General features: G+C 56.3%; 50 protein-coding genes, 3 tRNA genes and 1 other RNA gene (2 of these 54 cut by a window edge). 32 read left to right on the top strand and 22 right to left on the bottom strand.

What is annotated here, in order from left to right; translation table 11 throughout:
* From VGR81_12835 to VGR81_12820, 4 genes are all read left to right on the top strand, one after another.
* On the top strand, positions 1-521 hold the end of the coding sequence (locus VGR81_12835; GenBank protein HEV2289824.1) for an SUMF1/EgtB/PvdO family nonheme iron enzyme. Its footprint begins 805 nt before the window's first position; only the last 521 of its 1,326 coding nucleotides appear in the window; its start codon lies beyond the left edge, outside the window; the stop codon is at positions 519-521.
* 3 nt (positions 522-524) lie between these two features.
* On the top strand, positions 525-1,511 hold the full coding sequence (egtD, locus tag VGR81_12830) for an L-histidine N(alpha)-methyltransferase (GenBank protein HEV2289823.1): 987 nt from the start codon (positions 525-527) through the stop codon (positions 1,509-1,511).
* Between the two features lie 46 nt (positions 1,512-1,557).
* Positions 1,558-3,243 (top strand): VWA domain-containing protein, encoded by a 1,686-nt coding sequence (locus VGR81_12825; GenBank protein HEV2289822.1) that lies wholly within the window; start codon positions 1,558-1,560, stop codon positions 3,241-3,243.
* Positions 3,244-3,364: 121 nt separating this feature from the next.
* The gene (locus VGR81_12820; protein ID HEV2289821.1) at positions 3,365-3,751 is read left to right on the top strand and encodes a hypothetical protein; all 387 of its coding nucleotides are present in this window, start codon (positions 3,365-3,367) and stop codon (positions 3,749-3,751) included.
* Between the two features lie 190 nt (positions 3,752-3,941).
* Here VGR81_12820 and VGR81_12815 read toward each other — a convergent pair whose 3' ends face one another.
* On the bottom strand, positions 3,942-4,115 hold the full coding sequence (locus tag VGR81_12815) for a hypothetical protein (GenBank protein ID HEV2289820.1): 174 nt from the start codon (positions 4,113-4,115) through the stop codon (positions 3,942-3,944).
* A 15-nt stretch (positions 4,116-4,130) separates the two neighbouring features.
* On the bottom strand, positions 4,131-4,337 hold the full coding sequence (locus VGR81_12810; protein HEV2289819.1) for a hypothetical protein: 207 nt from the start codon (positions 4,335-4,337) through the stop codon (positions 4,131-4,133).
* Positions 4,338-4,581: 244 nt separating this feature from the next.
* On the opposite strand from VGR81_12810, the gene VGR81_12805 reads away from it, so the two are divergent.
* The gene (locus VGR81_12805) at positions 4,582-5,214 is read left to right on the top strand and encodes a VTT domain-containing protein (GenBank protein HEV2289818.1); all 633 of its coding nucleotides are present in this window, start codon (positions 4,582-4,584) and stop codon (positions 5,212-5,214) included.
* A gap of 284 nt (positions 5,215-5,498) precedes the next feature.
* Here the strand turns inward: VGR81_12805 and VGR81_12800 are convergent, their stop codons facing one another.
* The 4 genes from VGR81_12800 to VGR81_12785 all read right to left on the bottom strand — a co-directional run bounded on the left by VGR81_12800 (position 5,499) and on the right by VGR81_12785 (position 8,682).
* Positions 5,499-6,197, bottom strand: a complete 699-nt coding sequence (locus tag VGR81_12800; GenBank protein HEV2289817.1) for a class I SAM-dependent methyltransferase — start codon at positions 6,195-6,197, stop codon at positions 5,499-5,501.
* Positions 6,198-6,202: 5 nt separating this feature from the next.
* Positions 6,203-6,883: a polymer-forming cytoskeletal protein gene (locus VGR81_12795; protein HEV2289816.1), complete on the bottom strand. Its 681-nt coding sequence runs from the start codon at positions 6,881-6,883 to the stop codon at positions 6,203-6,205.
* A 75-nt stretch (positions 6,884-6,958) separates the two neighbouring features.
* On the bottom strand, positions 6,959-7,711 hold the full coding sequence (locus tag VGR81_12790) for a YdcF family protein (GenBank protein ID HEV2289815.1): 753 nt from the start codon (positions 7,709-7,711) through the stop codon (positions 6,959-6,961).
* Positions 7,711-8,682 carry a hypothetical protein gene (locus VGR81_12785; GenBank protein HEV2289814.1) on the bottom strand — a complete coding sequence of 324 codons (972 nt, stop codon included), beginning with the start codon at positions 8,680-8,682 and terminating at the stop codon, positions 7,711-7,713. The genes VGR81_12790 and VGR81_12785 overlap by 1 nt, the downstream gene beginning before the upstream one ends.
* A 123-nt stretch (positions 8,683-8,805) precedes the next feature.
* Here VGR81_12785 and tadA point away from each other — a divergent pair, with 123 nt between their 5' ends.
* Positions 8,806-9,285 (top strand): tRNA adenosine(34) deaminase TadA, encoded by a 480-nt coding sequence (gene tadA, locus VGR81_12780; GenBank protein ID HEV2289813.1) that lies wholly within the window; start codon positions 8,806-8,808, stop codon positions 9,283-9,285.
* Positions 9,286-9,441: 156 nt separating this feature from the next.
* On the opposite strand, the gene VGR81_12775 is transcribed toward tadA, so the two are convergent.
* Both VGR81_12775 and VGR81_12770 read right to left on the bottom strand, forming a co-directional pair.
* Positions 9,442-9,534 (bottom strand) — tRNA-Ser (locus VGR81_12775).
* Positions 9,535-9,630: 96 nt separating this feature from the next.
* Entirely contained in the window at positions 9,631-10,113 is a 483-nt protein-coding gene (locus VGR81_12770; protein ID HEV2289812.1) for an adenosine-specific kinase, read from the bottom strand.
* Between the two features lie 268 nt (positions 10,114-10,381).
* On the opposite strand from VGR81_12770, the gene VGR81_12765 reads away from it, so the two are divergent.
* From VGR81_12765 to VGR81_12755, 3 genes are all read left to right on the top strand, one after another.
* Entirely contained in the window at positions 10,382-10,630 is a 249-nt protein-coding gene (locus tag VGR81_12765; GenBank protein ID HEV2289811.1) for a PGPGW domain-containing protein, read from the top strand.
* 143 nt (positions 10,631-10,773) lie between these two features.
* Positions 10,774-11,583: an SDR family oxidoreductase gene (locus VGR81_12760; GenBank protein ID HEV2289810.1), complete on the top strand. Its 810-nt coding sequence runs from the start codon at positions 10,774-10,776 to the stop codon at positions 11,581-11,583.
* A gap of 76 nt (positions 11,584-11,659) precedes the next feature.
* Complete coding sequence (locus VGR81_12755; protein ID HEV2289809.1) at positions 11,660-13,186, top strand: GH1 family beta-glucosidase; 1,527 nt, start codon at positions 11,660-11,662, stop codon at positions 13,184-13,186.
* On the opposite strand, the gene VGR81_12750 is transcribed toward VGR81_12755, so the two are convergent.
* The 3 genes from VGR81_12750 to acs form a co-directional block, all read right to left on the bottom strand.
* On the bottom strand, positions 13,183-13,809 hold the full coding sequence (locus VGR81_12750) for an ABATE domain-containing protein (protein HEV2289808.1): 627 nt from the start codon (positions 13,807-13,809) through the stop codon (positions 13,183-13,185). The two genes, VGR81_12755 and VGR81_12750, sit on opposite strands and share 4 nt — an antisense overlap.
* A gap of 40 nt (positions 13,810-13,849) precedes the next feature.
* Complete coding sequence (locus tag VGR81_12745; protein ID HEV2289807.1) at positions 13,850-15,235, bottom strand: hypothetical protein; 1,386 nt, start codon at positions 15,233-15,235, stop codon at positions 13,850-13,852.
* A 238-nt stretch (positions 15,236-15,473) separates the two neighbouring features.
* Entirely contained in the window at positions 15,474-17,426 is a 1,953-nt protein-coding gene (gene acs, locus VGR81_12740) for an acetate--CoA ligase (protein HEV2289806.1), read from the bottom strand.
* A 291-nt stretch (positions 17,427-17,717) separates the two neighbouring features.
* Here acs and VGR81_12735 point away from each other — a divergent pair, with 291 nt between their 5' ends.
* From VGR81_12735 to VGR81_12720, 4 genes are all read left to right on the top strand, one after another.
* Positions 17,718-18,329 carry a sigma-70 family RNA polymerase sigma factor gene (locus tag VGR81_12735; protein HEV2289805.1) on the top strand — a complete coding sequence of 204 codons (612 nt, stop codon included), beginning with the start codon at positions 17,718-17,720 and terminating at the stop codon, positions 18,327-18,329.
* A 5-nt stretch (positions 18,330-18,334) separates the two neighbouring features.
* Complete coding sequence (locus VGR81_12730; protein HEV2289804.1) at positions 18,335-19,051, top strand: hypothetical protein; 717 nt, start codon at positions 18,335-18,337, stop codon at positions 19,049-19,051.
* A gap of 83 nt (positions 19,052-19,134) precedes the next feature.
* Complete coding sequence (locus VGR81_12725; GenBank protein ID HEV2289803.1) at positions 19,135-20,007, top strand: hypothetical protein; 873 nt, start codon at positions 19,135-19,137, stop codon at positions 20,005-20,007.
* Positions 20,008-20,205: 198 nt separating this feature from the next.
* Positions 20,206-20,472, top strand: a complete 267-nt coding sequence (locus tag VGR81_12720; GenBank protein ID HEV2289802.1) for a cupin domain-containing protein — start codon at positions 20,206-20,208, stop codon at positions 20,470-20,472.
* A 53-nt stretch (positions 20,473-20,525) separates the two neighbouring features.
* Here VGR81_12720 and VGR81_12715 read toward each other — a convergent pair whose 3' ends face one another.
* The 4 genes from VGR81_12715 to VGR81_12700 all read right to left on the bottom strand — a co-directional run bounded on the left by VGR81_12715 (position 20,526) and on the right by VGR81_12700 (position 25,294).
* Positions 20,526-21,884, bottom strand: coding sequence for a (Fe-S)-binding protein (locus tag VGR81_12715; GenBank protein HEV2289801.1), 1,359 nt, complete (start codon positions 21,882-21,884; stop codon positions 20,526-20,528).
* Between the two features lie 4 nt (positions 21,885-21,888).
* Positions 21,889-23,283, bottom strand: a complete 1,395-nt coding sequence (locus VGR81_12710; GenBank protein ID HEV2289800.1) for an FAD-binding oxidoreductase — start codon at positions 23,281-23,283, stop codon at positions 21,889-21,891.
* Entirely contained in the window at positions 23,280-24,737 is a 1,458-nt protein-coding gene (locus VGR81_12705) for an FAD-linked oxidase C-terminal domain-containing protein (protein ID HEV2289799.1), read from the bottom strand. The genes VGR81_12710 and VGR81_12705 overlap by 4 nt, the downstream gene beginning before the upstream one ends.
* A gap of 212 nt (positions 24,738-24,949) precedes the next feature.
* Complete coding sequence (locus VGR81_12700) at positions 24,950-25,294, bottom strand: hypothetical protein (GenBank protein ID HEV2289798.1); 345 nt, start codon at positions 25,292-25,294, stop codon at positions 24,950-24,952.
* Positions 25,295-25,630: 336 nt separating this feature from the next.
* On the opposite strand from VGR81_12700, the gene VGR81_12695 reads away from it, so the two are divergent.
* Together VGR81_12695 and VGR81_12690 are read left to right on the top strand one after the other, a co-directional pair.
* Complete coding sequence (locus VGR81_12695) at positions 25,631-26,614, top strand: D-glycerate dehydrogenase (GenBank protein ID HEV2289797.1); 984 nt, start codon at positions 25,631-25,633, stop codon at positions 26,612-26,614.
* A 25-nt stretch (positions 26,615-26,639) separates the two neighbouring features.
* Positions 26,640-27,950 (top strand): DUF4147 domain-containing protein, encoded by a 1,311-nt coding sequence (locus VGR81_12690; protein ID HEV2289796.1) that lies wholly within the window; start codon positions 26,640-26,642, stop codon positions 27,948-27,950.
* 13 nt (positions 27,951-27,963) lie between these two features.
* Here the strand turns inward: VGR81_12690 and VGR81_12685 are convergent, their stop codons facing one another.
* The gene (locus VGR81_12685) at positions 27,964-28,755 is read right to left on the bottom strand and encodes an SDR family oxidoreductase (protein HEV2289795.1); all 792 of its coding nucleotides are present in this window, start codon (positions 28,753-28,755) and stop codon (positions 27,964-27,966) included.
* Positions 28,756-28,796: 41 nt separating this feature from the next.
* Positions 28,797-29,153: a cupin domain-containing protein gene (locus VGR81_12680; protein HEV2289794.1), complete on the bottom strand. Its 357-nt coding sequence runs from the start codon at positions 29,151-29,153 to the stop codon at positions 28,797-28,799.
* 188 nt (positions 29,154-29,341) lie between these two features.
* Between VGR81_12680 and VGR81_12675 the strand changes: the two genes are divergently transcribed.
* Together VGR81_12675 and VGR81_12670 are read left to right on the top strand one after the other, a co-directional pair.
* On the top strand, positions 29,342-29,926 hold the full coding sequence (locus tag VGR81_12675; protein HEV2289793.1) for an isoprenylcysteine carboxylmethyltransferase family protein: 585 nt from the start codon (positions 29,342-29,344) through the stop codon (positions 29,924-29,926).
* Between the two features lie 8 nt (positions 29,927-29,934).
* Entirely contained in the window at positions 29,935-31,803 is a 1,869-nt protein-coding gene (locus tag VGR81_12670; protein HEV2289792.1) for an APC family permease, read from the top strand.
* A 30-nt stretch (positions 31,804-31,833) separates the two neighbouring features.
* Here the strand turns inward: VGR81_12670 and VGR81_12665 are convergent.
* A tRNA-Ser gene (locus VGR81_12665) sits at positions 31,834-31,923 on the bottom strand.
* A 194-nt stretch (positions 31,924-32,117) separates the two neighbouring features.
* Here VGR81_12665 and VGR81_12660 point away from each other — a divergent pair.
* Positions 32,118-32,192: transfer RNA gene (locus VGR81_12660), tRNA-Gln, on the top strand.
* Positions 32,193-32,303: 111 nt separating this feature from the next.
* On the opposite strand, the gene VGR81_12655 is transcribed toward VGR81_12660, so the two are convergent.
* Positions 32,304-36,182: a carboxypeptidase-like regulatory domain-containing protein gene (locus VGR81_12655; GenBank protein HEV2289791.1), complete on the bottom strand. Its 3,879-nt coding sequence runs from the start codon at positions 36,180-36,182 to the stop codon at positions 32,304-32,306.
* 658 nt (positions 36,183-36,840) lie between these two features.
* Between VGR81_12655 and VGR81_12650 the strand changes: the two genes are divergently transcribed.
* From VGR81_12650 to VGR81_12640, 3 genes are all read left to right on the top strand, one after another.
* Positions 36,841-37,545 (top strand): site-2 protease family protein, encoded by a 705-nt coding sequence (locus VGR81_12650; protein HEV2289790.1) that lies wholly within the window; start codon positions 36,841-36,843, stop codon positions 37,543-37,545.
* Positions 37,546-38,365: 820 nt separating this feature from the next.
* Positions 38,366-39,757: a sigma-54 dependent transcriptional regulator gene (locus VGR81_12645; protein ID HEV2289789.1), complete on the top strand. Its 1,392-nt coding sequence runs from the start codon at positions 38,366-38,368 to the stop codon at positions 39,755-39,757.
* Between the two features lie 40 nt (positions 39,758-39,797).
* Positions 39,798-40,295 carry a PilZ domain-containing protein gene (locus tag VGR81_12640; protein HEV2289788.1) on the top strand — a complete coding sequence of 166 codons (498 nt, stop codon included), beginning with the start codon at positions 39,798-39,800 and terminating at the stop codon, positions 40,293-40,295.
* Positions 40,296-40,381: 86 nt separating this feature from the next.
* On the opposite strand, the gene VGR81_12635 is transcribed toward VGR81_12640, so the two are convergent.
* A complete protein-coding gene (locus tag VGR81_12635) occupies positions 40,382-41,065 on the bottom strand; it encodes a hypothetical protein (GenBank protein HEV2289787.1) in 684 nt (227 codons plus the stop codon).
* A gap of 275 nt (positions 41,066-41,340) precedes the next feature.
* On the opposite strand from VGR81_12635, the gene ffs reads away from it, so the two are divergent.
* The 4 genes from ffs (at position 41,341) to recR (ending at position 44,188) form a co-directional block, all read left to right on the top strand.
* An RNA gene (gene ffs, locus VGR81_12630) (signal recognition particle sRNA small type) lies at positions 41,341-41,439 on the top strand.
* A 29-nt stretch (positions 41,440-41,468) separates the two neighbouring features.
* Positions 41,469-43,169, top strand: a complete 1,701-nt coding sequence (gene dnaX, locus VGR81_12625) for a DNA polymerase III subunit gamma/tau (GenBank protein HEV2289786.1) — start codon at positions 41,469-41,471, stop codon at positions 43,167-43,169.
* 1 nt (position 43,170) lies between these two features.
* A complete protein-coding gene (locus tag VGR81_12620) occupies positions 43,171-43,497 on the top strand; it encodes a YbaB/EbfC family nucleoid-associated protein (GenBank protein ID HEV2289785.1) in 327 nt (108 codons plus the stop codon).
* A gap of 91 nt (positions 43,498-43,588) precedes the next feature.
* Positions 43,589-44,188 carry a recombination mediator RecR gene (recR, locus tag VGR81_12615; GenBank protein ID HEV2289784.1) on the top strand — a complete coding sequence of 200 codons (600 nt, stop codon included), beginning with the start codon at positions 43,589-43,591 and terminating at the stop codon, positions 44,186-44,188.
* Between the two features lie 48 nt (positions 44,189-44,236).
* Here the strand turns inward: recR and VGR81_12610 are convergent, their stop codons facing one another.
* Positions 44,237-46,504 (bottom strand): transferrin receptor-like dimerization domain-containing protein, encoded by a 2,268-nt coding sequence (locus VGR81_12610; GenBank protein HEV2289783.1) that lies wholly within the window; start codon positions 46,502-46,504, stop codon positions 44,237-44,239.
* 39 nt (positions 46,505-46,543) lie between these two features.
* The gene (locus VGR81_12605; protein HEV2289782.1) at positions 46,544-47,794 is read right to left on the bottom strand and encodes an amidohydrolase family protein; all 1,251 of its coding nucleotides are present in this window, start codon (positions 47,792-47,794) and stop codon (positions 46,544-46,546) included.
* Positions 47,795-47,955: 161 nt separating this feature from the next.
* On the opposite strand from VGR81_12605, the gene VGR81_12600 reads away from it, so the two are divergent.
* The 7 genes from VGR81_12600 to lpxB form a co-directional block, all read left to right on the top strand.
* Positions 47,956-48,264 (top strand): DUF962 domain-containing protein, encoded by a 309-nt coding sequence (locus tag VGR81_12600; protein ID HEV2289781.1) that lies wholly within the window; start codon positions 47,956-47,958, stop codon positions 48,262-48,264.
* Positions 48,265-49,069: 805 nt separating this feature from the next.
* The gene (locus tag VGR81_12595; protein ID HEV2289780.1) at positions 49,070-51,232 is read left to right on the top strand and encodes a hypothetical protein; all 2,163 of its coding nucleotides are present in this window, start codon (positions 49,070-49,072) and stop codon (positions 51,230-51,232) included.
* Positions 51,233-51,519: 287 nt separating this feature from the next.
* A complete protein-coding gene (locus VGR81_12590) occupies positions 51,520-51,990 on the top strand; it encodes a hypothetical protein (GenBank protein ID HEV2289779.1) in 471 nt (156 codons plus the stop codon).
* A gap of 579 nt (positions 51,991-52,569) precedes the next feature.
* Positions 52,570-53,160 carry a hypothetical protein gene (locus tag VGR81_12585; protein ID HEV2289778.1) on the top strand — a complete coding sequence of 197 codons (591 nt, stop codon included), beginning with the start codon at positions 52,570-52,572 and terminating at the stop codon, positions 53,158-53,160.
* Between the two features lie 31 nt (positions 53,161-53,191).
* Positions 53,192-55,132, top strand: a complete 1,941-nt coding sequence (locus VGR81_12580; protein HEV2289777.1) for an ABC transporter ATP-binding protein — start codon at positions 53,192-53,194, stop codon at positions 55,130-55,132.
* The gene (locus VGR81_12575; GenBank protein HEV2289776.1) at positions 55,129-57,000 is read left to right on the top strand and encodes an ABC transporter ATP-binding protein; all 1,872 of its coding nucleotides are present in this window, start codon (positions 55,129-55,131) and stop codon (positions 56,998-57,000) included. Before VGR81_12580 ends, VGR81_12575 begins: the two co-directional genes overlap by 4 nt.
* Positions 57,001-57,084: 84 nt before the next feature.
* Positions 57,085-57,671, top strand: partial view of a lipid-A-disaccharide synthase gene (lpxB, locus tag VGR81_12570; protein ID HEV2289775.1) — the 5' portion only. 538 nt of this gene lie beyond the right edge of the window; only the first 587 of its 1,125 coding nucleotides appear in the window; it begins with the start codon at positions 57,085-57,087; the stop codon falls past the right edge of the window.

Here is a 57,671-nt window from a genome sequence, read left to right as displayed (position 1 = left end):
AAGAGTGGAAATATCGCGGGATGTTCGCGCAAGTGCCGCTGCCGTTCGATTGCCCTGCGTACGTAAGCCACGCGGAAGCCTCAGCCTATGCGCGATGGGAGGCCCAGTCCTTGCCGACGGAAGCGCAATGGCATCGCGCGGCCTATGGCACGCCCGCCGAAATCGAATGCATGTACCCGTGGGGTGATGTGGAGCCGAGCGCCAGTCGCGGAAATTTCAATTTTCAGCATTGGGATCCGACGCCGGTAAACGCGCATCCGGCGGGGCAAAGCGCGTTTGGTATTTACGACTTGCTGGGAAACGGATGGGAGTGGACTTCGACTCCGTTTGCGCCATTCCCTGGATTCGAACCGTTTTCGTTTTATCCCGGCTACTCTGCGAACTTTTTCGATGGCAAGCATTTCGTGATGAAGGGCGGATCGCAACGCACGGCCGCTTGCATGCTGCGGCGCTCCTTCCGCAATTGGTTCCAGCCGCATTATCCCTATGTGTACGCGAAATTCCGCACGGTGGAGGAGTAAGCCATGGCAACTGCCGCGAGAATCGCCACGCATGGCGTCACAGGGAAGCAGCTCGAAGATTTTGCCGCGGATGTGCACGCTGGATTGAGTAAGACAGGACAAAAAGAACTGCCGTCGAAGTATCTTTACGACGAAGTTGGTTCTGCGCTGTTCGAAGCGATTTGCTTGCTGCCGGAGTACGGCCTCTCGCGCGCGGGCGCTCGCTTGCTGAAGCGTCACGCGGAAGATGTCATCGACCGGCTGCCAGCGCCGGTGGCCGTCGCGGAATTGGGCAGTGGAAGCGGAACGAAAACGCGATGGATATTGGAGGCACTCTCGCGGCGACAGCCCGTCAATTACTATCCCATTGACATCTCGCGCACCGCGCTTTCGCGCTGCTGGCAGGAACTCGGCCGCATCGATTCCGTCAGCATCGTGGGATTCGAGCGCGCCTATTTGGATGGATTGCTCGATGTTGCTTCGCGGCGGAATTCGGGAGAGCGATTCCTCGTTCTGTTTCTGGGCAGCACGATCGGCAATTTCGATCGTCCCGCCGGCGAAGCTTTTTTGCGCGAAGTGCGGAACGTGCTGCATCCTTGCGATGCGTTGCTGCTGGCGACGGACCTTGAAAAATCCGTGAGTCAGTTATTGTTGGCTTATGATGATCCTGCAGGCGTCACCGCGGCGTTCAATCAGAATTTGCTGGCGCGCATCAATCGCGAACTCGGCGCCGATTTCGACCTGCGATTTTTCGAACATGAAGTACGCTACGACGAAGAAAATCGGCGAGTCGAAATGCATTTGCGTTCGGCGCGACGTCAAACAGCGCATATTACGGCCGCAAGATTGAATGTAAACTTTGCAGAAGGCGAAACCATCTGGACGGAAAGCTCGCATAAATATCGCTGTGACGAGGCCGCCAAGATGGGAGAACGCGCTGGCTTCCGCTGCGCCGCTCAGTGGGTCGACACGGAATGGCCGTTCGCACAGAGTTTGTTTCTCGCAGAGTAAGAGTTATAGAATCAGCAGAGGCTGAGCGCCGCGAAGCAGGACAAAAATGAGAATCGCACTTTGCTCGATGAGCTGCCGCGTTGCCATTTGCCTTCTGCTGCCGCTCTTGCCAATCTCGGCGGCGCCGCAGAATCCTTCGCAGCTTCCGAAGATTCGCGTGTCGGCGCGTCTCGTTCAGCTTGGTATTATTGTCCGCGATAAAAATCGCACGGTGGCCAATCTCACGAAAGACGATTTCACAGTTTTTGACCGCGGCAAACCACAGCCAATCAGCATTTTTTCCGCCGATGCCGCCGCTGCTACACAACAACCGCCACAACAGCCGCTGCCTCAGAACGTCTTCTCCGATGTTCCGCACTATGGAATTACCGCACCTCGCAGCATCACCATCGTACTGCTCGACAATCTGAACACGCTCTACGGTTCCTCGCCGGAAAGCCAGTACGAGAGCACGCCGTTTTGGATCGAAGACCATGCACTACAAAACGCCAAGTCACACTTAATCGAATTCATCAAGCAATTGCCGCCGCAGGACCGCATCGCGATTTACGGCCTCCACCATTCTCTTTATGTACTCTGCGATTTCACCAGCGACCGCGACCAGCTGCTCAATATTCTGAAAAACTACGATGCCAAGTCGATCACGAATCGTGAGATTGTTGAGCCCGGCCGCACGGCGATAAATCTTTCCGGCCACGACTCTACGGCCGAAAATTTTTTCCGCCAAGGCAGCGGATTCGATAACAGCGCCTCAATGCGGTTGGCGGCAGGAGCCAACGAAGAACGCGGTGCGGAAACGATGGCTGCGCTCCAACAAATTGCCTCCCATGTCGCCAATATTCCGGGGCGCAAGAATCTCGTTTGGCTGACGGCCAATCTTCCTTTTTCTGGCGCAGCAATGGCTCATGTGCTCGGTCCCGCAAATATTGCCGTTTATCCTGTGGATGCACGCGGTCTGCTTCCCGCGGGCTTTTCGGAGCAGGCTGAGATCGGCGGAAATGCGGATGCTGATGAAGTTTCCGGCGCTGCGGGCCACTATGACAATATGCCTGGGCAGTCGCAGCGGCCCATCGGCATTGCAACGATGGAGAAAGTCGCCGAAGATACCGGCGGTAAGGCGTTCGTCAACACCAACGATCTGACCGGCGCCATTCGCAAAGCCGTAGACGATTCCGCCGTCACCTATACTCTCGGCTTCTATATCGATCCCAGCGCGCTCGACGGGAAATTTCATAACATCAAGGTGGAAGTGAAAGGCCACGGCTTGACTGTGCGTTATCCGAGAGGCTACTTCGCCTTCCCGGACACCGAAGCCACGAAGAACGAAGACCAGGTACGGCTCGTCACAGCAGTGCGGAGCCCAATCGAATCTTCTTCGATTCCGCTGACCGCGCGTATCGATCGCACGGACCAGCCGCCTAATTCACTGAAGATTTTGTGTTCCATAGATGCGCATGATCTTCATCTTGCGCAAAGCGGCGGCGAGCGCAAAGGCACCGTTGAGGTCTACATCATCGAACAGGACCAGACCGGGAAAGTGATTTTTCAGTCCGGAAAGACATTCACCTTGCAATTCCCCGAGCAGCGATATCCTGCACTCTTGAAATCCGGCATTCTCTTTCATGAATACGTTCAGACTCAGGCCGGCGCAACAACAATGCGCATCCTTGTTGAAGACCCTGCCACAAGTGATGTCGGAACCGTGATTGTTCCGATGTCTGACGTCAAATGAGAGAACGCCATGGGCAAGGCTGGCGAAATATTTCTCAGGAGGAACGACTAAGAATTTCCGGTGATTGAAAATTTTCGCAGCGCGGTTCAGTATCCGAGCTTCACTCGGCGTTGAACAGAGTATGCCCACCGCATACACCATCGACAAGACTCGCCGGCTAGTGCTGAGTTCCGCATCCGGCGTGGTTACGAAAGCCGAACTTGTTACCCATCGCCGCGCGCTTACTAGAGATCCTGATTTCGACCCCAATTATTCGCAGATCATGGATTTCTCTGAGGTAACAGATGTGGACGTAGAAGCTTCCGACATTCGAGACTTGGCTATAGAACACGTTTTCTCAACGACCTCTCGTCGTGCAATCATCGCCAGGACATCTGCCGTATACGGACTTGCGCGCTTATTTGAGATCCACCGTGACATGCGCGGCGAGCGCGGCATACGTGTGTTTCGCGACCGCGAAGAGGCATTCGCCTGGGTGTCGGGCAAAGAAGAAAAGAACAGCGACTAGTCCGCTGCCAGCGGCTAACGCGCAGAAACTTCTAGGGCGCATCGCTGATTCTCGATTCCAGTGCTGTATTGATTTGGAAGTTGGGCGCCTATCCGCGCAGAAAAAAGAAGCCCGGACTCGTGGGGTGACGAGCCCGGGCGGGGGCATTGAGGGTGGGCCGGAAGATCGAATTCTCTGGCGCGAGTCCGAACTAGCAGCCCAGAACCCGCGCCATGATTAAAAACCTCAAGATTTCGCGATAAGCCAGCGTAGCAGCCAATCCATAAGCGCTCATCAGCAACGGAAGAAGTGTCGCAGATCGAAAATCGTCCGCGCCTTGATCCGCCGATTGTGTGTCTGTCGAAATATCGCGAAACTCACTCATATGAAAACTCTCGGCTTAGTGAATCAGAACCGTCGGCAGATCCTGTTCGACTGCCACGACCATGGACTTAAAGATATCGACGTCCCAGTTGTCGGCGATGCGCAAACGGAGCGAATCATTCGTTTCGCTCACCAGGCGGCCACGAAGCGGCACGCGGAGGTTACCTGCCACGACTCTCAGAACCACTGGCTGCCCCATCCAGACTGTGTATCCGCCTTCCATACTTGCCCTCCTGGACTGCGTTTTGTGTCCGACACACGCATTCTGAAGTTTGGGCGCGGCGCGCGATATGGTACGCTGGGCCACTTTAGCTGGGAGCAAAGTACTAGTAGCATGCAGAGATGGGGCGTCGGCCGCACACGGAGACAGCGACTATATCTATGTGTTTTAGAATGCGTCAGTTACAGTAGCTCTGCTGTGAGGTCCAAGCAGTCTATGTGTTCTGTTGGAGGATAATGCGGTTCAAATGCTGATTCCCTGGCAAGGCTTGGTTCATCGCCTATACGACGTCAAAGGCCTGATCGAATGGGGCGGCACACTCTTGGTGTGCGGAGTCATTTTTGTGGAAACGGGGCTGTTTTTCGGCTTTTTCCTGCCGGGCGATTCCCTCCTGGTGACTGCCGGCGTATTTGCCGCAGCAGGCCAACTGCGGCTTGTTTGGCTACTGCTCCCGGTATCCATGTGTGCGATTGCGGGCGACCAGCTCGGCTATTTCATTGGCCGCCAGGCGGGCGGGAGCCTATACAACAGGCCGGATTCGCGCTTCTTCAAGAAAAAGCATCTTGAGGAAGCACATGCCTTTTATGAAAAGTATGGCGGCATGACCGTCATCCTCGCGCGCTTCGTGCCCATTATCCGCACGTTTTGCCCTCCGGTGACCGGCGCTGCGAAAATGAACTATGCGCGATATCTCACGTACGACATCTTCGGTGGCCTTCTGTGGGTTTGCAGCATGGTGCTGCTGGGCTACACGCTGGGAGCCACTATTCCTCACATCGACAGGCAAATCCATTGGGTCATCGCCGCAGTGATTTTCCTCTCGTTGCTGCCCGCAATTATTTCTGCGTGGAAAGTGCGCGCTCAGAAGCGGGCGGGCTAGCGCGCAGAAAAAACCTTCCCAAAAATGCAAATCGGGGAATCTTGCGATTCCCCGATTCGGCGTTTCCTGAAGCCCAGTCGGCGTCGCTTGGGCGCCTGGAGGGCACGCACCGCAAGAGCGGTGTGAATGTATCAGGAGTCTTGGCCCGGTGGAGTCACACTTTCGTCCATCCGTGCTCCAAGTGATTCATGTTCCAAGTCCCTAATACGCCGATGCGCGCAAGAACGCAAGAGAGAAAATAAGGAGAATCTCACAGATGCGGAATCCTGCAGCGGTTCAGCAACTTACTTGATAAACAGGCCTTCGCGGAGCTGGTCGCGGCCCACAAAGGTCTTGGCCGAACGGAAGCGGCCAAACAAATTCAAAATCTCGCGATTCTGAAATGCACGCTCCGTCGCCTTAGCCGGTCCAATGGGAATCACTTCGATCGTTTGGTTATCTACGATGCGGTAGCGATACATTCGCTCCGCAGGTTTGCTGTGAAAAATGCCGAGGACCGCGCCACCGGGACGCACGATTTCGTAGAGCCGATTGGCGATGCTCGGAAGCAAGTCTGCATCGAGATGATCGAAAAGATCCCAGACAAGCACAGCATTGAATTCTTCATCGGCATATTGCAGCGAATTTTGCAGGAACTGCTGCGCAATCTCTTCGGCAGTCAGCGGTTCATTGAAATCGCTCGGTGGGAGATTGCGCTGCTTTTCCTCCTCGATGGCACGAAATTGCGCCCAGGACCGCTGCAGATCATCGGTCGTCACGCGAAAGCCTCGTTCGATGAAAAAACTGAGTGTGGCCTGGGACACTGCACCGAGATCGAGAAGCCGTCCATTTTCAACATCGCTGATGAGCCATAGGAAATCTTTAAGCCCGTTGGAGAGGCGAAGGTTTTCATTGCCGTTCGTGTGAGTTGACGCCGAAAGTGAATCGTATTTCTTCACGCGCAACGGCGCCGCGGCACTGCTTCCCAGACGCGGTTTGCTCATCCAGTTCATGGCTTTGTATGCGCTGCGATTGGCTCAGCGGAATTCGCCGGAGAAGCGCTTACTGACGAAGGCGTTTGTACGGGTGCGGCGGAAGAAAACGGAGCCGCAGCGGGCGCTGGCGATGTTATAGCCGGTGTCGAGGCGTTCGCCGCAGGCGCGTTTCGTTTGCTCTGATGTTCGCGCGCGTCTGCCGTGGGACCCATTTCCACGCGGCCTTTGAATTTCGCCCCATCTTCAATAGCGATGCGCGGAGCTTCGAGGTCGCCTTTCACACGGCTAGACGAACCGAGCGCGATGCGCTCGCGGCCACGAACATTGCCTTCCACGGATCCGCGAACTGTCACTTCACGGGCCTCAATGCTGGCCTTGACGCGTCCACTTTGCCCAATCGTCAGCCGCGATTCAACCAGGCGAATACTGCCCTCGACTTCGCCATCGATAACCAGATCCGCTTTGCCGGAAAGTTCGCCTTTGATGCGAATTCCATTTGTGAGAACGGCGGCATCAGGCGACGCCGAAGGAGCGGATGAAAAAGACGAAGGCGAGGAGGAAGCAGGCCCGCTTGCAGCCGTGGCAGGCGCTGAAGAACGCACTGGCGATTCCACTGCCGGCGCGTATGAGGGAGAATTCTGAGCTCCGGGCGCAACTGCTGGAGACGGCTTCACTTCTGGTTGTTTCCGCCACATGGAAACCTCCATTGTGGATGAGTTATCGCGACCGCCCCAGGCCCGGGTGCCAGGCAATCGTCTGCGGTGCAGGAACTATAGTACAGAGCCGCAAGTCTGTAAACAAAATGACAAGGAAAAATGTTCGCAGAAAGGAAATAGAGCCAATAGCATGGCCGGCTTCGAATTTGTCCCGCCGGTGTGCACTTCCCACATGGCAACAATCATCCCCACGGTTTCGTGAAAGAAAATCTTGAGCCCGCCGCGCGTCCTCCACCACGACTCAGGATCGTAGTTAGCGTCCGGAGCGGACTCGATGAGAACTGCAACGGTCGCCGGAAATACATGTCTGGCAAGATACCGCGTCCGCCGCGTGTGATAATTCGAAGTAACAATCATGATGCGCTTCCATCCGTGTTGTTGAACGAATTGCCGAATATCTTTCAACTCCTCGAGCGTGTCAGGGGCTTGGTGGGCAAACGGCAAGATCGCTTCCTTCGGCACGCCTCGTGTTTCCAGGTCGTGTTGCATCAATTCCGCAATGCTTGCGTAGGGCCGCAGCCAGCGCCCGCTGGCGAGAATGCGTGGCGCCCAGCCCGCGTGATAAAGCTCCGCGGCGCGAGCCGCGCGATCGGCCGTGAAATCATCATCGCTGAGTATCACGATGGCATCGCAATTCGCCGGCGCATCAGATACAACCCAATAGCCTCCGGCGAGCCGCAAGAGGGGTGCGCGCACAAGATAAATGAGGAAACAAAACACGATGAGAATGGCGAGGACGAGCAGTTTGGCAATCACTCCGCCGCGTTCTGCACGCGAAGTGCCTCCGCCGGTGAATTCCCGCACCATCAGCCCAGATCAACCTGCCGAAGCAGCTCGGCGGCCTGTTCGGGCAAAAGGCTGTTGAAATAGACTTCCTTTAGGATGTACGACTTCTCGCTGGTCGGTACGACCGGCATAATTTCGATATGCCAGTGGTAGTCTCCGGACAGGTTCTGCCAATATTCGCTCAATTCGCCCTTCGTCTGCAGGACGTTTGGCGACGTGTGCAAAACCAAATGATAGCCCTGAGAAAGAGCGCGCAAGCGGCGAATCGTTCGTCCGAATAGCGCACCGAGTGCGCGAAAATCTTCGCCTGGCTTTTCGAATTCGTGGCTGTGGCGGCGTGGAAAAATCCACGTCTCAAAGGGAACGCGGGAAGCATAGGGACAAAATGCAATGTACCCCGCTTGCGAATCCACCACGCGTTTGCCCTGCTTCTCTTCCTGGCGAAGAATGTCGCAGAAAACGCATCGGTCACGCTCGTGAAACCAATCGCGCGCCGCGCGCAATTCATAGAGGACTCGGCGCGGGACAAACGTAGTCGCAGTTACCTGAGAATGCGCATGCAACCATTCCTGGCCGGAATTTGCGCCGCGGTCCTTGAACACAGTAACGTATTTGAACCTCGGGTCGCGCTTCAAGTCAGCAATGCGATTGGCGTAGGTCTCAAGAACCAACGCAATTTGCTCATCCGGCTCATCGGCAAGATCGTTCACGTGGTTCGTGGTGTCCACGATAATTTCGTGGGCTCCGAGGCCACTCATCCGGTCATAAATGCCCTCGGCTGTCCGCCCGGGCTCTCCTTCGATGCGATAAAGCGGCCGAAAATGGGGCATCACTCGGACACGCCAGGGACCATGCGAGGGCAGTTGCAGAATCGTCGGCGTATCGCCTTCATTGCCAGGACACAGCGGACAGGGATCTCGCGGCAATTCCATGTGTCCGGCATGCCCGATTACAACCCAGCTTCTTGTGATTGGATCTTTTCTAAGTTCCATCGCGCCTTGTTCTAAACCTGCGAGGCAATCCTGCTGAATAAAGCAGCCGAATTTTTATACCTTACCAGGCGCATTCGAGCAAGCCGACATACAAACAAGTTGGCGTGATACTCTAATTTGAATATGACTCAGGAAAGAAATGCTGCGTCCTTAGCCACAAGGGATGTGGAGTATATGGAAATGGCCCTTGCCGAAGCTCGTGCGGCGCAGCAAGCAGGAGAAGTTCCCATTGGATGCGTAATCACGCTGGGTGAGCGCATCATGGCTCGCGCAGCAAATCGCACAATCAGAGATTGTGACCCAACGGCGCACGCGGAAATAGTTGCCCTCCGCGCGGCGGCAGCAGTGCTTGGCAACTACCGCCTCCTCGGCACGACTCTCTATGTCACGATCGAACCTTGCGCTATGTGTGCCGGTGCAATGCTGCAGGCGCGCGTCGCTCGGCTAGTCTACGGAGCCGAAGACCCCAAGGGCGGCGCCGTGCGCTCCTGTTTCGCGGTCCTCGACCATCCGAAGGTCAATCACAAAGTCGAAGTTGCTTCCGGCATCCGCGCCGAAGAGGCCATCGCCCTGATGCAAGACTTCTTCGCCCTCCGTCGCTAGCCACAAGCTCGAATTTCCATCGAGAGCAACCTATACGCAAAGGCGGAAATAGGGGGATTTGAAAGCGCATCGCGCGCAGCGGCCATCAAGATGTCGAATGCCCAGGCTGCTGTAGCCGCTCAACCCTGCAGGTTCAGAGAGGAATCACCAAGAACATGGCGGAGAGGGTGGGATTTGAACCCACGAGCCCGGTTTTGCCAGGCTACCCGCTTTCGAGGCGGGCTCTTTCAACCGCTCAGACACCTCTCCGCGCCAACAGCGTATGAAAAGATTACCAGACGCTCTCACTTGCAGCAACGACACGCCGCCAGCCGCCACCTCAAACGCGCAATTCTCTCAGCCAAGTCAGCGCTTATAGCCGATCTTTCGGACAAACTCATGCCGTGCCTTTGCTTCCGCTGGTCCTTCGACTCCCTTCGGAGAGTTCCCGTCCACAACCCCCAAAATTGCGCGTCCCTGCTCCGTCTCCGCAACGATCGCCTCGATAGGATTCGCCGTAGCGCAATAAATGCAGCAAACCTCAAAGCAATCCTTGATGCGGCCAAGCAAGTTAATCGGATAGGCATCGCGCAGCAGTAGCACAAAGAGATGCCCCGCACCAATGGACTGAGCATTCGCGATAGCGGCTCGGCGAAGCTCCTCGTCGTTCGCTTCCACGCGTATCAGGCAAGGTCCGGACGCCTCGTTAAAGGCAATCGCAAATTTCGCTCCGGGGACCGTGTTCACCACAGCCTCGAAGAGATCCTCGGCCGTCTTGATAAAATGAGCCTGTCCGAGAATAACGTTGGCTCCCACGGGCATTTCCAACCGTACCGCAACGATCTCCATTCTTGACCTCGATAGGTAAGTTCTTTCCGGTTCCGGGCAACAAATTTCCCTCGGTCGCCCAGCGCAGGATGGAACCCATTATCAGCATGGGAGTTGCAGAAGGCAAGGATGCTCGAAATTGGCGAACGGCGTGCTCGCATCGAATGGGGAAGATTCAGCATCCAATCATTGCCCTGTAATTTCTAGAGACTCCTCCCCTGCAGCGGGTGGTTAGAGGAGGAGGCGGACAGCGAAAGAAGCAAATGCAAGAACGAACGGGTCGCGCCCAATGCCGCTGATTTTCAGGACACTTCAACAAGCAAAGCGGTTCCTAAAAATCCTCTTTGGATTCACGCTCCTTGGTGTCGGCATCGTTTTGCTCATTGGCCCCGGGCCGGGCTGGCTGGTGATTCTGCTTGGGTTGGGCATCCTCGCCGCCGAATTTGTGTGGGCGCGGCAGCTCTTGGACCGCATGAAGGAGCAGGGCGCGCGTTTGCGTGACTTCGTTCTGACTCGCGGAAACGCCCGCGGCGCATAATCCCCCGCAATACAACCCTCCTGTAGTCTCACGACCACCAAATCGCCTGCCTTTTCAGTACACCCCTAACTTATTCCTGTTCAGGGACGCCTCGATTATGGTTCCATGCCTTTTGCAAAAAGCCATTCGGACAGGGGGTAATCATGGCCAGCGGAAAAAATAACGCTCCAAATCGCTGGGCGGGCAAATGGGCGCTCATTACGGGTGCCAGCGCTGGAATCGGTCAGGCGCTGGCCGAACAGCTTGCCTCAGGCGGTGCACACTTGGTCCTGACCGCGCGGCGCAAGGATCGCCTTGAAAAACTTGCCGCAAAATTGCGCCATGATCACGACATCAGCGTCGAAATCTTCGTCGCAGACCTGACCGATCCCACGGCGCCCGGCCAGATCCGCGCATTCACGCAGTCGAAGAAAATCGAAATCGAGTTGCTGGTCAACAACGCCGGGTTCGGCGATTACGGCCGGTTTCACGAAACAGATATTCGCAGGCAGTTGGATATGGTGCAGGTCAACTGCGCTGCGGTTGTGCATCTGACGCACCTCTATCTTCCTGACATGGTTGCGCGCCGCCATGGCGACATTTTAATTTTGGCCTCTGTCGCAGGTTTTCAGGCCGTGCCTTACATTTCGACTTACGCCGCGACGAAGGCCTTTGACCTTCGCTTTGCCGAAGGCATCGCGGAGGAAGCTCGCCGCTACGGCGTGCATGTCTGCGCCCTGTGCCCCGGTTCGACCACCACCGAATTTCGCGAAGTCGCTGGCCAGCCGGAAAACACGTTTCGCGGCGCGGAAACGGCGGAGAAAGTGGCCCGCGTCGGATTGCGCGCCCTTGCCGCTGGCAAGAGCAGCGTGATCTCCGGTCTCAAGAACAATCTGAGCGTCGAAGGCCAGCGTCTCGCACCGCGCCGCATGGTCGCGCGCGTGGCTGCCGGAATGTTCGAACCAAAAAAATGAGTCTGCCGCGTTCATGAAATTAGACCAGACACAACGCGATTCCGCCACGCGACGAAATCTGACGCGCCGGGAATTTATGTCTGCATCTGTAGGCAGTGCGTTCGCGCTCGCTGGTTCCTGCATCAACATTCCCGAAAGCTCCGCGGCGACGAAAAGCCGACAAACGTCGGCGGCCCTCGTCTCTTCCCCACAATCTTCGGCAAGCGCTGCAACCTCGCCATTCGGCGAAAACTTCCTTTGGGGCGCGGCCATGTCCGCATATCAAACCGAAGGCGCACCGCACGAAGATGGCAAGGGCGTCTCCGTCTGGGACGTCTTTTCGCATACGCCCGGGAAGATTCGCGATAACCAGACCGGCGATCTCGCCTGCGATTTCTATCATCGCTACGCCGAAGATGTCGGCCACATGCGCGAAATGGGGCTAACCGCATTTCGTTTCAGCGTTTCCTGGCCGCGCATTTTCCCCGAGGGCACTGGCCAGCCCAACCCGAAGGGCCTCGATTTCTATAGTCGTCTGGTCGATGCCCTCCTCGCCGCGAACATCCAGCCGATTGTCACTCTATTCCACTGGGATACGCCTCTGGCTCTGCATCGCCGCGGCGGCTGGCTGCATCGCGACATGCCAGAGTGGTTCGGCGACTATGCCGCCACTGTAACCCGCGCACTTTCCGATCGCGCCACCTATTGGCTGACGATCAACGAGCCGCGCTCGTTTATTGGCGGCGCGTATGTCACTGGCGTGCAAGCTCCCGGCGAGAAATTGCCGCGCCGCGAATACATGCGTGCCACGCACATTACATTTCTAGCGCAAGGCCGCGCTGTCCAGGCCATTCGCGCGAATTCGAAGCGACCTGTTCAGGTCGGTTATCTCAACGACGTTTCTCCCTCTCTTCCCGAAAGCGAAACTGCGCCGGATGTGGACGCTGCGCGTGCCTCCACTTTTGCGAGCCCGCTCGACCATTTTTCAGGCGCGCATTGGTGGCGCGAAAATGCCTGGTGGTTCGATCCTGTTTTTCTCGGCAAGTACCCCGAGTACGCGCTCCGCGCGCTCGCTGCTGATGCACCGGAAATCAGAGCCGGCGACATGGAAACGATTCGCCAGCCGCTGGATTTTCTCGGCGCCAATATCTATGGCGGCTGGCTAATCCGCGCCGCAACGAACGGCACAGCGGAAGCAGTTCCCTTTCCTGCAGGGTTCCCGCTAACAGCGTTCGGCTGGCAAGTGACGCCCGATGCGATGTATTGGGCGCCCAAATGGCTTTACGAACGTTACAAGACCCCTATCTTTATTACGGAAAACGGCTGCGCGACGCGCGACTGGATTTCGCTCGATGGAAAAGTTCACGATCCCCAGAGAATCGATTTCACCGCGCGCTACTTGCAGCAACTCGCGCGCGCCGCGCGCGACGGCGTTCCTCTGCTCGGCTATTTGCATTGGTCGCTGCTCGATAATTTCGAATGGCAGGAAGGTTACACGCAGCGTTTTGGCTTGACCTTCGTGGACTATCCGACTCAGAAACGGATTTTGAAGGACTCCGCCCGGTGGTACGCTCGCGTGATTGCTTCCCGCGGCGCTCTCCTCGCCGCGCCGGAAGCAACTTAAGCTCTCGCGCGCTGTTCCGGACGCCTGCTCGACCTCTTACGATAAAATCTGTGCACTTTCGCTCGGTTGCCGCAGTCTGCCATGCTGCACCAGCGCCTGCGTCCCGCGCGCGAACGATCGACAAAAAGCCATCCGCAGTGAACGTCGTCACATTGGCGAATCTTGCGCCACAATCCCGAAGTCAATAGCTCCGTCGCGCTGAGGAGAATCGGCCCTAACGCGCGGTCCGGATCGCTCTTCTTCATATCCCACTGCCAGCTAACCTCGCGTCCGGCGACCACCAGCCGTCGTTTCTTCACAACCTTGCTGAACCTGACGTTCAGCCTTTGAAGCAGGCGCTCCGCGGGACGCGCACCGCCAGTAAGCGAACAAAAAAGGTGATAGAGATCCTCGCGTATTCCGTGAATTGTCTGGAACTGCTGCGCAGTCAATGGCAGGGATTCATCGTCTTTCAAGAGCCCGCGCATGGACGCCCAACGATTGAATTCGCCCACGGATACGAAATAATCGCGCGGAGTGCCTAACCTGTCTGCAACCGTGTTCACAAAGTCGAGCGCCAGATTCCCCGCGATGAATTGAAAATCCTTGGTCGCTGGCTTTTTGGCTTCTTCGCGCTTTCTCATGCTCCGGCGCGAGCTGCACGCGCCTCCCCGAGAGCGTTTCTTACCGCTCCGTGGGCGCAAGTGTCAACATGCTTCGTTCCCGCGCAAAAGAAAACAGCCGCTGGAGCAGCAGCGCGAAGAAAACGGCGTCGAACCCCGCATAGGCATATTGCGTTCGGGAGACGCCGACACCGAACGGAAACCAAATTCCGGGAATGTGCAGCAGGGACAGTTCTGACGCGAAGAGGCCGATCGAAATCAGCACGATGGACGCCAGCGTCAGCCATTTCTCGCGGTTCTTCTGTGTCAGCCCGCGGAAAATGATCCAGCACGTGAGAAGCGCAAACAGCAACCGAATCAAAGTAATTCCGAGGCCTGTGAGAGCATTGACCCAGTGCGGGAAATCACCGTAAAACCAGGAGCGCCGCAACGATTCCATAACAATATAAAGGACCGTAATGATGCCGACCACTTTGGGCATCCACGCGCATTCATGCAAGCGCAGCCAACTGCACCAAGCCATTGTCCACGCCCCCAGGCTCAGCGGAACAAAAAGCACAATTGTCGCCAGCTCAAATCCTTGAACGCTCTCGAATTGCCACCAAAAGAAAACGGCCTGATTCGCGCGCGCGAAAGCGATCGAAATCAATGCAGCCGCCAGCCAGCGGTAGGCAGGATTGCTGCGATCAAACGGGATCAACATGCAAGCCATAGCGGCAAGCAACAAAAAGAAAAGCCCTTCGCTGGCATCGACGATATAGCCCTTGATCACCTGCGACCACTGGATATGATAAAGAGATTCCGCGCCTGCCGTCGTACCAAGCGCGGGCGCGATATGGATTCCTCCGGCGTCGGTCGCCCCCAGCGCCCAAGGGCCCATCCACGCGCGAACCGCTATGAGCACGGAATTTCCGCTGCCGGAAGGCGTGGAACCGAATGTTTGTGCCAATGGATAGATCTTGGGCAGATGTATGTTGTACGCCGTGGGAGGTTGTCTTGAAAAATCGCCTACGCCACCGAGCAACCTGCCGTTGACGAAGATTTGATAAGCATAATCAACATAAAATGGGCCGCAAATCGCGAGGCTCTCTCCCGCCGGTGCGCTAGCGGAAACGCGCAGCCGATACCATGCGTAGCCGGAGTAGCCGCTATGCCCCCGCGCACCCCATCCCGGAACATAGCCAGTCAGCCCCACATCTGAATCATGCGCGCCGGTCGGAGGCGTCAGATCCACTGTTTCCCACGAGGAGTCGTCGTAGCCAGCCTGTGCCCAGCGCATATCATCGCCGACGTGAAATTTCCACGGCCCGTTGAGTGGCACAACGGCATCGCCAAGTCCAACCGACATGCCGCCTGCCGCTGCAGGCACCGGGTTCGCGGGCCGATTGGTCTGTGCTGCTGCAGCCGCTCCTGCCAGGCCCAGAAAGAATAGTGCCGAAGCGATCATTGGTCTCCAGAGCAGCTTCGGGGAAATACGTCCGCGCACCGATTCACGTCTGTAATGAACGAAAGAGAATTTACGAATAATCGACGCGAATCTTCTAACCTGTGTAAGTGCGTTCATACAGTTAGTCTACACATAAAGAGGCCAGGATCAATAGCCAAATTTCTCGGAAATCCCAAACGTGCGTTGCGAGCGGAAGGCGCTTGCCTCTCGAATCGCAGACCGTGCAGCCGTGCGAAATCTATTCCTCGTCGAGGGCTTTCGCGCTGGCGAGTTCTTGAATGACGCTCATATCTTCGAGCGTCGTCACGTCCCCGGAGACGCCGCCCTTCTCTGCCAGTTCACGCAGCAAGCGGCGCATGATCTTCCCGCTGCGCGTCTTCGGCAGCACATCGGCGAAACGAACTTCCGACGGCCGCGCAATCGAGCCAATGGCTGCGGCCACATGCTCGATCAGAGCGCTGCGCAACGCCGCAGAGTGAGTGTAGCCCGACCGCAGCGTGACAAAACACACAATCGCCTCGCCCTTGATTTCATCCGGACGCGCGACCACCGCCGCTTCAGCCACAGACGGATGACTCACCAGCACGCTCTCAATTTCCATCGAGCTCAAGCGATGCCCCGCGACCTTGATGACGTCGTCCACTCTCCCGAGCACCCAGATGTAGCCGTCGGCATCGCATTGCGCCGCGTCGCCAGTGAAATAAACGCCAGGAATGCGGCTCCAGTAGTCGCGCTTGAAGCGTTCATCGTCGCCAAAAATTGTACGCAGCATCGAAGGCCAAGGCTTTTCGATGATGAGATAACCTGTCTCGCCCGGCCCAACGGGTTCGCCTTGCATCGTCACCACGCGCGTAATTACTCCCGGAAGCGGCAGCGTCGCCGAACCGGGTTTCGTCGGCGTCGCGCCCGGCAGCGGCGAAATCATGATCGCGCCCGTTTCCGTTTGCCACCATGTATCGACGATGGGGCAGCGTTTCTGCCCGATCACATCGAAATACCACTTCCACGCCGCCGGATTGATCGGCTCGCCCACCGTGCCGAGCAATCGCACGCTCGACAAATCATGTTTCGTAATCCAGTCGTTTCCCCACGCCATAAACGCCCGCACGGCCGTCGCAGAACTGTAAAAAATCGAAACCTTGTAGCGCTCGATAATCTTCCAAAACCGGTCCTTCTCCGGAAAATCCGGCGCTCCCTCGTACATCACGCACGTCGTGCAATTCGCCAGCGGCCCGTAAACCAGGTAGCTGTGCCCTGTGACCCACCCGACATCCGCAGTGCACCAGTACACATCATCGTCGCGCAGATCGAAAACAATCTGCGTCGTGTACATTGCCCCAAGTAAATATCCAGCAGTCGTGTGCAACACGCCCTTCGGTTTGCCGGTCGTTCCGCTGGTGTAAAGAATGTAGAGCGGTTGCTCCGAGTCAAACGGCGTCGCGGGGCAATGCGGCGAAGCTTTCTCCTCGATTTCGTGCCACCAGAGATCGCGTCCCTTTGTCCATGCAACCTCCTCGTCCGTGCGCTTCACGACAATCACTTTTTCGATGGTCGGGCAGCTTCCCACGGCTTTGTCCGCCGTCTCCTTCAACGGTACGATGTGCCCGCGCCGATACCCGCCATCCGCAGTAATCAGAATCTTCGATTTCGCATCGCCGATGCGATCGATGAGCGCGGTGGCGCTGAATCCCCCAAAAATGACGGAATGAACCGCTCCGATGCGCGCGCAGGCGAGCAGCGTAATCGCCAATTCCGGAATCATGGGCATATAAACGGCGACGCAATCGCCCGCCTTCACACCCAGGCTCAGCAGCGCGTTCGCAAACCGGCAGACGTGTTCGTGCATCTCGCCATAGGTCAATCGAACTTTCTTGCCGTCTTCCCCTTCCCAGTACAGTGCGACTTTCTCGCTGTTTTTCGCCAAATGCCGGTCCAGGCAGTTATACGAGACGTTGAGCTTCCCTCCCACGAACCATTTCGCATGCGGTAGATCCCATTCCAAAATTTTCTTCGGCGCCTCGAACCAGTCCAGCATTTTCGCCTGTTCGCTCCAGAACCCTTCGGGGTCGTTCTTGGCGCGCTCATAGAGTTTTCTGTATTCCTCAAGAGAGCGGATTCGAGCGCGGCGCTGAAATTCGGGCGGAGGAGCGACCGGTTTTTCGTTGAGCACATGCGGATCAAATTCCTGCACGAATGCCTCCGGGCGGCCCGCTCCTGGTGGATATTGCCAGCTGGCAGCGCAGCCTTTGGACGGAAAGCCTCTGTCCGTCCCTAAGGTACGAGAGCGTGGGTAGCTTGGTCAAGAATCCCTATATGCCGCAACCCACGCGTGGTTCAGGGGTTTAACCTGGGGTTATGGTCGTCCGCGGGCTCAAGGGCCCCCCGGCCTGCAGATTTAGCGGAGACCGTTTTCCTGGAACTTTCGCCTCTCTCAAGGTGAATGGTATAAGTAAGGCGCAGCGGATACGTCCAATAGGCAGATATGGCGGACAGGGCTGAACCCCGAGACGAGGATCTGCTGCGTCAGTTGGCGGCGGGCGATGAGGAGGCATTTCGCTCCTTCTATCACCGCCATCAGCGCTCTGTTTATCGCTTTGTGCTGCACATGACCGGACAGCCAGAGGCAGCCGAAGAGGTCGTTCAAGAGGCATTCATGACCCTGATCCGAGAAGCCGCAAGATTCGATCCCGCGCGAGGCGTACCGCAGGCTTTCCTCTTTGGCATCGCGCGAAATCATACTCGGCGGCTTCTGGAACGAGAAGGACGGTATTTGCCTCTCGCCGATGACGTTGAATCGCAGTTGGGCGCGGATCATGCGTCGCTCACCTATGGGCTGGGTGAGAATTTTTCTGACAGCCTGGTCCGCGCTGAAACTTTGGAACAGCTGCGCCGTGCGATCGTTGCCCTGCCTCTGCACTACCGTGAGGCTGTGACCGTCTGCGATCTTCAGGGACACGACTACGCAGGCGCGGCGAAGATTTTGGATTGCCCAATTGGCACGGTGCGCTCGCGCCTTGCTCGCGGACGGGAAATGCTGGCGGCGCGTTTGCGGCCCGTCGCTGCGGTGAAAAAATCGGCCGGCGGCAAGCGATGAACGGAATGGGTGAAACAGATATGAACTGCGTTGAATTTCAGGAGATCGTACACGAGCTGGCACACCAGGAAATGCGTGGAACGGTCGGCGCACTGGATAAGCCACGGGCAGTCATCGCGCGATTTCATGTCGAGACATGCCAGGAATGCGCGGCGCGGTTGGCCGAAGCGCAATCGCTGGCATTGGCTCTTGCGGCCGCGGCAGAAGACTCTGAACAGTTCGAAACTCCCGCGTATGTGGAACCGACGCTGGTATCTGTGTTCCGTGAGCACCACCAAAGTCTCGAACGCGCGCGTCATCGCCGGCGCCAGACGCGGCTTCGCTGGCTAGAGTGGTCGTCGCTAGCCGCAGCCGCTGCGGTTCTCCTCGCCATTGGCATTTGGAATTTGTCGCGGCCTCATCCCGGCATAACAAATAGAAAAACCGGAATAGCTCCGGTTTCCGTCGCTGCGATTCCCTCGAACGCGCAACCCGTAGTCCGAGACTCTGCTCCCGAAGAAACGGCGGAAGACCTGACTTCGGATTTCGTGCCAGTTCCCTACGCCGAAGGATTGGCTCCCGGTGATCCGGGCATGATCGTTCGCGTTCAGATGCAGCGCGGCGCTTTGGGCAGTCTGGGCTACCCGGTGGATGAAGCGCATGCTGCGGATGTTGTGCAAGCGGACCTGCTCGTCGGGGAGGATGGCTGGCCTCGCGCCGTGCGCTTGGTGCAACCACAATGAATGCGCCGATATCCAGTACGTCAATTGGGCCTTCGGATCTTGCAGAACGATTTTGCTTCGCGAATTATTTTGGGAGGAGTTCCATGTTGAAGAGCAAACTTGCATTCTATGTCGCAGCCGCGTTTCTCGCCTTCGCGATGTGCACGAGCGCACAGGCGCAATCCTCGGATGCGCAGACACAGCAGCAGCCGCAGACGTATATGAGACACGGCGGGCCTGGAATGGGACCCGGAAGTTTCGCGTTTGAAAGAATCGTCGGCGGCTTTGGCGGAAAGGTTGTCGCCAACGCGCCATTTTCGGCGCAGTTCACGCGCGAATCGGTTCAGGTCCTAAGTGACGGCACGCGCATCGATCGCAAGGAAAGCGGTACAATTGCGCGCGACTCTTTGGGTCGGACGCGGCATGAAATGACTCTGCCGGCCATCGGCCCGCTTGCTGCTTCCGGACAAGTGCCGCACATCGCATTCATCCAGGATCCTGCGGCAGGCAAGAGCTACATCCTCAACGAAAACAAGAAGACCGCTAGAGTCTTAAATCTGCGGAGGCGATCGAATATGCAGGCCTTCGACAGTGGAGGCCCCGGAGCATCCGGCCGTTTCGCAGGTCACAGAGGAAACGGGGTTGACGTGCAAACAAAATCGCTCGGGACGAAAACGATGGACGGCTTGACCGTTGAAGGGACACTCAAGACTCGCACGATTCCCGCAGGCCAGTTTGGCAACGACAAGCCGATTGTCATTACCACCGAGGAGTGGTATTCGCCTGACCTGCAAATGATGGTTTCCGTCAAGCGCACTGATCCGCGCTTTGGCACCACGACGTATCAGTTGGCGAATATTGATCGCACGAATCCGCCGCAATCGATGTTCATGGTGCCGCAGGACTATACGGCTGCCCCCGCGCGCGGACCGCGGTCCGGCTCAATGCGCCCGCAAGAACAGCCGGATAGGCAGTAGCGTCAACCGGTCGAGTTTGTTTCCGGCTGCGCATCCGGCCGGCAAACATACCTCTGCTGACGTCCGCACCCCGGCGTAGCTGAGGTAATATGCGGAGGGCGCGCTCCCCGCGCGCCCTTTTGCTTCTTCCATCTCCGGCGCCGGAGTTCCGTTTCGATCTTTGCCAGAAATGGACAGCGCATTTGCAGCGAGGGTGAAATGGACGAACAGGCTCTCGAAGAACAACTCCGCAGTGAAGGCTTTCGCACAACTTACATCTGGCAAGACGCCGCCGGCGCGTATTACCCGGAGCACACCCACGCGTCCGAAACAGCTCACATCATCCTCAGCGGCCAAATGACCCTGACCATGGACGGCAAATCGTGCACATTTTCGGCCGGCGAACGTTGCGATGTTCCCGCCGGCAGAGTCCACTCTGCGAAAATCGGATCGCACGGCTGCCGGTATCTGATCGGCGAGCGTTAAAAGTTTCGTGCATGCTTTGTGGCGTCAAAAGGCGGCGCTGGTAGAACCGTCGGCTAAGAATTGTTGAGCGCGCGGTCCAGCAGCTCGACGACGTGTAAAACTTCCTGCCCCGTCGCGTGCAACTTCGCTCCCGCGCGCAATTGCAGCATGCATCCGGGATTCGCCGTGACGATAATCGGCGCTTCCGTTGATTTCGCGTTCCGCATTTTCTCTTCGAGCAGCTCCATCGACGTGGCTGTCTCCGTCACGTTATAAACGCCCGCGGAGCCGCAGCATTGCTCCGCCAGCGGCATTTCCGCCAGATCCACTCCCGGAATCGCGCGGATTAGTTTGCGCGGCGCCTCGCGAATCTTCTGCCCGTGAAGAAGATGGCAGGAGTCCTGATACGTAACTCGCAGTTTCATCTCCCGCAGCGGTGCGCAGAATCCGAGCTCGCAAAGAAATTCCGTCACGTCGCGCACACGATGCGCAAATTCCGCCGCGCGTTCGGCGTCGCCCGCGCATTCGCCGCCTTCGCGCTCGGTCTCGAAAAGATGCGCGTACTCTTTCAGCGTCGATCCACACCCGGCCGCGTTGGTCACGATGGCATCAAACGGTTCGGCCAAAAACGCCGACATGTTTTTCCGTGCCAGTTCCCGAGCCACATCCCGCTCGCCCGCATGTGCCGCCAGCGCGCCGCAGCAGAATTGATCCGCCGGGACCACCACCTCGCAGCCATTCGCTTGCAAAACGCGAATCGTCGCGTCATTCAGCGCCGTGAACGTCACCTGCGCGAGGCAGCCCGCAAAAAACGCCACCCGTGCGCGCCGTTCTCCCTGCGCAGGGAATGTCTTGCCCAGCCGCGAAAAGAAAAACTCGCGGTCAATCCGCGGCATTAGCTCCGCTCGTTTGCTCATGCCGGCGAGGCGCAAAATGCCTGTCCCGCGCGCAACAGCCTCAAGCCCAGACCGTTGATAGAAGCGAACCAAACGCGCCATTCGCGCGATGCGCCGCGAATCCGTCAGCAATCGGCGATAGACAAAATTGCGTATCCATCGCGACTTCCGCGGCCGCTTGAAATTTCTGGCAATCTGCGCGCGCGCCAATTCGACGAGTTTTCCATACTCAACGCCCGACGGGCATGCCGTCTCGCACGCGCGGCAATCCAGGCAATGGTCAATGTGCGTGACAAAAGTTTCATTCAGCTCCAGCCGCCCTTGATCCACCAGCGCCATCTGCCGAATCCGCCCGCGCGGCGAATCCGCTTCGTTGTGCCACAACCGGTATGTCGGACACGCATTGAGACACAGCCCGCAATGAATGCAGCGCGAGTAATCCGCATATTCCGGCTTGTCGCCCGCCGTGAATCCGCTGAGCGTCTCCGCGAATTCGCGCTGCGCTTCTTCGTGAGTCAGTGGCGGCACTCCAGGCATCGAGTCAGAGGCCTCCTACAAACCGGCCCGGCGCGAAAATATCGTGTGGGTCGAACGCTCGCTTCACGCGCTGCATCAGCGGAAAGTCCTCGCGCGGCGCGCCCCAGACGTTAATTTCGCGCTTCAGTTCGAGTGGGCATCGAATGATCGTCGCATATCCGCCCAGCGCCGTGATCGCCTTCATGATTTGCCCCGTCGCTTGCCGGCAGGCCTGTGTCGCATCGCCAGTGCGGCGCGGAAGCATCGCGAAATAAATCACTCCCGCGCCATTCGTCAGCGTCACATGATCCACCGGCGCTGCCCCAACGATGCTTCGCGCCTTGGCATGCGCTTCTTGAAGCTGCGACGCTCGCACGCTCAGCTTCATCACGATGGCTCCGGGCGAGAGCGCGGAAACAATCGCAACAAATTCACGCTTTCGCCCAAACTGCCCGGGAATTTCATCTTCGCCGATCGTATCGACACGAATCGCGCCGCTATCCGCGGCCATCTGCTGCAAATCGCCCTCATAACGCGCCAGAACATCCGTGCTCCCCCAAAATCCGCACGAAATCGTCCACTTGCCATGCGCCGGCAAATCCGCCGTCACCACTTCGGGAACAACCTTCGCCGCCGTGGCGCTCGAAAACAATTCCCCTGTGCCGGGACTGCCAAGATCAAGAGTCAAAAGCGAAAGTTTCGAACGCATGATGCGCTCTCGCAGTTCGAGCGCTTTTTCCATCGTTTCGAACGCAGCAAAAAAACCTCGCGCCAAGGCTGGCCGCGGAAACGTTTTGAAATTGACTCGCGTGATGACGCCAAGCGAACCAATCGCGCCGAGCATCAGCTTGTGCAAATCGTAACCGCTCACATTTTTCACCACGCGCCCGCCGCTTTTCGTTACTGCGCCGTCGCCAGAGACAAATTCCATCCCCAAAACAAATTCTCGCGCTGTTCCGTAGGCATGCCGCAGCGGCGAATCCACGCCGCTCGCCAGCGTTCCACCGACGGTTGCGCAATCGAAAAAAGGAACACCCAGCGGCAAAAATTGCTTGTGCTCCGCAAGCGTCGCGGCTAGTTTCGCCAGAGGAATTCCTGGCTCGACGCTGAGCGTCAAATCGCCCGGATCGTATGAAATCACCCGGTCCAGACGCGTCATGTCAATCGCCAGATCGTACCGCGCCGGCGGCATGCCGATGCCAAGCATGGTTCGTGCACCAATGGGAATGACGGCGAGTTTTTCCGTCGCCGCATATTTCACAAGTCCCGCAATTTCCTCCGCTGTTTCGGGCCGCGCCGCCGCGCCGGGCCGCACGCCGTCCACTTCGTAGGCGGCGAGTTTGTCCGCGCCATCCACCGCGTTCGCTGGGCCGACAATCTCCGCTACGCGCGGCGCCGCAATTTTTGCCCCGGAACTCATGCGGGATGGTTCTCCGTGTGCGCCGAATCGGTTTCCGCATTGTGTCTCTGAGGCCGCGCACGAACTTCGCCGCATCCTTTGCCTGTGGGAAAAATCTTGCCGGGATTGAGCAGTCCGGCGGGATTGAATTCGTCTCGAACTCGCTTCATCAGCGCCATATCCGTTTCGCTGAAGAGAAAAGGCATCAGTCGGTCCTTCTCCATACCGACTCCGTGTTCGCCCGTAATAGTTCCGCCCATTTCGATGCAGAAGCGAATAATCGCTTCGGCCGTCAAGACAGCGCGATGGAACTGTTTTGGGTCGCGCGCATCAAAAAGAATGATGGGATGCAAATTGCCGTCGCCGGCGTGGAAGATATTGCCGATTTCAAATCCATTCTCTTTGCCGATGCGGCCGATTTCGCGCAAAGTCTCCGGCAGCTTGGTCCGCGGGATCACTCCGTCCTGCACGTAGTACGTCGGCGACAATCGTCCCACTGCGCCGAACGCATTTTTCCGGCCTTTCCACAGCAGGTCTCGTTCTTTCTCATCTCGCGCCACGCGCACTTCTCGAGCGCCATGAAGCTTGCAGACCTCCGCAATCTGAGCAGAATGCTCCTCAGCAGCTTCGCGCAGGCCATCAACTTCAATCAGGAGCACCGCCGCGCTGTCGAGCGGAAAGCCTGCATGCACCCAGGCTTCCACCGCGCGCAGCGTCCAGCCGTCGAGCATTTCGCATGCCGCAGGCGTAATGCCTCGCGCAGTGATCTCAACGACCGTCTCAGTGGCGTCGTCTACGCGATCGTATACAGCGAGAAGAGTTTTCACCGTTTCCGGCAGTCGCGTCAGCCGCACGGTGATTTCCGTCACCAGCGCGAGCGTGCCTTCCGAACCGACAAACAATCCGCATAAATCGTACCCCGGCGCATCGGCAGCCTTGCCTCCGATGCGCACAAGTTCGCCCGTGGGCAGAACCATCTCCAGTCCCAGCACATGGTTCGTCGTCACGCCATAAGCAAGCGTGTGCGGCCCGCCTGCATTTTCCGAGACGTTTCCGCCAATCGTGCACGCTCGCTGGCTCGAAGGGTCCGGCGCAAAATGCAATCCTGCATGCGCAACGGCAAGGCTCAGATCCGCGTTCACCACCCCCGGCTGCACCACCGCGCGCTGATTCTCAATGTCCATTTCGAGAATGCGGTTCATGCGCGCAAAGGAAACGACAATTCCTCCTTCGCGCGCCAGTGCACCTCCGGAAAGCCCCGTTCCGGCTCCGCGTCCTACAATCGGGGTCTTGTACTGATTTGCGAGTTCGACGATGCGGACAACGTCTGCTGTCTTCGTAGGAAATACCACGCATTGCGGCCGTGCAATTTCGACCGATCCGTCGTACTCGTACAGAAGCATATCTTCCGGCCGGCTCAAGACGCCGTCACGGCCAAGCAGGTGTTCGAGTTCGCGGAGAAGATGGTGGTCCATGAGAGGTATGACGCGCGAAGTTCACTATAGTCGCGCGCGTCCCGCGCCGTCAACGTGGGTTCCCGCCAAACGCCTGGCGGGTCGCTGAAAAAAATCTCTAAATTGTCATTCTGCGCGTAGCGAGAAATCTGCGGTTCGCAGCTTGCTCACGCAGAACCGTAAATCGCACTCCCCTGCTTGGAGTGACGCAAAGCACCCCGGCATCATGCAACTCATGACTTATTGTGCGACGCAAGATGGAAGGCGCCGATGGTGGCGAGCCCAATCCAAATAAGCCCTTCCACGAGAAAAATCATCCCGATCGTCCGCCAAATGATAAGGCGTGCTCTGTACGAAAGCGGTTGATCGCTGTTCAGGTTCGCGCCTGAATCATCTTTCTTGCCCAGCCAGCGCTCCCATAGATGCGAAAGTCCCTGGGCGATATCCGTCGCGGAAAGAAAAATTGCCAGCCCAACGCTCAGTATGCATGTGCCCACGAGGTACTGAATGAGAGGATCGTGCATCTTGCGCGAATATAGACCGAAGCGTTGCGAGGCGCAATCCTCAGAATGCGTCACTGTTCATTTTTCGCTAGTCAGTTGAGTGCGACTATGCTACCGTCCGAAAAGCGTTCAGGAATACGGATCGGTAAAAAGGAACCGGGTGAGCAGGCAGTTCGCAAATCAAAAACCGCCCCGGAGCGAACCTCCCGCAGACAGAATCCCCCGAAAGCACTCGATTTCTAATCGCCACACCTCGAAATTAGAATTGCTCGTAAGTTACACAAAACAAAGGGCCGTTCATTTTCTAATCGCCACATTTCGCGCCGTTTTCGCGTTTTGCACTTTGCCAGGAACTGCATCCTCTGGTCGCATAGCCCCTCTTGACCGCAGCTCTTTTGAGGCATCCATCCAATGAAACCAAAAGTCTTTGCGACTCACGGGCTGTTCCCTCCAGCACGCACGCTGCTGGAAAAGAATTTCGACGTGGATTACTGGACGCGCGAGGAACGCCCTCCTCGCGATGAACTCCTGCGCCGCGTGGCCGACAAAGACGCACTGATTTGCTTGCTGACGGAAAAAGTGAATGACGAATTGCTCGATCGCGCGCCGAAGCTGCGCATCGCTGCGACGGTTTCCGTCGGCTACGACAATATCGACGTGCCCGCCTGTACGCGGCGAAAAATTATCGCCACGCATACGCCCGGGGTCTTGGACGACACGACAGCAGACTTTGCATTCGCTCTGCTGATGGCCGTTGCGCGGCGCGTCGTTGAAGGCGATGCTTGGATGCGCACCGGTACCTGGCCGGGCTGGAATCTCGATCAACTGTGCGGCGCCGACATCTGGGGTAAGACCCTCGGCATCATCGGCTTTGGCCGCATTGGCAGGGCGGTAGCGAAGCGCGCGCAGGGATTCGACATGCGCATTCAGTATTCCGATGCAAGGCGCGTGGCCCCAGAAGCCGAGCGCGATTTGCACGCTGAGTTTGTTTCTCTGGATCGCTTGCTTGCGGAATCCGATTTTATCAGCGTGCACGTCCCGCTCCTGCCGGAGACGCGCCATCTCATCAACGCGCAGACGCTTGCAAAAATGAAGTCCGGCGCGTATCTCATCAATACATCGCGCGGACCCGTAGTGGACGAGGCCGCACTTGCGGCCGCGCTAGACGCAAAAACAATTCGCGGCGCGGCGCTGGATGTCTTTGAAAGCGAGCCGAAAGTACTGCCCGCGCTCGCGGGACGCAAAGATATTGTCCTCACTCCACATATCGCCAGCGCCTCCGTCGAGACGCGTACGAAAATGGCGGTGATGGCCGCGGAAAACGTGATCGCGCTTTTCGAGGGACGCCGTCCGGCAAACGCGCTGAACCCCGAAGCTCTTGCCGCAGCGACCTAGCGAGGCGCCACCAAAATTCATTGCAATGACCGACCGCAAAACTCTCGCCCGCAACATTTTTCTCTCGACGCTCGCAGGAATTAATATACCGGCCACGCTCGCGCAAAACCTGGGTTTTCAAGGCGGCAAAATCCACGCGGGAAATTCGATCATCGATTTGCGCGAGTATCGCGAGATTTTTGCGGTCTCCATCGGCAAAGCCGCATTCGCCCTCGCGGATGGTCTCAACCGTGCGCTCGCGCCCGAATTTCATGTTCGTGGCGTACTTGCCGGGCCGTCAAAACCGCCGCACAGGCTCGAAGGCTGGGAGATTTTCGTCTCGGGCCACCCTGTGCCCAACGAAGAAAGCTTTCGCGCCGCGCGGGCAATTCTCGAGCTGCTGAAAAAAACCGACGAACACACGCTCATTTTTTTCCTGCTCTCCGGCGGCGGCTCATCTTTGTGCGAGTTGCCGCTTGACCAAGGCATATCTCTGGACGACTTTGTGAAATTGCATCACGCGCTCGTGACGTGCGGCGCGCCCATCGAGGAAATCAACGCGATCCGCAAGCATCTTTCCGCCGTCAAGGGCGGGCGCCTTGCCGCCGCAGCGCCGCGCGCGATGAAACTGACATTTGGCGTGACCGACGTGCCGGAAGGCCAAGAGACAGCCCTGGCGTCCGGACCAACGCTGCCCGATCCGACGACGATCGCCGATGCAGAAAGAATCGCGCGACAGTATCGCTTGCTCGACAAGATGCCCGCTTCGCTGCAGGAGAAATTCGAAAATCACCGACTCGTCGAAACTCCGAAGGCCGGAGACACAGCATTCGCTCGCGCGCATTTCGAATTGTTGTTGGGGCGGCGCGAATTGTTTCACCATGCGCACGTGGCCGCCGAAGCGGCGGGATATTTCACGGTGTGCGACAACTCCACGGATGGCTGGTCCGTAGAAAGAGCTGCCGAGCATCTTCTTCAAGAACTGGAACGTCTGATGCGATCTCAGGCGGGCAAGCCGGTGGCATTGATCTCCGACGGCGAAGTCAGCAGCACCGTGACGGGAACGGGGCTCGGCGGGCGAAATTCAGCCTTTGTTCTCGCGTGCGTCGAACGAATCGCAGGGCGCGAGATTACAGTGCTCAGCGCAGGGACGGATGGCATCGATGGCAATAGCCCCGCCGCTGGCGCCGCAGCCGACGGCGAAACGTTCGATCGCGCGCGAAATGCGAAAATGAATCCGCAGGAATTTTTTCAGAACAGCGATGCCTTCACTTTTTTCGACCGGCTCGGCGACGCGATCATGACCGGGCCGACCGGAAATAATCTGCGCGACCTCCGCATCCTTCTCGCCGGGTGAATGAGCGTGGGATTTACAGCAAGCTCTTCACCCAGCCACCATCGACAGGAATCGAGCAGCCGTTGATGTAGCTGGCGCGCTCGGATGCAAGAAATGCGACCATAGCGGCAAACTCTTCCGGTTTGCCGATACGGCCAAGCGGCACTTGCGTGCCCAAGCGCTCCAGGATTTTTTCGCGCTCAAGGCCGGCATTCTTCGCCTGCACGCCGATGAGTTCATCAAGGCGCTCGGTGAGTGTATACCCCGGGCAAATGCAATTCACAGTGATGCCGCTTGGGCCGAATTCATTCGCAAGTGTGCGCATGAGTCCCGTGACCGCGGCGCGTATGGAATTGGAGAGCAGCAGATTGTCGATGGGCTGCTTGACGGAGACGGAAGTGACGGCCAGCAAGCGACCCCAGCCGCGCATCTGCATGCGAGGAAGAACTTCGCGTGCAAAATAAACTGCGCTCATCAATGTGAGGTCAACGGCCGCGCGCCATTCGTCCAAGGAGATTTCCAGAAATTTTTTCGCGGGAGGACCTCCCGCATTGGTGACGCAAACGTCGACGGAGCCGAAGCGCTCTTCGACGGCCACAACGAAATCGCGGACAGCCTTCGCATCCGTAACATCGAGTTCGCGGTGAAAAACCTCGCGGCCGGTAGCTGTGCGAATGGACTCTGCGGCTTTCCTAAGATTCGCGGATGAACGCGCGCAAATAGCGACTTCCGCGCCTTCGCGCGAGAGCGCTTCCGCCACTGCGCGTCCCAGCCCCTTGCTTGCTGCAGCTACGATAGCCACGCGTCCCTTCAAACCAAGTTCCATTAGATTGGACTCCTTATTCGTCAGAGATATATTCAGGCAAGTTATTTTTGGCCGCGCAAATAGGCGTCGGTCTTCTTGATCCAATCCTCGCGAGGCGGCCCGAAAATATCGATGTCTATCGTATCTTCAAGCGCCACCGCCGAGTGTGGAACATTCGACGGAATCAGAAGCATCTCGCCGCCGCGAACAACTCTGTCGCCATCATCGAAGCTCAGTTTCAGCGCGCCGGAAAGGATCCACGTGATTTGCTCGTTCACATGCGAATGGCGAGGAACAACGGCTCCCTTCGCGAGAGCGATCCGCGCGAGCATAGCCTTTTCGCCAAAAATCATCTTTCGCGAGATTTGCTCGTTGAGTTTTTCCGTTTCGATCTTTTCCCAAGATGTGACATTTGGCATAGCAGCTCCCTTCGAAAAGTGAATCTGGAATCCTCCAATGAAAGAGACGCGGCGTCAATGGGCGAGAAATGGAATGCAGATAAAAACGCGAGGTGAACGAGATGCGTTTGCGGAAGCATGAGCAACTCCATTAAGATGCGCGGCGAGCCTTTTGGATTCCAGCTAGCTTCGCGCCAGCGAGGTCGTGGATGAATCTGTTTGCGTGGATTGCAGCGGTCATCTTCTTTCTACAATTGCCCAATCCTCTTTTCTGGCTGGTCGTGCACCCGCTTGCTCGTTTTTGGCGAGGCCGAATAAGAGCGGCGTACGTTACGGCGGTCAGCGTAGCTTGGAGCGCCGTGACAGGGCTGCTGATTACATTCCACAGCAAAATTTTTCGGGGTGAAGGTCCCAGCAAAACCGAAATCGGAATCGGACTACTCTTGATTGCTTTCGACTTGTGGCTTTTCGGGAAAGTGCACCGTGATCTGGGAACTTCGCGGCTGATTGGCAAGACAGAGCTTTCCGGTGGCGGCGAAGTGGCGCGGACTGGGATCTATTCGTACATGCGCCATCCTCGATACGCAGGCATGATTGCGTCCGTGGCTGGAGCTTGCTTGCTGGCTGCGACGCGACTGATGTGGGCGATTGCGGGAGTGTGGCTGTTGCTTGTAGCGACCGTCATTGCACTTGAAGAACGAGAATTGCGCGTGCGTTTCGGCCCGGCCTACGAGGAATACTGCCAGCGCGTGCCGCGGTTTCTGCCCTACCGGCTGCTGACTAGAACAAAGTGAGGTATTGGATGGCGATCATCGACGTTTTGTGCGGCCGGCCGCTGCGCTCCTCCGAGGAAAGAGGAGAGAAATTGGGCGCCGCAGCAGGGATCTCCGTTTTCGGCCTCGATGCGCTCAGCTCCGCGGCGTACGGCCCGGAAGCAGCTCTGGCATTGCTGGCTTCGCTTGGCGCGCTGAGCGCGGTCTATATTCTTCCCATTACAATCAGCATCATCATCCTGCTTTGGATCGTCTATTTTTCCTATCGACAGACGATTGAGGCGTACCCCAATGGCGGCGGGTCTTACACTGTGGCGGGACAAAACCTGGGGCCAGCGGCAGGATTGCTCGCAGCCGGCGCGCTGATGATCGATTACGTTTTAACCGCCGCGGTTGGAATTTCCGCAGGAGTGGGTGCACTGGTTTCCGCCGTGCCGTCGCTCGAACCGCACACAACAGGAATCTGTGTCGGGATACTGGCCCTGATAACTCTTATCAATCTGCGCGGTGTGCGCGAAACGGGCATCATCTTCATGGTTCCTACATGGCTTTTCGTTGGAACACTGCTCACGATGCTGGGCATCGGAATTGCGAAAACCCTGGCAGCCGGCGGACATCCCGTTCCTGTGGAAGCGCCTCCTGTTTTGCCAGCCGCGACGGGAGCTGTAGGCCTGTGGCTGCTCCTGAAAGCGTTTTCCAGCGGATGCACGGCGATGACGGGAGTAGAGGCCGTCAGCAATGGCGTTAAAGCATTTCGCGAACCGGTCGCGAAAACGGCGCAGAGAACGCTGACGATAATCGTGATGGTCCTGGTGGCGCTGCTCGCAGGCATCGCATTTTTATCGCGAGTCTATCATATAAGCGCGACGAATCCCGGCCCTGGATATCAAAGTGTGCTTTCGCAACTTACTGCCGCGGTCGCCGGACGCCATACTTTCTACTACCTGACGATTGCGTCGATCCTTCTCGTGCTTTCGCTTTCTGCGAACACAGCCTTCGCGGATTTTCCGCGCCTGAGCCGATTGCTCGCCCGGGACGGCTATCTTCCGAGCCCTCTGGCTGTTCAAGGACGAAGGCTTGTGTACACGTCTGGAATCCTCGTGCTGGCGCTGCTTTGCGGAGCGATGCTCATCCTTTTCCACGGAGTGACGGACAGACTGATTCCGCTTTATGCCGTAGGAGCATTTCTGGCATTCACGCTTTCGCAGGCGGGAATGGTGGTTCACTGGCGGCGCGCGGGCGGGAAGAAATCGCGCGCGGCGATGTTCGTGAATCTCTTCGGAGCTATTTGCACGGGGGTCACGATAATCGTCGTGGTGACAACGAAGTTTGTCGAGGGCGCATGGATCACCGTGCTGATGATTCCTTCGATCATTGCTCTCATGTATGGAATCCGGCACCACTACGATCGGGTGGCCGAGGAAATCGCGGACCCGGCGCCGCTGGTTTTGCACGACCTTCGCGCGCCAATCGTTGTGATGCCCATGATTACGTGGAACAAGATCGTTCGCCAGGGACTGCAATTTGCACTCAATCTCTCTTCAGAAATTTATGTTTTGCACGTGGATTGCGGGAATGAGCAGGAGATGGATGTACGAAAGAGCTGGAGTGAGGACGTCGAGACGCCCATGAAGAATGCCGGCTTGCCAGCGCCGAAATTGACGATACTGAAGTCTCCCTATCGTTTTGTGATCAACCCGATTGTGGATTATGTCCTCAGGATCACGTCGAAGGAACCGGACCGGCAGATCGCTGTGATCATTCCGGAGCTTGTGCAAAAGCGGTGGTACCAATATTTCCTGCACAATCAGCGCGCGGAATGGCTGAAAGCCGCGTTGTTGTTAAAGGGCAACGAGAAAGTCGTAATCATCAATATTCCGTGGTATTTGAAATCATGACTTCGAATCAATGGCGAGAGACTTCAGGAGTGGCGGAGAGGGTGGGATTTGAACCCACGGTAGGATTTCTCCTACACACGCTTTCCAAGCGTGCTCCTTAAGCCGCTCGGACACCTCTCCGTGGAAAACGCGTCATAGAAGCGTAGCAGATTGAGCGAAGAGCAGCAATCGAGGCAGAATTTGGGCAGTGGGCCAGTTTGAATTTTGACTCTTTGTGTCCCGAACGAGGGAATTCCAACACAGAATTCTTGAGTCAAGAAATTTGGCAAAAGAATCGGACGTTTCATTATACTTCTTAAGCTGCTTTCCTCGCTTCCGGGGTGGTGCAATTGGTAGCACATGGGCCTTTGGAGCCTAGAATCTTGGTTCGAGTCCAAGCCCCGGAGCCATATTTCCTGCTCCATTTAATCGAAAAATGTTCCGCGCGTTGGGAGACAACAAAAAACCCTGAGCTCCATTGCTGGAGCCCAGGGTCGAAGCTGCGTGTCAAGCTAGGTTAATCAGAAGTTCAAGCGCAGACCGAGTTCGATCCAGCGGGAGCTGGCTTCGCGGTTCGCCGGAACAAACGTGCTCGTGATTTCGCCGAAATTCGACGGGCTCTGCAAACTCAGACCAGGAGTCGCAAAGTTCACGTTGTTGAATACATTGAGGAACTGAGCGGAGAAATCCATTGAAATGTTTTCGTGAATCGCCGTGGACTTGCCCACGGCCATATCGTAGTTCCACATGCCCAACTGCCGGAATGGATTGGCCGACCCGTCGCGACCATCGGTGCTGATATTCACATCGCGGAAGTCACCGAAAGCTGCTTGCGGATTGGCAAATACGTTGAGGCCGGTTCCGCCGTTGGCGGGATCGGTTGCGGTGCCAATGCCTCCCGAACCCGTCACACCCGAATGCAGTTTATTGTTAAGTTGCGAGGACGGGACGGTTGGAATCGCCGGGACATTGCCTCCGATGATAGACGACACGCCCCAAACCTCGGGGCTTTCGCCGACTGTATTTGGCAGACCGGAGTATGCCTCGAAAATACCTGACCAGTACCAACCGCTGATGGCGCGATCGAGACCATTATTGAAATGGAATCGATGGCCATTGCCAATTGGAAGCTGATAGACGTAGTCGCCTGTGATCAGGTGTCTGCGATCATAGATCGACGGGCCATAGCTGGCGTTCGTATAGTAGCTATTCAGGTAGTAGCCCGCGTTGTCCTGGTTGATGAGGCCCTGGTCAAGGGACTTCGAAAATGTGTAGTTCACCTGGAAAGTCAACCCGCGTGACGTTTTCTTTTGCAAGCTGACGATCAGCCCATTGTACGTTGACGAGCCGACATACGTGCGCAATTCAGAGAGAACGGTTTGAAGGTTATCGTACGGTTGCAAGCCCTGGCCAAGCCGGTAAAGATCCATGTTCTGGAACATGGTCTGCACCAACCCAAACTGGAAGGCCGAGCTTTCCTTTGAAACAAGACAAGCCGTGTTCGTGCCGCCCCCGCAGACCGCCGCGGCATACCCGGGCAGCTGATTTTCAAAGAAAGGCTGCGTGGAAGGCGTATTGCCAGAGCGAACGGCAGCGCCCACGGCGTCAAACGCCTGAGCAAAAGTCTGGCGCGAGGCCGAGTCCTTGAACATGTAGGGCGAGTTGTTGATGTCAACGGAGCTTGGGAGCCGGGAGGCCCAGTGCGAGATATAACCCACTTCCAACAACATACTGTGGGGCAATTCTCGCTGAATATCCAAGTCCACGTTGTTACTGCGGCCGACTTTAAAATTGGGGTCGTCTTGGAACGAAAGGATTTCGCCGAACGGTGTACTCGGGATAACTGGATTAGAGATGGCTGGAACGGTCGGCAACGGAATGTTCCCATCCACTCCCACTCTGAAATCCGAAGCCGCTGGGTTTGAGCAGCTTCCAGTGCAGTTGGGGAGAATACTGTTGATCGTTTGACCGAAACCCACTCCAAGCATTGGAATCACGACCGTCTCGATTGTGGACTCGCGGTCATAGACCATCGAGTAGCCGGCACGGATAACTGACTTCCTGTCGCCAAACACACGGCTCAAAAATCCATTATCAAAACTGGGATTCCACGCCGCTGAGACGCGCGGTGCCCAGTCACCCCAGTCAGTACTGAAGACCGAGTGATGGGCCGTATTCACAGGTATATATCCGGTCGTTGGATTGTAAATGTTGCTCTGTTCCGCGGCGGTCAGCTTGTCGCCCAAGTAGCCGGGCGCAGAGATAAACTGTCCGCTCGAAGCATTAATCAAGATCGTCTGGCGCCCCAAAGTGTCCGATGGGGGAGTTTGCCAACCATAAGAGAGACCATAGCTCAAGGTCAGCGAATTCGTCGCGCGCCAAATGTCTTGACCGTAGAAGTAGAACTGGTTCTGGACGGTGTTATTGCTCAATGGCGTCCCGAAAGGAAGCGGGTTCAGGCCCCCATCGCGGACAGCCAAGATGGATGTATTGTCGATTAGCCCCAGAGACCCTGCATAAAGCGAGTTCCAATTTCCCAGTTGGCTTGCGGGCAGGCAATTGGTCGTGATTGCGCCTCCGCAAGGTTGTGGCGAATTCGATGCAGGAATGGAGAGGAATGCACCCGTCTGGTCCACGCTGTCCATCACGCTCACTAGAGACGTGATGCCGTTTACCACCTTATCGGCACGGTCGGTCAGCATCGGGAGATGGCGATCGTCTGTACCAAATTCAATCGTATGCTTGCCCCTGGTCCAGTCGATGCCATCCGTAAATTGAACGCTCTTTTCAAAATAATCCTGAAAACGCGCGCCGGCGGAAGTATTATCGACAGGCGCATTCAGCAAACCCTCGGCCGGGTTAATCGCGACGTACGGGTCAGAGCTGAGACCGGTGGCCGTTCCGGGCAAATTAAACTGCGCTGCGGTCACAGCAGGACTCTCCACCTGGAAGTTCTGCCAGTTGCGAACCCATCCAAACCGGAACGTATTCGTCAACGTGGGAGAAATCAGGGTGGTCAATTGTCCGGTCACCATGGCCGTGCGGTACGGCGAAGTGCTTACGTCCGATGGATTTCCATTGAGAATACTGATTTGGGTGCCATACGATATATTGCGCCAATACGAGTAGCTGCCGGAAAAGCGCCACTTATCCGTAAAGTTGTGGTCCAGGCGCAGCACGCCATAGTCCGTATCTAGAGGAGAAGAAACTGTGCCTCGATAGCCAGTCTCATTCAAGCCGTCGCCCACGCCGCCGAAATTACCCCCTGGCATCAGGTTCCAGAAATCCTGAACGGTGGGGCTGATGCCAAGGCCACGAGGGTCGCAAGCTGTGAGACCGCTCGGGCCGCACGCCGCAGAAGTCTTCAGGTTGTAAGTGTCGACGTTCCCAGCCGCATCCTTAAATGTGAGGATGCCAGCTTTCAGATTTGCCGTCGGAACCTCTCTTGTGAATATCGTGGATTCCGGAAATCGGCGAAGTTCATAATTAGCAAAGATGAAGGTCTTGTTCTTGATAATCGGGCCACCGAAGCGGACGCCACCACGATTGTCATCCAGATGGGGCTGAGCCACGCCAGCGGCATTCAAGTCCCAAGAATTAGCGTTAAAAGCGCTATTCTGTGTGTACCAATAAACCGAGCCGTGATATGCGTTCGTTCCGTGGCGGCCAAGAAGGTTGATCTGTCCGCCAGAGCTGCGCCCGAACGTGGAGTTCGGATTTGTGACACCGATGTCGAATTCTTGCACGCTATCGATTGAGACGGGAATCCACGTACCAGCGCCGACGAGATTGTCGCTGATGTCGATGCCGTCGACCGTGTACGTATTCTGATCATCGATCGCGCCGGAAACGCGAGGTTCCGGCATCGGGAAAGTGTTGTCACCCATTCCGGGAGAGACAGACGGTTGGAGGGTAATTAGCTCCGTGGCATTGTGCGTCAGTGTGGGTAGGTTTTCCATTTCTTCACTATTAATAACATTGCCAACCTGTGCCGTGGTCGTCTCCAACTGAACGCCGGCACCAGCCTCGACTGTAATGGACTGGGCAACTTCTCCAACCTGCATAGGGACATTCACCAAATAGCTCTTGGAGACGTCAATCGCGAGATTTTGAATCGTGGCCTTTCTAAAGCCCTGCTTGGTCACTTCAATCTGGTATGGTCCGGGCGTGACTGTAGGAAACGTGTACTGGCCCGCTCCGTTCGCGGTCGTGGTCAGTGAGATACCCGTAGAGGTGTTCGTCAGTTTCACCACAGCTCCGGGAATCACCGCGCCACTCTGATCCGTCACTGTGCCCACCACGGTTGCCGAAGCCACCGTCTGTGCATGAAGTGTTCGCGGAGAAATAATTCCCACGAGAAAAGCCAACAGGCCCAGCAGGACAACCAGCCTTAGTTTCACGGCTCACATCCTCCTTGGCTTCATTTGTCAGATCTCAAGAACCATAGAGTCTTATGCGGAGCAGGACAAAGCGACGCGCCACCAATGGGAAAACGTAATATCAATATTTCAAAAATTTAATCAAGGCCTGGCGGGCCTTATACTGCATTTTGTATCCAGTGTCAAGGATGAGGGCCGCTCTCGAAATCAATACTGACGGAAACCGCCGGAAGCCCCCACCACTAGGCAAAAACACCCCGAGAAGCACTGCAACTCACTAGTATGCAATATATGCACGCATGGCACCATTCTCGGAAGTCTGACAAAACAGGAAATCATATGGAAACTGCAGAACTTAGGGGCGCGTGGCTAACACCGGGCAGCCAAAGCCAACTCGAAAAATATGAAAACGTGCATGATTCGTATGTGATTTTGTATGTCACTTGGTGAGTCCTGAGGCTGCCAGCAGCGGCATAGGACTGATCCGGTCGCCTGGAAAGTATCCACATCAGTCCTAGGCTCCGCAGCAGTCGCTCAAGTCTCATTGGATCGCGAATAAATCGGCGAAACCGGATAAGCGCGCCAAGGATTTGATGAATCGAATTTTCTCGTCAGGAACGCTCTCTATGAGCGAAAGCCTTGCGTTACGGAGGCGGGGGGACTTACTCTATCGCGCGGCATGGACACGCGAACGATTGTATTGGGAGTCATTTGGTATTTGGTCTTCCTCTTTTCGACTGTGTGTCATGAGAGCGCACACGCGCTGGCGGCCAAACTCGGCGGCGATCTCACTGCTTTCCATGGCGGACAGGTTACGCTCAATCCTATTCCACACATGAAGCGCGAACCATTCGGCACAATCGTGGTGCCGATCCTGTCATACATTTTGGCCGGCTGGATGATTGGATGGGCCAGTGCGCCATACGATCCGGCCTGGGCGCAACGATACCCTAGACGATCCGCATGGATGGCACTCTCTGGGCCCGCAGCAAACTTTGTGCTGATGATCGCGGCGGGCATAGGCATTCACATTGGAATGGCTATCGGAGTATTTCGGGCCCCGGAGAGCGCTTCCTTTACGCGAATCACAGAGGCCATGGCAAAGGGCGGACCGGCGGAATTCGCAGCGACGGTGCTGAGCATTCTTTTCGTCCTCAATCTCTTGCTGGGAACATTCAATTTGCTCCCCTTCCCGCCGCTGGACGGACACAACGGCATCACCGTTTTATTCCCAGAACGCGTTGCCACACGCTTTATTCGTGGAAGTTTTGCAGGATTGGGATTTGCAGGGCTCCTGATTGCATGGTTTGTGTATGACAAGGCATTCCCCATCATTTTCAAACTCGCATTGAATCTGCTGTATCCGGGGGCACATTACGGATGAAAGGCCCGCACGGCCAAAGCGTGAAATTCGATTTTGACCCAGAGACGCACAGAATGTTCTGATTTGCGACTGTCTCCCGCCCGGGAAGCGTGCAAGGAAACACACAACCCCTTGAAGAGCATCGGGCCTGCAGTTATGCAGACTTTGGCCCTACTTCTGCATTGCACTGGCACAGAGGTAAGAATCAATGGCCTCGAAAACGATGTACGAACCGGGCTCTCGCGTTGAGGTTTCGGGATGGGATATAGGCGAAGAGTTCTTTGTCGAAAAGGGGGTGCTGTTTTTTGGCGGGGATGGGATCCAACGGATCATCCTGCAAGCATGGCTTCGCGTAGGCTCCCTGGTATTTGTCCGCTCCAGCGATGGAGGGTCCGCCTCGCGCAGTGTGCCTGTGACATTTCGTGTGGCAAGCATCAGCGAAAACAGCGCACCCGCGGGTTGGGAGATCTTTCTTAGACAAGTTCACCCCCCCCACATAGCCGACCCGTGAATTTCGGAAGCTCTGCATCTGCCGGAGCGCGGTCAAATTGAAACATGAAGCTTTGACTAGCGTTCCTACTTGAAACCGCGAATCCTGATTTGAAATGACTATAGGCTTCTAAGCCTCGAACAGCCCGATTCGTTTTTGTCAAACTCCTAATCAAAAGCGCCCTCAGAGACAACGTGAGACTGCGTAAGTTCTTCACTTGCAAGCGGATGAGATCCATCGGCGGCTGTAGGTTTCACAGGAACTGCGAACCGTAATGGTTGCCAGGATCGATAGGTTCTGGCCCTGGCCGTGCCTGAGTTCAAAAATATGGCCACAACCACAGAAAGACCGATGGTAAATCTTGCCCGTCAGAATCTCCCTGTATGCGTTGTGGATGGTGAATCCGATCTGTCGGAAGCGACAGCAGCGCAATTGGAACGCCTTGGTTTTCCATCTGTGAGCACAACGAATCCGAACGAGGCTCTGGCGCAAGTCCGCGCCGGGACGTGCCGAGTCTTGCTGACCGATATGAAGATGCCGGCAATGGATGGGTTCGCCCTTCTTGAAAAATCGCTGCAGCTCGACCCAAATGTCGCCGTCATTTTAATTACGAGCTTCTACTCTGTGGATTCCGCGATTCAAGCAATCAAGCGCGGGGCCTACGACTTTCTCTGCAAGCCTCTGGAACAAGACCGCCTTGTGCGTGTGCTCGACGAACTGGCCGAGATTTTCTCGCAACGTTCCCAGGTGCGCGTGCTGGATGAGCAATTGCTTTCGAGCCTAGAATTCGAAGGCATCGTGGGGCGAAGTCCAGCAATGCTGGAAATGTTGGATATGACTCGCAAGGTGGCGAAGCACTTCACAAATGTGCTTATCAGCGGCCCGACAGGCTCGGGCAAGGAATTGGTCGCCCGGGCGCTCCATAGGATGAGTCCGGTGGCGGCGCAAAAGTTCGCGGTATGCAACTGCTCGGCGATGGTGGATACGTTGCTGGAAAGCCAGCTTTTTGGTCACGTACGGGGCTCCTTCACTGGCGCCACGGACACACGACCAGGGCTCTTTGAATACGCCGATGGAGGTTTGGTTTTCCTTGATGAGGTCGGCGAAACGTCGCTGGCGATGCAGGCGAAGTTGTTGCGAGTGATACAGAACAGAGAGATTCAGCGCGTTGGCTCGCCGGAGGTGAAAAAGGTGAACGTGCGAATCATCGCGGCAACAAACCGCAACCTGCGGAATGAAGTCCTGACCTGCCGCTTCCGCGAAGATCTTTTCTATCGCCTTAGTTCCTTGGAAATCAAAGTGCCGGGGCTCTCCGAACGAAGGGAGGACATTCCGATTCTCATTCGATACTTCTTGAAGAAATACAGCGAGACCTACGGCAAGGTATTCGGCGGATTGACACGCCGGGCACAGATTGTCCTGTTGCATCATGACTGGCCGGGCAATGTGCGTGAATTGGAGAACACCATTTCAAGCGCAGCCATCACGGCTTCGGGCGAGTTTATTGATGTCGGTGATTTGCCGTCAAATCTGAGGAGATCCGGTGAGCGATTGGCGGGCGGCGGAGAAGCCTGGCGGCCGCTTCCGCTAGAGGAGGTTGACCGCATTCACATCAAGAAGGTGCTGGAAATGTGCTCTGGAAATCGCGTTCGTGCTTCAGAGATCTTGGGGATCGGCAGGACAAGTCTGTATCGCTTCTTGAAACGCGAACAGCAGCATTCCAGTAGTAAGACTGCGCATTGAGGCTCGCGCATGTTTCAAAACGGTGCAACTGTCTCACGATATGGCATCGGCGTTCTCAAGACCTCAGGAGAGTCTTCTTGTTTCCAGCAACTTAGGAAATGAGGCTCTTGGCTATTCGATTGCCTTTGTCTTAACCAGAGGAGCCATTATGCAAGGCGTAGTGAATTGGGAAGAGTTAGGGATCCAAGCGAGTCAGGATCGACGGCGCGAACCGCGATTGCCATTGTCGGTGGCGATCGAAGTCAGTGGCCTGGATTTTGATGGGAAATTCTTTTGCGAGCGAACCAAGACAGTGGATGTGAGCGAGAGCGGATGCTCGTTTGAATTGAAAAACGGCGTCGAGCGCGGAAGCGTCGTGGCGATTCGAGTGAGTACGACCACGAAGAAAGACGTCTCGAACAAAAAACCATTCCTCTACCAAGTCGCGCGAAGCGAACAACAAAGAGGTCGCTGGGTTGTTGGAGCCGCGAAATTACAGCACGACAGCGTGTGGCTGGTCGTCTTCCGCAACCCTAAGCAACCGCAAAAGGAAGACTAGGCCTTAGCCTCATCGCTGACCGGACGCGAATTCGCCTGCGATATCCCGGCAGCTCGCTGCTCTCGCACACTTCTGCTAAGAACGGCTTACTTCATTCCCTCGTTGTAAGCGGCCGTTTGTATCATCGGCACCCAGACGGTATTGTCTAAACGCACGAGCATGCCGGTTTGTGCGGGGAGCTCAACATCTTTGCCGCGCTTCATGGCAATGTACGCAGCGCTGCCAATCATGCCTATCCCGAATCCGCGCACGACATGGCTGAAGACCACGCCAACGAGCGAACCACCTCCCGTACCGATTGCAGCATCGAGAACATAACCCTTGATGTCTCGTTTTTCTTCGACGGCCACACCCTCCACTTCTTTTAGGTCCTTGCGCACTTTGTTGCCTTGGCTCGAATCCTTGTAAATCCCGAGAAGGCTCATGCGCGCGGGCAGGATGCGACTGTCAACCTCAATCGAGCTAAATGTAAGGCTTATGGAAGCGCCTCCTCGAATCAAGGCAAATCGCTTTGGCCCCTCGACATCGGTGACTGTCCCATGGACTTTAGCACCGGCTGGGAGAATCAACTGGTTTCCGAGATAAACAGGCTCAGCAACAACGGCTATGAACGGATCACCATTGCGGGCGACGCTGCTGCTCAACCCATTGAGCAGGGTCAGCTTGACTTGCGTACCCTGCATGAGCTCTGTGGTCTGTGCGTGAACTGCTTTCGGCGCCAGGAGAAGCGCCAGAGACAGAACTGAGACGAGCGAAAGCAACCGCTTCATTCTTTCCTCCATGCTCGAGGCTTCTATGCCCTGAGCTGTCCCGTTTCGTGGGGGTGCCCGCTGGCGCCGCGGCAGGGCGAGGAGGAATTCACCCGAGAAGAAGATACTAGGAACCGAGATGCCAGCTTCAGGAAATTCCGCGAGCGCGTTCCAAAAAACAACTCGTATGATGTGCGAAGCTTTCGTAGCCCAAAGCGGTGTGCTAAACTCGCCACAGCGAACGAAAATTGTCGCGCGACGAGCGCAACGAGAAAATCGGTCGCCTATCGGTGGAACTTCGGGCTCTGTGCGACGATTCCCCGCAAACCCCGCCAGGCCCGGAAGGGAGCAACGGTAGCGGGCCAGTTTCGTGCGCCGCAGATCACCCGAAGTTCCTTCAACGCACGGACGAACGAAAATAGACATGGCCTATCAAGTCATCGCGCGCAAGTGGCGGCCGCAAACGTTTCGTGAAGTTGTCGGGCAGCGCCACGTCACGCAAACGCTGGAAAATGCGATCACGCAGAAGCGCCTCGCGCATGCATACATTTTTTGCGGGACACGCGGCGTTGGAAAGACGACCACGGCGCGCATTCTGGCAAAGTGTTTGAATTGCGTGAAAGGGCCGACAGCCACGCCGTGCACCCAGTGCGATGCATGCCGGGAAATCGCGACATCCGGTTCGCTCGACGTACTGGAAATTGATGCGGCATCCAATCGCGGCATTGATCAGATTCGCGAGCTGCGAGAGATGGTGCGCTACGCGCCCGCTGCGGGACGCTATAAGGTGATTATTCTTGACGAAGCGCACCAGCTTACCGATGAAGCCTCGAATGCCTTGCTGAAAACACTGGAAGAACCGCCGGAGAAAGTTGTTTTTATCCTGGCGACGACGCGGCCGGAAGATTTGGTCGACACAATCAAGTCGCGAGCGCAGCTCTTTCAGTTCCGCTCGCTCACTTTCCAAGAAATCGCCGAAGCACTGGAGCATATTGCCAAGGAAGAAAAACTGGAAATCGAGCCGGGAGCGATTGCTGTGCTCGCACGCGCCGCGGAAGGAAGCCTGCGCGATGGGCTCTCGCTTCTGGAACAGGCGATTGCCTATTCTGGCGAAAAGATTAGAGACGCACAGGTGCGCGAGTTGCTTGGAGTTGTTGCCGAAGAAATACTCGATGATTTGATTGCAGCGATCGCTGATCGCTCCGCCGAAAAGGCTCTGTCGTTGGTGCAGCGGCTCCATGCGGAAGGACACAATCTGCAGCATTTCTGCCGAGAAGCCATCCGGCACATGCGGAATCTTCTTGTCGCAAAAGTGTCGGGCTCCGATTCGCCTTTAATTGCCGCGCCGAGCGATGAACGCCCCGGGCTGGCAAAACAGTCGGAGCAATTCTGCGAAGAAGACTTGACGCGCTTTTTTCGAATTTTAGTTGCAACGGATGAAGATCTGCGCCGCAAGCCAGACGCGCGCCTGCATCTCGAACTGGGACTTCTGCGCCTGGTGAATTCGGCGCGGCTGGGTTCGCTGGAAGAAGTGATCGGCGATTTGCGCCGCGAAGTTTCGGCTCGGCCCACGTCCGGAGAACCGCGCCAATCGATTGTGAGTAACACCAAAGCGAATGCCGCCGTCATGACCACGGGAACCACAGAGACTGTGCCGAATGCGGTTGCGACCGCGCCCGCTGCCGAAAAGTCTGCGCCTCTGCCTGCTTCGGCGCCACGAGTCGTTGCCAAGGCGGCAGAGAGGCAATGCAGCGGCCTCGCCGCAGCGCAGCTTGAGGCAATCCAGTCGACGCTGCAAAACCAGCAGAAATTCTTGTGGTCGATGGTTGAACACGCGAACCGCTGGGAACTTGCTGGCGGCGAGATGAATTTGTATTTCCCGCCAGAGAGCCATGCTCTTGCCGAAATGCTGCAGGCGCGAGACGCCATGGAGAAATTGCGTGCCGTGTTGAGCACCGTGATGGGCCAACCGCTCCGAGTTTGTGTTAAACTCGATTCTGGCCGAAGCGTTGCGCCGCGAGCATCGGAATTGCGGGCGCGGTTTGAGCAAGATCCCATCGTTCGGGCGATGCTGGAGCGCTTCGGGGGAAAAATTTCAGAAGTGAAGCGGCGAAGCGAGGACTGAAATGGAAGTCAAAGCGCTGCAGCAAATGATGACTCAGTTGTGGCAGATGCAGGAAAGCCTGGAGCAGCGGCGCGGGCAGATCAACATCGAAGCCACAGCCGGCGGCGGAATGGTGTCCGTGAAAATGAACGGGCAGAAGCAGCTCACGGAAGTCAAAATCGAGCCGGGCGTTTTTGCCAGTAAAGATCAGGAAATGCTGCAGGATTTGCTCCTCGCTGCGGTGAATGAAGCATCGCGCCGCGTGGACGAAGAATTGACGAAGCAAATGAAAGATATGACTGGAAATCTTTCCGGACTCGGCGGTTTACGCATACCGGGACTTTTCTGAAGCGCGAGAAATTGCGCGCATTTGGATTTTCAAGGGCCCTTTCTCGCACAGCTTTTTCATCGCCAAAATTTCCACCTGAGACGCACTGCTGATGCCAGACTACGCTCCATCGATCACACGCCTTATTGACGAACTAAAGCATCTTCCGGGAATCGGCCAGAAGACGGCGCAACGGCTGGCATTCCATCTGCTGCGTGCGGATCGCGAGCAGGCGCTGGCACTCTCCGATGCGATTCGCGAGGCGAAAGAAAAAATCCGCGAATGCTCCGTGTGCAACAACATCACGGACACGGATCCTTGCCATTTCTGCACCAGCGCCACGCGAAACAAGAAGACAATTTGCGTGGTGGAGGATGCGCCGAATATTGCCGCCATCGAAAAAACGCGGGAGTACAACGGCATGTATCATGTGCTCGGCGGCGCACTTTCGCCTCTGCAAGGCCGAGGGCCGGAACAATTAAAGATCAAGAGTTTGATCGAACGGCTAAAAGGCGGGACCGTCGAGGAGATCATTATTGCGACAAACCCCACCGCTGAAGGGGAAGCAACTGCCGTTTATCTCTCGAAGTTAATCAAGCCTCTGGGCGTCCGCGTAACGCGCATTGCCATGGGCATCCCGGTCGGCTCGGATTTGGAATACGCCGACGAAGTGACGATGGTCAAGGCAATGGAGGGCCGCCGCGAGCTTTAACCGGCTGGCGGCTCTCCATTGAATCCCCCATTCTTTTTCCCAACGAGACTACTGGTCCGCTGATTCCAACGCTGATGCTGCGGCGTTGATAGAATCGGCTTCTTTTTGCAGAACTCCTGCAACGATGTCAATTTCTTCCGTTGCTTGCGACCAATTCTTCTGCTCGATCGCTTCGCGGACAGCAGGAATCGTCTTCACGCCATAACCTGTGAAGATTCCGGGAGCATAAAGTTCATGCTTGTACCACGGCCGGCCGGGGAGACCATTCGCGCTCAGCAAACTGCGTTCCGTTTGAATGAGCGCCTGATTGATGGAAGCGAGCTGAGCGCTCGCCACGCTCCCGCTCTGTTGTGCTTTCTGGAATGCGGCTTTGTAACGTTGCGAGCTGCTGCGCACATTGGCGATCGCGGTATCCATCGGAGAAAAATCGAGCGTAGGCTCGGGCTGCTCCGGCGATGGCGGAACAGAGGTCTTCGTCGGGTCAGCCGTCGCAGTAAAAACGCCTTCCTCAATTTCCCTGTTCAACTCGCTGATCTGGTCGGCTTCTGTCTTGGCAAGTTTCTTGATCTCCGATTCGAAGCGATCGAGAGCAGCCGAAAGCCCGTCGAAATTGACCGGGACTACTTCCGCATCCGCCAGACGCATCACGGTTGTGCCCACCATTTGCGCCAACGTGCGTCCATACTCCTCGGTCGGATCGCCGAAATGCGAATACCAGTAGTAATCATCGTAAATCGAGTGATAAATCCCGCCACCGTCTTCGCCTCCGAAACCATAATTGATCGAGGAGATGCCGGCATGATCGATAAACGGCGAGTAATCCGAGCCAGAGCCCAAATCACCAAGAATGAGGTCCCCATTCGATTCGAGGCGCTGGCGGTCCTTTGCATCTTGAGCACGCAAAATCTCCGCGAGACGCAAGCGTTTGCCTACGGACATATCTTTTTCCGGGTCCCGGATTTCGTCCGCGATGTTGTTGACGAGCGCCTCGAGCGAGTGTGAGCCTTCGGCTTGCAGATAGCCGCGGCCATTCGTGTCGGAATTGATGTACGCGACAGCGTGAGCAGTCAATTCACCGATATGCTCTTCAACCCATTCCGTCGAACCCAGCAAGGCTGGTTCCTCGCCATCCCAAGCGCAGTAAATAATCGTACGCTTCGGACGCCACCCCTGTTTGTATAGTTCTCCCATCGCGCGCGCTTCCTCGAGCTCCGCAACCTGGCCCGCGATTGGATCTTCCGCGCCGTTGACCCAGCCGTCGTAGTGGTTGCCGCGAATCACCCACTCGTCAGCGAATTGAGAGCCCGGAAGTTTCGCGATCACGTCGTGGATCGGCTTGATGTCCCAGTTGAAAGCAAGCTTCAGGTGGACTTTCGCAGGACCCGGGCCGACGTGGTACGTGATTGGCAAAGCGCCGCGCCAAGCGGCCGGAGCAACAGGGCCACCGAGCGCCTCAAGCAAAGGTTGGGCATCGCCATAGGAAATTGGCTGGACAGGAATGCTCTCGATTGTCTTCGCATCCTTGATTGCGAGCCTCTTGGCATCCCTTGTCGCGCCGATTCCCGGCGTCAAAGGATCGCCTGGATAAAGTTCCATCTTCATGACGCTGCCCCGCTGAACGCCATACTTTGGGCGCCATGGGCCTTTCGGATAGACGTCGCCTTGAGCATAGCCATCGTCTCGCGGATCGGAGTAAATCAGGCAGCCAATCGCGCCATGTTCCGCGGCGAGCTTCGGCTTGATTCCACGCCACGAATGGCCATAGCGCGTGATAACGATCTTGCCCTTCACGGAAATACCCATCCGCGCAAGTTGTTCATAGTCTTCCGGCACGCCGTAATTCACGTAGACAAGCGGCGCTGTGACATCGCCGTCGGCGGAATATGCGTTGTAGGTGGGCAATTGCTCATTGTGCTGCGAAGAAGTTGGATCTCCCGGGACGGTCGGTTCTTCAAGCTTCGCGATGTAATGCGTCGGCGAGACAAGTTCGAGCTCGCGCTCTTTCGGAGTCGGAAAAAGAACATAGAAGGTTTCGATGTGCGCATCCCAGCCCCATTTCTTGTACTGAGCGAGAATCCATTGGCTGTTCTGCGCGTCGTATGGCGAACCCACGTGGTGCGGTCGCGCCGCAAGCAGCTGCATATACTCCTTCATATTGTTCGGCGAGGGTATCGCTTGAAATTTCTGCTCCCAGTTCTGTTCATCTGCTGAAGAATTGCCGAAATAGCCGGCAAGACCCGCCTGCTCTTCCTGCTGGCCGACAGTGACCGGAGGCAGGCAGAGAATCAAACCCATCAATAAAGCAAAACGACGCATTGGACCTCCTGAGATTAACGACAATCAATTTGAAGAATTCTAGGGCGTCACACCGCCATATTTCGGGATATGGGTCGAGGTAACGTTCTTGTATACGACTCCACTCTTCATGACAAATACGACTCGACGGACTGCGGTAATGTCCTCAATCGGATTCCCATCGACAGCAATAACGTCGGCCTCAAGACCGGGCGCAATGGAGCCAATTTCATTTTGTAAATTGAGCGATTCCGCCGCAAGGGAATTCGCGGAAACAAGCGCAGACATAGAATCCTGGCCACCATCGCGCACCCGATCGACAAGCTCTTCGGCGTTTCGACCGTGCGCGCCGGCAACAGCATCAGTTCCAAACACGATTTTCAATTCAGGAGTTCTTAGCGCACGATGATAAAGGTCGGCGTCGAGCGGCAGCGCCTGTTTCATTTGCTCGAATCCGGATTCAGTGTAATTGCCAATGCCGAGGTATCGTTGCTCGTTATCGAGATAATTTTGGATGACGAGACCGACTTGCGGATCAAAGTAAGTACCATGGTCAGCCATCAATTTTAGGTCATCATTTGTCGCAAATGTCCCGTGCTCGACCTCCGTGCAACCTGCGAGCGTGGCCATGCGCACGGAATCCCGGTAAGCATGCACGAGAGTTCTGAGGCCGCGTTTTTTCGCTTCACTGCACGCGGCGTCGAGTTGTTCCTGAGAAAGCGTTGGTCCGCCGCCGTCACGAATACTCTGCGAAGCGAAAATCTTAATCAGGTCTGCGCCGTCGCCGGCGACCTTGTCGACGAAGGCGCGAATTTGGTCCGGAGTGCCAGTCGCGGGACCTCGCCCAAACAAAGGATGCAGAGCCGTAAGAATCCGCGGGCCCGGAATCTCACCGCGATTGATCATGTCGCGCAAAGATTTGTCTTCTGGCGCACCGACGCTTTGGACCGTCGTGAACCCACCCATCAGGGTCAGCCACGCATTTGATTCATATGCAAGCGCGGCCTGTTCCGGTGTTTCGTTCTTGTCCTCAGCGCGCCCATTGGGGCCGAAGTGGTACGTGATGTGGACGTGGCAATCAATCAGCCCGGGTAGAATCGTCAACCCGCGAAGGTCATAGGTGACGGGTCCGGCATTCGGATCGATGCCGATGATTTTGCCATTCTCGACGACTATGCGAGTGTCGTGCAACACTTTACCGCGGCCGTCAAGCACCGTGCTTGCGGCGATAACGATTGGCTTTTCCTGCGCATAAGCACAGCAGGAGAACACGAGCAACAAGACAGCGACACGCATCGAACTTTTGGTCATTACGATCACACTCCAGATGACTCGCGTGTAGCACGGGGAAAAGGTCAATGTCAACGAAGAAGACGCGCTGCAACGGCAGTGCGTTGCAGTAAGAAAACAGCTTCTTGCCCGTCGCATCGCCACTGGGGTATAAGAGCGAGACTGCTTTGTCGAGGCGTTAGATGCCGGATCTTTCCGAATACATGGCGCGATACGATCGCGAGCATACAAATCGATGGAATAAGATCTTCCATGGGATCGGTATCCCGATGGTGATTGCGGGACTCGTTTTGCTCCTGATGATGCGATGGCGTTTCGGACTGGGACTTTTTGTCCTTGGGTGGATTTTCCTATTTGGTGGTCATCGCATCGAAGGAAACAAGCCAGCGTTCTTCCAAGGACTAATCTACTTTATGGTTGGCCCGGTTTGGATAGCCAAGGAGCTGAAGGACGCCGTTTTAGGTAGCAAGGACCCAACTGCGCCCCGATAATTTGTCCTGTCTGGCCTTTGAGGTCATCTAAAGTCCGCTGCGCGCTTTTGAATGATACCTCTTTCGCGCCACCCCCTTGTCCAATATGGATAGCTCTGCCCTCCCTGCTGGTAATATTTGTAAATTGCCTCTGAGGGGGGCGGTTTGTAGTGTGACCGAGTCGAAACCATCAAACGACCCTGGAGTCCAGAAGCGACGCAGCACGCGAATTGCGCAGACTGTGCCGATCACCGTTATTGGTGTAGATGCGCTCGGTCAGGCATTCAAAGAGCGGACTTCCACGGTATCGATTAACTGCCACGGCTGCAAATACCAGTCCAAGCACTATGTTCCAAAGACCTCCCAGATCACAATTGAAATTCCGCGGGCGGATTCGGACGCGCCGCCGCGCATTGTTGATGGACGGGTTGCATGGGTGCAGAGGCCACGCACGGTACGAGAACTCTTTCAGATCGGAGTTGAATTCCCCACGCCGGGCAATGTGTGGGGCATTGCCTTCCCTCCAGCTGACTGGTTCCCTTTGCCAAACGAAGAGCCCTCACTGGAAATACCCATCGCCCCGTCGGCAGCGCCTTCAGCAACGGCGGAACAGTCCGTACGAAGCACGATGGAAGATACTCCATCCGTGCTAGATTCTTCTGCGCTTCGCATAGCAGAAAAAGAGCCCCGCACTGAACCGCCAGCCCCGCCGGCCGAAGCGCCCGCGGAAGCGGCTAGCATTGCTTCCGCCGAGAGCAAGGTTCGCGTACTCCCAACTCCTGCGTCGGCACAGCAAGCTCAGTCTCAGGCGCAGGAATCAATGTCTATGGCACGCCAAATGGCGCGGCTCCTCGCCGAGGCCAAACAACACCTCCGTCAGTCCATGCAAGGCGGTGCAGCGGAGGCCGTTGCTCACGAAGTGCGTACGGCTCGCGAACAAGTGGAATCGCAGCTGCGCGCCACGGTAAACGAGGCTGTCCAAGAATCGGCCGCCAAGGCCGCCGAAGCATCGGTGCAAGGCGCGGTTCAAAAAGCCGTCCACGGATCATTGCATGAGTTGGTCGAACAAGCGACCCAACAAGTGGTGAAGAACACGCTCACCGCATTCGAACAGGCGCGGAAAGCCGCTATCCCAAAACCAGAGGAATTGGACGCGCACGTACGCGCCGCTGTGCAACGCGTCGTCGAAAAATCCGCCGCGAAGCTCGCCGAGCAAACTGTCCAGCAGAGCGTGCGGCAAACGATTGAACTGGCCGTGAAACAATCGGTCCAGCAAGCTGTCGAGCAAGCTTCCGGAAAGCTCGCGCCTATAGGGACGTCTGCCACAGTAATCCCTCCGGCGAAGGAAATGCTGCAACAATTGGATGAAGCCGCGAAAGACCGGCTCGCCAATTGGCGAAAAGAAATCGAGGACGCCGCGGGCAAGCTGCAGGCGAAAACGCTCGATCGTGTTAGCGCGGATTCCACCGGCGTCGCGAAGAAGTGGCGTGAGCAATTTGATGCCGCGCTGGCTGGAGCCTCTGAGCGCATGAGCGCGCAGTTGAACCAGATTTCGCAAGCGGCAACGGCGCGGGCCGAGGAAGAAATATCCGCGCGAAGCGCGTCGCTCCAGAATGTTCTGAACGAAGCTGCCTCCGAAGCTCAGAAGAACATTGCAGGCTTGTGCGCCAATCTTGAGCAGGAACGGGAACGCGCTGAAGGAGCGGCTAGCAAGACGAACGATGCCGCCCGCCACGCAGAAGAAATCTCGCAGCAAGTCGAAGCCATGTCGCGGGCTTCGTATGATATTGCCCGGCACCAAATGGACACACTGCTGGCGTCGCAGACGGAGAAATTGAGCCAGCGCGTCGAAGAAGAAATTCAGAAGAAGGCGGGCGAGCTCGAAAAGCCCATCAACGATTTGGCGGACGATGCCATGCGCCGCCTGGCGGAAGAGATCGAACAGCAACTGGGTCCGCAGCTTGATCGCGCTCGAAAAACAGCAGAACAGCTCGCGAACGCCGGACAAAGCGCGGAAGACGCCTTGGCACAATTTCGCGCGGGGATGCACGATGCTTCCGAACAAGCTCTGATGGCTTCGCTCGAACGCATGCGCAAGCAAACAGAAGAGTTGCCTGCGGAATTCGAGCAATCTTGCCGGACTGCATTAGCGAAAATGGAAGAAGAGCTGGACGCCAAGACCACGGAAACGACGCATACGACGTTTGAGGCACTTTACAAGGCTTCGGACTGGTATCAAAAGAAAGCGCAAACGAGCATGCAGTCGGCGCTTGAAAAAATGCTCGAACAGTCGACCGGCGGCATGCGCGACCGCGCCGCGGAACTGTCCCGTATGTTTGCTTCCGAGCTCGATCATTACAGCCGGAGCTACGTCGAGCACGCCCAAGGCCTGATCGAAGAAGGTGCCAAGGAAGTCCGGGAACGCACTCGCGAGCAGATCGAAGACGCTGCCAAGATTGCAACGGCGGGCGTAACTGATGAAATGATGCGAATCACGACCGCGGGTCTTGCGCGCTTCGAGGAAGCGGCCAAGGCTTCATCGGACCGAACGCAAGCGGAGATGCAAGAAGGCGCGAATCAGGCGCTCAGTGATTTCGATTCGCGTGTGGAAGAGCGTATGGTTCAGGGAGCAAAGATCGCTCGCCAGCAGCTCGAAGAACAATTGAAACCTCTTGTCGAGGCCTTTTATGCCAAACGCGAAGCGGAGCAGAAGGCTTGGCTGGAACAGATGAAAGTGGCCGTCGAACAGTCCATCGAGCAATACAAAGAGCGGCTTGAAAATACGTCGAATTCGTGGCTGCTCGCCTCGGCGACCACTCTTGGCCAGCACTCGAAAGGCGTGCTTGAGACCTTGTCGAAGGCGGCCGAAGAGCGTTTGCGCGACACATGCTCGGATGTTTTCGCCGGCCTCGGTGAAACGTTACGAGCGCGAATGTTGGGAATTTCTTCAGACGTGGGAACTAAAGAAAAACCGCCTGAAAAGAAGTAAGGGCGCATCCTGGAATTGTAATCCGTACGAGCGCCCGCCAAATCTCCCCGGCTGCGAAATCGACATCCGGTATAATGCCTCCCGTGGCAAACCACGCCTACGCGAGTGTTTGGATAAGAGGTTTCTCAGAGGAGACGCTCGTCGAACGGTGGAAGGCATTTTTGGAGACGGTTCCCTTCTCAACTGGGAGACAGAGCTTTACAGAACTCGTCATCCGAGCGGTGGATACAAGCGAGACTCCAATTGTCGAACTCGACCTCAGGTCAGGCAATTTTGATGCAACTGCAGTGACCGATGTGGCTCGCGAGCACGTGCACGGCGATTGCGGCTACGAAACCAAAGCTTCCTGGGACCTGTGGACCTACGACTTGGCGCATGATCGCTGGGAGTTGCAGCCACAGCCGTTGGCGATTTTCTGCAATGGTGAGGATTTCGATGGTGGTGTTTGGCGAGAGAGCGGCCATTTCCTGATTGACGCGGGGTTCGAGCACTTTTTCACCGGCCATGCCGGTCTGCTCGGGTTCGATGAAAGGCAGCGAGCTGCTGCGGCACACCCTGACGAGGCAAACTTCGTCACGGTGATGTCGTTTGCGGAAAACCGGCGCGTATATCAAGAACGGACCCGCGAAAACATTCGGAAGCTTTTCGATTGGATGCAACGTATTGAGGCGACTATACCCGTGGAGCGCAATCGGCTGTGGTCCGAAGGGGAAGAAAATTTTGAAGCCCGTATGGAAGAGATTTTGGCGGCTCGCTAGCATCGCGGCTCTACTGATTGCAGCGGTCGAAGCAGTCGCCACTGAGAGAGTCCAGACTTCATCGGACGTGAAGCCGAAGCGCCATAATGAGTTGACTTTGGCTGGTTTGCGGCCGGGGTCATCAAAAGGTTCGTCAGCAATGCAAATATCAGAGTTGGGAACTCCGAGTGCGAGTCCTACAGGGCTTCTCTGGTCAACAGGCTGCGTTGACAAAATCCTGAGTGTCGAAGTCGGAAATGATCGCATCGTGCAGACAGTAACGGCTTCGACGCTTGGATCCCGCTCAGGAGCTGACTGCCAAGGCCAAGCGAACGGCAGAATATTTGCGAATCTAAAAACTGGACGCGGGCTTGAGCTTGGGGATTCTTGCCAACGCATCGAGGAACTCTATGGCAACCCTGAATCACGCGGCCCTTCCGTAAGAGGTACACGCAAGCTAGAATTACTGTTTTACTCGTTCGATTGGACTGGGCAAGACGTGCCGCAATCAATGGAAGTGTCCTGCGACGCAGTGACTCACCGCGTCGTCGAAATCACGCTGGCGTTTCAGTCTCTTTAAGGAAATCCTGAAGGAGGCCAATGCGACGCGGTTCCTTGGTGGCTGTCCTGTGCGGAGTGCTGCTCGCATCCTGTGGCGGGGATTCGCATCCAACGTCTCGGCAGGCCGCACAACCGGCGGCTCCGGCGTACCCGCCAGAAGTGGATCAGGCGGCGCAGAAACTCTTCGGCCCAGAAGCGCAAGTGCTTGCATACGGAGATTTGGCGAGGAATGGCAAGCGAGAAGCATTGGTCGTGAGTCTCCTGAAGATCAAACCGGAAAACATGCCTCCGGGGACCGTGATTACGCGAGCCGTGGTCATCGAGAAGGCAAGCGACGGATGGAACGAAGAATTTCTTTGTGACGAGCATATGAAAAATCCGAAGGGTTACCTCGGTGGCCAGCCTCTTGCATCCGTTCCCGCCTGGCGGCTGCAATATGAGCAAGATCCGCAGAAGGGTTTGACCCTATACTTTACCCCTGTACAGAAGCCCGAGGGTGGCTACATCCAGACCTTTGGCGTCCAATGGAACCCAACAGAGAAGCGTTATCAGATGTTGGATCGCAATTTCGACAAGTTTCTAATGGAAGTCCCTACGCTGGAACCACTCGACGACATGCCCCAAAAATGAGCGAGCAAAATTGAGCACAGCCGCACAAACCGTGAGTGCCGTGAAGCCTGCACAAAAGAAACCGAAGGCGTGGAGGGAGCTTGTCCGGCTAGTACCATATTTTCGCCCATACAAAGGCGCGACTATTTTTGGACTCTTCACCTTATTGTTGATGGGGCTTGTCGGCGCGTTACCACCTTTGATTATCGGCATCATCACAGACTGCCTCAGGGGCGCTTCGGAACCGATGCCGAATCTGACGATGATCTCTCATGCCGGACCTATGGCAGGAACTACGTTCTGGCATGTGGCTCTGAAGCCGATTCTTCGCTTCTATAGGCCGGGCAGCGGTCACACGGTTCTCATCCTGTGCTTGTTGCTGGTGGGCGCGGTGATCGTAAAGGGAGTTTTTTCATATACCTCACGCTGGATTTTGATCGGCATCTCACGCGACATCGAATTCGATCTGCGCAATAACCTATTGTCGCAATTGATGCGGATGGAGCCCGAATTTTACGTGCGAAATCGCACAGGGGAGCTGATGTCTCGCTGCACGAATGACTTGACCGCTGTGCGCATGGTGCTTGGACCCGGTGTCATGTATAGCGCGAATACGATCGTAGGCATGGTCGTCGCCATTGCGGTGATGCTGAAAATATCGCCATTGTTGACCCTGGAAGTGCTTACGCCCGTGCCCTTTGTTTTTGTCGTGGTTCGCTACTTCGGAACCATAATTCACGAGTTGCAGACAAAAATTCAAGCGATGCTGGCAACTCTCTCGGCAAAAGCGCAGGAAAATCTGACGGGAATTCGTGTCGTGCGCGCGTACGGACAAGAAGACTCGGAAATACGCTCATTCGATGAGGCGAACCGTCAGTACGTCGGAGAGAATATCCGGATGATTCGCGCGTGGAGCATGTTCTTTCCCGCGCTGCAGATGATTATTGGATTTTCGATCCTTTTCGTGCTATGGCAGGGCAGCCGGATGGTGGTGCTAGATCGGATCTCCCTCGGGGCGCTGACCGCTTTTTACACCTTCGTGGGTCTTCTCGTATTTCCCATGATTGCCCTCGGCTTCGTAACGAATATCTTTCAGCGTGGTGCAGCTTCGATGAGACGGCTCAACTATATTCTGGATGCAGCGCCCAGCATTGACGATGCGCAAATGCGCGGGGAAAAACAGGAAGAGATCAATGGCGAAATCGAATTTCGAAATTTGACTTTCGTGTACCCCACACCACGAGGTGGAAATGGTTCCAAGCCTTTGGCGAACGCGAAAGCCGAGCAGCCAAACGAGCCAGTGCTTCACAATATCAACCTGCGCATCCCGGCGGGCGCAACCATTGCGATTGTCGGCCCGACCGGCAGCGGAAAGACGACATTGGCAGCTCTTATCGCGCGTTTGTGGGAAACTCCCCGAGATACCCTTTTCATCGATGGCAAATCGATCCGCGAGTGGCCGCTCGCCACGCTGCGAAGAGCTATTGGTTTTGTTCCTCAAGATGCATTTCTGTTTAGCGAGACAATCCGCGAAAACATCGCGTTTGGAGTTGAAAACGCAACGTTGAATGAAGTGGAAGACGCCGCTCAAATTGCCAGCATCTCGGGAGACATATCCGATTTCCCAACCCGCTACGAAACAATCGTTGGCGAACGAGGAATCACTCTCTCCGGAGGTCAGAAGCAGCGCGCAACGCTGGCACGAGCGCTGATCCGCAGCCCGCGAATCCTGATCCTCGATGACGCATTTTCCAGCGTAGATACGGATACGGAAGAAAAGATCCTGCAAGGCCTGGAGGACGTGCTCAAGAAGCGCACAACCATCTTGATTTCGCACCGGTGTTCGACCGTGCGAGACGCGGATCAAATCGTTGTCCTGCGCGACGGCCGAATCATTGAACAGGGCACACATGAAAAACTGATCGGTCTCGGCGGGTACTACGCGGAGCTTTACCAAAAGCAATTACTCGAGGAAGAGCTGGCCAGAGAATGAGCACGCACCACGAAGAAGAGAAACTGGGACGCATTTACGACGCGCAGTTGACGCGGCGGCTCTTGCAGTATCTGAATCCGTACAAGTGGCGCGTGTTCCTCGCCATCGCGATCACCTTCGTGGTGACGCCCTTGCAACTGGTTGGCCCGCGTCTCTTTGCCGAAGTGATAGACCGATATATCACGCCGGCGATGAACCACAAGATATCGGTGGACGTTGCGTTCCATGGCATCCTTTGGATATCGCTCGCCTTCATGGCTACGTTGATTTTGAGCTTCACGTTTCAGTACGGACAAGTGCGCATCATGCAGTCCGTTGGCCAGCAAACAATGTATGACCTGCGCAAGCAGATTTTTGGCCACATGCAGCGCCTGCCGATGAGCTTCTTCGATCGCACGCCGGTGGGGCGTCTGGTCACTCGCGTCACGACGGACGTCGATGCGCTCAATGACTTGTTCGCCGCCGGTGTCGTGGCGATGGTCAATGATACTTGCTTCCTGATCGCCGCGGTTGTGTGGATGCTAAAATTGAATTGGAGGCTGGCGCTTGCGGCGCTTGCCGTGTTGCCGCTGATGTTCGGTGTAACCTGGCTGTTCCGCAACAGCGTCCGGGATGCAAACCGGCGGATTCGCACGGCGATCGCTCGAATCAACTCCTTCCTGCAAGAGCATATCGGCGGAATGTCCGTTATTCAGCTTTTCAATCGCGAGCGCAAAGCTCGCCAGCAGTTCACGGAGCTGAATCGCGCGTATAACATGGCTTTCAAGGAAGCCATTATGGCCTATGCTCTTTTCTATCCAGCGATTGAATTCCTTTCTTCGACGGCCTATGCCCTGATCTTCTGGTTTGGCGGCTTGCGCGTCCTTGCCGGTGGCCTCGGCATTGGGGTCGTGACGGAATTTTATATGTATTCCCAGCGGTTCTTTATGCCGATTCAGGACTTAAGCGAAAAATTCAATATTTTGCAGTCGGCGATGGCCGCTTCCGAGCGTATTTTCAAACTCATTGATGAACCGCTCACCGTCCAGTCGGCGGCGAATGCTATTCCGTTGGAGACACCCCAAGGAGAAATCGAATTCCGCAATGTGTGGTTTGCATACCATGGCGGCGAAAATCCGAAAGAAGAGGACTGGGTTCTGCGGGATGTTTCTTTCCGCGTTGCCCCGGGCCAGAGTGTAGCCATCGTTGGCCATACCGGAGCGGGCAAGACGACAGTCATTCAACTTTTGTTGCGTTTCTACGATATTCAGCGCGGAGAAATTCTGCTGGACGGCGTGAACATCCGGAACCTTGACCTTCAGAATCTTCGACGGCTGTTTGGCATTGTGCTTCAAGATCCGTTTCTTTTCAGCGGCACGATAGAAACAAACGTGCGTCTGGGCACAGAGTCCATCAGCCGCGAGACGGTCAATTGGGCGCTGCGAGAAGTTGGTTTGGGCAGTTTCATCGATTCTCTTCCTCACGGAGCAGCAACCGAGGTTTCCGAACGTGGCACCACGCTCTCGGTCGGCCAACGTCAGCTCATCAGCTTTGCACGCGCACTTGCGCACAATCCGCGATTCCTCATTCTTGATGAAGCAACGTCAAGCGTCGACACACGAACGGAGCTACTGATTCGTGAAGCCCTCGATCAACTGCTCTCGGGACGAACCGCGCTTGTCATTGCCCACCGGCTGAGTACCATCCAGCATGCCGATCGCATCCTCGTATTCCACAAGGGCCGCTTGCGCGAAGAGGGCACACACCAAGAGCTTCTTGCGCGGCGCGGAATTTATTACCGCCTGTATCAGCTCCAATATAAAGACCAGGAACTGCGTATGCCGGTATTTGGCGAACCTGCTGGTTCTCCACTCCCCGCAAATGACTGAACTTTGCGTGCAGAGCCCCTGTGCGAGCGGTTCTGCCACTCCCACCTTCTCGGATGCATACCCGGCTTGGAGTGAGACACCAGAATGAAGCCGCGAGAGATTCTCATTTCTGCAGGCGAGGCGTCGGGTGACATGTATGCCGCGCGTCTTGCGCGGGCGATCCAAAAACAAACTGACGTTCATCTTTTCGGCATGGGCGGCCCGAAAATGCGCGCAGCGGGGGTCGAACTGCTTGCGGACGCCTCGGACATCGCTGTTGTCGGAATCACGGAAGTGCTTCGCCGTCTTCCTGCGGTCTGGCGCGCATGGCGAAAATTGGAACGCGAAGCTGTGCGCCGCGAGCCTGCTCTCGCGGTTACCGTCGATTCTCCGGGATTTAATTTTGGCCTTGCACGCCGTTTGAAAAAGCATGGCATCCGTAATGTCTACTTCATTAGTCCGCAGATTTGGGCGTGGAGGCCCGGGCGTATGCGCTGGATTCAACGACGATTCGAGCGCGTGCTCGTGATTTTCTCCTTCGAAGTAGAATTGTATCGCAAGGCTGGAGTTCAGGTTGATTTCGTCGGCCATCCTCTGGTCGATTCCGTGCATGCCACGATGACACGCGCGCAATTCGTCGAACGATATGGCATTGATGGAACCAAGCCAATCCTTGCCGTGCTGCCCGGAAG

This window comes from Candidatus Acidiferrales bacterium (genome assembly GCA_035934015.1).
Classification (GTDB): domain Bacteria; phylum Acidobacteriota; class Terriglobia; order Acidiferrales; family UBA7541; genus DAHUXN01.
This window is presented reverse-complemented; position numbering and strand designations above follow the sequence as displayed.

What these genes read in the sequence shown, in the direction of transcription:
- egtD (HEV2289823.1), top strand. Translation starts at nt 525, where the DNA reads ATGGCAACTGCCGCGAGAATCGCCACGCATGGCGTCACAGGGAAGCAG.
- VGR81_12825 (HEV2289822.1), top strand. Translation starts at nt 1,558, where the DNA reads ATGAGAATCGCACTTTGCTCGATGAGCTGCCGCGTTGCCATTTGCCTT.
- VGR81_12820 (HEV2289821.1), top strand. Translation starts at nt 3,365, where the DNA reads ATGCCCACCGCATACACCATCGACAAGACTCGCCGGCTAGTGCTGAGT.
- VGR81_12815 (HEV2289820.1), bottom strand. Translation starts at nt 4,115, where the DNA reads ATGAGTGAGTTTCGCGATATTTCGACAGACACACAATCGGCGGATCAA.
- VGR81_12810 (HEV2289819.1), bottom strand. Translation starts at nt 4,337, where the DNA reads ATGGAAGGCGGATACACAGTCTGGATGGGGCAGCCAGTGGTTCTGAGA.
- VGR81_12805 (HEV2289818.1), top strand. Translation starts at nt 4,582, where the DNA reads ATGCTGATTCCCTGGCAAGGCTTGGTTCATCGCCTATACGACGTCAAA.
- VGR81_12800 (HEV2289817.1), bottom strand. Translation starts at nt 6,197, where the DNA reads ATGAGCAAACCGCGTCTGGGAAGCAGTGCCGCGGCGCCGTTGCGCGTG.
- VGR81_12795 (HEV2289816.1), bottom strand. Translation starts at nt 6,883, where the DNA reads ATGTGGCGGAAACAACCAGAAGTGAAGCCGTCTCCAGCAGTTGCGCCC.
- VGR81_12790 (HEV2289815.1), bottom strand. Translation starts at nt 7,711, where the DNA reads ATGGTGCGGGAATTCACCGGCGGAGGCACTTCGCGTGCAGAACGCGGC.
- VGR81_12785 (HEV2289814.1), bottom strand. Translation starts at nt 8,682, where the DNA reads ATGGAACTTAGAAAAGATCCAATCACAAGAAGCTGGGTTGTAATCGGG.
- tadA (HEV2289813.1), top strand. Translation starts at nt 8,806, where the DNA reads ATGACTCAGGAAAGAAATGCTGCGTCCTTAGCCACAAGGGATGTGGAG.
- VGR81_12770 (HEV2289812.1), bottom strand. Translation starts at nt 10,113, where the DNA reads ATGGAGATCGTTGCGGTACGGTTGGAAATGCCCGTGGGAGCCAACGTT.
- VGR81_12765 (HEV2289811.1), top strand. Translation starts at nt 10,382, where the DNA reads ATGCCGCTGATTTTCAGGACACTTCAACAAGCAAAGCGGTTCCTAAAA.
- VGR81_12760 (HEV2289810.1), top strand. Translation starts at nt 10,774, where the DNA reads ATGGCCAGCGGAAAAAATAACGCTCCAAATCGCTGGGCGGGCAAATGG.
- VGR81_12755 (HEV2289809.1), top strand. Translation starts at nt 11,660, where the DNA reads ATGTCTGCATCTGTAGGCAGTGCGTTCGCGCTCGCTGGTTCCTGCATC.
- VGR81_12750 (HEV2289808.1), bottom strand. Translation starts at nt 13,809, where the DNA reads ATGAGAAAGCGCGAAGAAGCCAAAAAGCCAGCGACCAAGGATTTTCAA.
- VGR81_12745 (HEV2289807.1), bottom strand. Translation starts at nt 15,235, where the DNA reads ATGATCGCTTCGGCACTATTCTTTCTGGGCCTGGCAGGAGCGGCTGCA.
- VGR81_12735 (HEV2289805.1), top strand. Translation starts at nt 17,718, where the DNA reads ATGGCGGACAGGGCTGAACCCCGAGACGAGGATCTGCTGCGTCAGTTG.
- VGR81_12730 (HEV2289804.1), top strand. Translation starts at nt 18,335, where the DNA reads ATGGGTGAAACAGATATGAACTGCGTTGAATTTCAGGAGATCGTACAC.
- VGR81_12725 (HEV2289803.1), top strand. Translation starts at nt 19,135, where the DNA reads ATGTTGAAGAGCAAACTTGCATTCTATGTCGCAGCCGCGTTTCTCGCC.
- VGR81_12720 (HEV2289802.1), top strand. Translation starts at nt 20,206, where the DNA reads ATGGACGAACAGGCTCTCGAAGAACAACTCCGCAGTGAAGGCTTTCGC.
- VGR81_12715 (HEV2289801.1), bottom strand. Translation starts at nt 21,884, where the DNA reads ATGCCTGGAGTGCCGCCACTGACTCACGAAGAAGCGCAGCGCGAATTC.
- VGR81_12710 (HEV2289800.1), bottom strand. Translation starts at nt 23,283, where the DNA reads ATGAGTTCCGGGGCAAAAATTGCGGCGCCGCGCGTAGCGGAGATTGTC.
- VGR81_12705 (HEV2289799.1), bottom strand. Translation starts at nt 24,737, where the DNA reads ATGGACCACCATCTTCTCCGCGAACTCGAACACCTGCTTGGCCGTGAC.
- VGR81_12695 (HEV2289797.1), top strand. Translation starts at nt 25,631, where the DNA reads ATGAAACCAAAAGTCTTTGCGACTCACGGGCTGTTCCCTCCAGCACGC.
- VGR81_12690 (HEV2289796.1), top strand. Translation starts at nt 26,640, where the DNA reads ATGACCGACCGCAAAACTCTCGCCCGCAACATTTTTCTCTCGACGCTC.
- VGR81_12685 (HEV2289795.1), bottom strand. Translation starts at nt 28,755, where the DNA reads ATGGAACTTGGTTTGAAGGGACGCGTGGCTATCGTAGCTGCAGCAAGC.
- VGR81_12680 (HEV2289794.1), bottom strand. Translation starts at nt 29,153, where the DNA reads ATGCCAAATGTCACATCTTGGGAAAAGATCGAAACGGAAAAACTCAAC.
- VGR81_12675 (HEV2289793.1), top strand. Translation starts at nt 29,342, where the DNA reads ATGAATCTGTTTGCGTGGATTGCAGCGGTCATCTTCTTTCTACAATTG.
- VGR81_12670 (HEV2289792.1), top strand. Translation starts at nt 29,935, where the DNA reads ATGGCGATCATCGACGTTTTGTGCGGCCGGCCGCTGCGCTCCTCCGAG.
- VGR81_12650 (HEV2289790.1), top strand. Translation starts at nt 36,841, where the DNA reads ATGGACACGCGAACGATTGTATTGGGAGTCATTTGGTATTTGGTCTTC.
- VGR81_12645 (HEV2289789.1), top strand. Translation starts at nt 38,366, where the DNA reads ATGGTAAATCTTGCCCGTCAGAATCTCCCTGTATGCGTTGTGGATGGT.
- VGR81_12640 (HEV2289788.1), top strand. Translation starts at nt 39,798, where the DNA reads ATGGCATCGGCGTTCTCAAGACCTCAGGAGAGTCTTCTTGTTTCCAGC.
- VGR81_12635 (HEV2289787.1), bottom strand. Translation starts at nt 41,065, where the DNA reads ATGAAGCGGTTGCTTTCGCTCGTCTCAGTTCTGTCTCTGGCGCTTCTC.
- dnaX (HEV2289786.1), top strand. Translation starts at nt 41,469, where the DNA reads ATGGCCTATCAAGTCATCGCGCGCAAGTGGCGGCCGCAAACGTTTCGT.
- VGR81_12620 (HEV2289785.1), top strand. Translation starts at nt 43,171, where the DNA reads ATGGAAGTCAAAGCGCTGCAGCAAATGATGACTCAGTTGTGGCAGATG.
- recR (HEV2289784.1), top strand. Translation starts at nt 43,589, where the DNA reads ATGCCAGACTACGCTCCATCGATCACACGCCTTATTGACGAACTAAAG.
- VGR81_12610 (HEV2289783.1), bottom strand. Translation starts at nt 46,504, where the DNA reads ATGCGTCGTTTTGCTTTATTGATGGGTTTGATTCTCTGCCTGCCTCCG.
- VGR81_12605 (HEV2289782.1), bottom strand. Translation starts at nt 47,794, where the DNA reads ATGACCAAAAGTTCGATGCGTGTCGCTGTCTTGTTGCTCGTGTTCTCC.
- VGR81_12600 (HEV2289781.1), top strand. Translation starts at nt 47,956, where the DNA reads ATGCCGGATCTTTCCGAATACATGGCGCGATACGATCGCGAGCATACA.
- VGR81_12595 (HEV2289780.1), top strand. Translation starts at nt 49,070, where the DNA reads ATGGCACGCCAAATGGCGCGGCTCCTCGCCGAGGCCAAACAACACCTC.
- VGR81_12585 (HEV2289778.1), top strand. Translation starts at nt 52,570, where the DNA reads ATGCGACGCGGTTCCTTGGTGGCTGTCCTGTGCGGAGTGCTGCTCGCA.
- VGR81_12575 (HEV2289776.1), top strand. Translation starts at nt 55,129, where the DNA reads ATGAGCACGCACCACGAAGAAGAGAAACTGGGACGCATTTACGACGCG.